Source organism: Pseudomonas sp. C6002 (assembly GCF_013385805.1).
In the GTDB taxonomy this organism is placed as follows: domain Bacteria; phylum Pseudomonadota; class Gammaproteobacteria; order Pseudomonadales; family Pseudomonadaceae; genus Aquipseudomonas.
In genome coordinates, this window is record NZ_JACAPH010000026.1 from 35,144 (window position 1) to 75,739 (window position 40,596).

At 62.0% G+C, this 40,596-nt stretch carries 25 protein-coding genes; 11 read left to right on the forward strand and 14 right to left on the reverse strand.

Going from position 1 to position 40,596, the window contains the following annotated elements; genetic code table 11:
- Positions 1 to 39 precede the first annotated feature (39 nt).
- The 6 genes from HX817_RS17135 to HX817_RS17160 all read right to left on the reverse strand — a co-directional run bounded on the left by HX817_RS17135 (position 40) and on the right by HX817_RS17160 (position 6,901).
- Complete coding sequence (locus HX817_RS17135) at positions 40 to 441, reverse strand: cupin domain-containing protein (RefSeq protein ID WP_087692883.1); 402 nt, start codon at positions 439 to 441, stop codon at positions 40 to 42.
- An 83-nt stretch (positions 442 to 524) separates the two neighbouring features.
- A complete protein-coding gene (locus tag HX817_RS17140) occupies positions 525 to 1,958 on the reverse strand; it encodes a PLP-dependent aminotransferase family protein (RefSeq protein ID WP_177021423.1) in 1,434 nt (477 codons plus the stop codon).
- A gap of 59 nt (positions 1,959 to 2,017) precedes the next feature.
- A complete protein-coding gene (locus tag HX817_RS17145) occupies positions 2,018 to 2,785 on the reverse strand; it encodes an SDR family oxidoreductase (RefSeq protein ID WP_003210776.1) in 768 nt (255 codons plus the stop codon).
- 19 nt (positions 2,786 to 2,804) lie between these two features.
- Entirely contained in the window at positions 2,805 to 3,872 is a 1,068-nt protein-coding gene (locus HX817_RS17150; RefSeq protein WP_102369275.1) for a phosphotransferase family protein, read from the reverse strand.
- 130 nt (positions 3,873 to 4,002) lie between these two features.
- Positions 4,003 to 5,859 (reverse strand): pilus assembly protein TadG-related protein, encoded by a 1,857-nt coding sequence (locus tag HX817_RS17155; protein WP_087692886.1) that lies wholly within the window; start codon positions 5,857 to 5,859, stop codon positions 4,003 to 4,005.
- A gap of 91 nt (positions 5,860 to 5,950) precedes the next feature.
- The gene (locus tag HX817_RS17160) at positions 5,951 to 6,901 is read right to left on the reverse strand and encodes a 2-hydroxyacid dehydrogenase (RefSeq protein ID WP_087692887.1); all 951 of its coding nucleotides are present in this window, start codon (positions 6,899 to 6,901) and stop codon (positions 5,951 to 5,953) included.
- A gap of 29 nt (positions 6,902 to 6,930) precedes the next feature.
- Here HX817_RS17160 and HX817_RS17165 point away from each other — a divergent pair, with 29 nt between their 5' ends.
- Together HX817_RS17165 and HX817_RS17170 are read left to right on the forward strand one after the other, a co-directional pair.
- Positions 6,931 to 7,416, forward strand: a complete 486-nt coding sequence (locus HX817_RS17165) for a hypothetical protein (RefSeq protein ID WP_143495370.1) — start codon at positions 6,931 to 6,933, stop codon at positions 7,414 to 7,416.
- Positions 7,413 to 7,739: a hypothetical protein gene (locus HX817_RS17170; RefSeq protein WP_177040642.1), complete on the forward strand. Its 327-nt coding sequence runs from the start codon at positions 7,413 to 7,415 to the stop codon at positions 7,737 to 7,739. Before HX817_RS17165 ends, HX817_RS17170 begins: the two co-directional genes overlap by 4 nt.
- Positions 7,740 to 7,754: 15 nt before the next feature.
- On the opposite strand, the gene HX817_RS17175 is transcribed toward HX817_RS17170, so the two are convergent.
- From HX817_RS17175 to HX817_RS17185, 3 genes are all read right to left on the reverse strand, one after another.
- Entirely contained in the window at positions 7,755 to 8,291 is a 537-nt protein-coding gene (locus HX817_RS17175) for a cysteine hydrolase family protein (protein WP_177040643.1), read from the reverse strand.
- A 214-nt stretch (positions 8,292 to 8,505) separates the two neighbouring features.
- A complete protein-coding gene (locus HX817_RS17180) occupies positions 8,506 to 9,102 on the reverse strand; it encodes a TetR/AcrR family transcriptional regulator (protein WP_177040644.1) in 597 nt (198 codons plus the stop codon).
- Positions 9,103 to 9,154: 52 nt separating this feature from the next.
- Entirely contained in the window at positions 9,155 to 9,538 is a 384-nt protein-coding gene (locus tag HX817_RS17185; protein WP_003210790.1) for a tautomerase family protein, read from the reverse strand.
- A gap of 252 nt (positions 9,539 to 9,790) precedes the next feature.
- Between HX817_RS17185 and HX817_RS17190 the strand changes: the two genes are divergently transcribed.
- Positions 9,791 to 11,068 (forward strand): serine/threonine transporter, encoded by a 1,278-nt coding sequence (locus tag HX817_RS17190; protein WP_102604662.1) that lies wholly within the window; start codon positions 9,791 to 9,793, stop codon positions 11,066 to 11,068.
- 80 nt (positions 11,069 to 11,148) lie between these two features.
- Positions 11,149 to 12,795: a SulP family inorganic anion transporter gene (locus HX817_RS17195; RefSeq protein WP_177040645.1), complete on the forward strand. Its 1,647-nt coding sequence runs from the start codon at positions 11,149 to 11,151 to the stop codon at positions 12,793 to 12,795.
- Between the two features lie 8 nt (positions 12,796 to 12,803).
- Here HX817_RS17195 and HX817_RS17200 read toward each other — a convergent pair whose 3' ends face one another.
- A complete protein-coding gene (locus HX817_RS17200) occupies positions 12,804 to 14,303 on the reverse strand; it encodes an FAD-dependent oxidoreductase (protein WP_177040646.1) in 1,500 nt (499 codons plus the stop codon).
- A 52-nt stretch (positions 14,304 to 14,355) separates the two neighbouring features.
- On the opposite strand from HX817_RS17200, the gene HX817_RS17205 reads away from it, so the two are divergent.
- On the forward strand, positions 14,356 to 14,856 hold the full coding sequence (locus HX817_RS17205; RefSeq protein ID WP_256579747.1) for a MarR family winged helix-turn-helix transcriptional regulator: 501 nt from the start codon (positions 14,356 to 14,358) through the stop codon (positions 14,854 to 14,856).
- A gap of 58 nt (positions 14,857 to 14,914) precedes the next feature.
- On the opposite strand, the gene HX817_RS17210 is transcribed toward HX817_RS17205, so the two are convergent.
- A complete protein-coding gene (locus HX817_RS17210; protein WP_003210798.1) occupies positions 14,915 to 15,409 on the reverse strand; it encodes a DUF934 domain-containing protein in 495 nt (164 codons plus the stop codon).
- Entirely contained in the window at positions 15,393 to 17,051 is a 1,659-nt protein-coding gene (locus HX817_RS17215; protein ID WP_003210800.1) for a nitrite/sulfite reductase, read from the reverse strand. The genes HX817_RS17210 and HX817_RS17215 overlap by 17 nt, the downstream gene beginning before the upstream one ends.
- A gap of 449 nt (positions 17,052 to 17,500) precedes the next feature.
- Between HX817_RS17215 and HX817_RS17220 the strand changes: the two genes are divergently transcribed.
- Positions 17,501 to 18,580 (forward strand): ABC transporter substrate-binding protein, encoded by a 1,080-nt coding sequence (locus tag HX817_RS17220; RefSeq protein ID WP_177040648.1) that lies wholly within the window; start codon positions 17,501 to 17,503, stop codon positions 18,578 to 18,580.
- A 6-nt stretch (positions 18,581 to 18,586) separates the two neighbouring features.
- On the opposite strand, the gene HX817_RS17225 is transcribed toward HX817_RS17220, so the two are convergent.
- Positions 18,587 to 18,802, reverse strand: coding sequence for a DUF2970 domain-containing protein (locus HX817_RS17225; RefSeq protein ID WP_177040650.1), 216 nt, complete (start codon positions 18,800 to 18,802; stop codon positions 18,587 to 18,589).
- Between the two features lie 141 nt (positions 18,803 to 18,943).
- Here HX817_RS17225 and HX817_RS17230 point away from each other — a divergent pair, with 141 nt between their 5' ends.
- Together HX817_RS17230 and HX817_RS17235 are read left to right on the forward strand one after the other, a co-directional pair.
- The gene (locus HX817_RS17230) at positions 18,944 to 25,576 is read left to right on the forward strand and encodes an NEL-type E3 ubiquitin ligase domain-containing protein (protein ID WP_256348770.1); all 6,633 of its coding nucleotides are present in this window, start codon (positions 18,944 to 18,946) and stop codon (positions 25,574 to 25,576) included.
- A 161-nt stretch (positions 25,577 to 25,737) separates the two neighbouring features.
- Positions 25,738 to 32,322: an NEL-type E3 ubiquitin ligase domain-containing protein gene (locus HX817_RS17235; RefSeq protein WP_177040652.1), complete on the forward strand. Its 6,585-nt coding sequence runs from the start codon at positions 25,738 to 25,740 to the stop codon at positions 32,320 to 32,322.
- 45 nt (positions 32,323 to 32,367) lie between these two features.
- Here HX817_RS17235 and metH read toward each other — a convergent pair whose 3' ends face one another.
- A complete protein-coding gene (gene metH / locus HX817_RS17240) occupies positions 32,368 to 36,078 on the reverse strand; it encodes a methionine synthase (RefSeq protein WP_177040655.1) in 3,711 nt (1,236 codons plus the stop codon).
- 164 nt (positions 36,079 to 36,242) lie between these two features.
- On the opposite strand from metH, the gene HX817_RS17245 reads away from it, so the two are divergent.
- From HX817_RS17245 to nfuA, 3 genes are all read left to right on the forward strand, one after another.
- Positions 36,243 to 38,534: a fatty acid cis/trans isomerase gene (locus tag HX817_RS17245; RefSeq protein ID WP_177040657.1), complete on the forward strand. Its 2,292-nt coding sequence runs from the start codon at positions 36,243 to 36,245 to the stop codon at positions 38,532 to 38,534.
- Positions 38,535 to 38,615: 81 nt separating this feature from the next.
- Positions 38,616 to 39,638, forward strand: a complete 1,023-nt coding sequence (locus tag HX817_RS17250; RefSeq protein ID WP_177040659.1) for an acyltransferase — start codon at positions 38,616 to 38,618, stop codon at positions 39,636 to 39,638.
- A gap of 59 nt (positions 39,639 to 39,697) precedes the next feature.
- On the forward strand, positions 39,698 to 40,282 hold the full coding sequence (gene nfuA, locus HX817_RS17255; protein WP_003210817.1) for a Fe-S biogenesis protein NfuA: 585 nt from the start codon (positions 39,698 to 39,700) through the stop codon (positions 40,280 to 40,282).
- Positions 40,283 to 40,596: the final 314 nt, after the last annotated feature.

Below are 40,596 nucleotides of genomic sequence, written 5' to 3' on the forward strand. Positions count from 1 at the left end.
CGGCAAGCCAGCTCCCACAGGAGGGTGCGGTGGCGCGGGTTAGTGGGGCAGCGGCGTGAGCACGTCGGCCTTGTCATCCATCACCATCACTACCAGCAGTTTCGCCGGTTGGGTCTGGCTGGCATTGCTGGATTCAAAGTGCCGCGAGCCGGCAGGTTCATAGAACGACTGGCCGACCGTGTAGGTGATCGCCTTTTCATCGTTGACCCGCGAGGTGATTGCACCTTCCAGCACATAGGCCACGGCCGTGCCGGTGTGGCTATGGGGCACGGTGGCCTGGCCCGGGGCGTAGTCCACGGTGAGCATCACGGTTTTCTTGCCGGGAACGTTGGCCAGGGCGTGTTCCTGCAACACGTTGATCTTTTCCTGGTTGTACACCGGGTCGTGGGCAAAGGCGCTTAACGAGGCCAGCAGCAGGGTGGTGCCGAGCAGTACTTTCATGGTGAGGCTCCGAGTGAGTCGAGACCCGTTCACCCTAGGCCCCGATCCGGATTTGACCAATAGCCAATCCGGCGGAAATTCCCTCAGCCAATCTGTCGCAGGATATCCCGCACCACGTCCAGCGCCGGGTCAATGTCCAGGGTTTCGATCGCGCCAAACCCGATCTTCAGTCCCTCGCGTACCGGTGTGTCGTGGAAAAACACGCTCAGCGGATAGAGCCCCACGTCAGCCTCCCGTGCCAATTGGGTGAGCTGCGGAATATTCACCGGCACCTTGCACAGTGCGGCCAGATGGAACCCGGCCACGGTGGGCACCACGTCGAACCACGGCGAGAGGTCCCCCGCCAGGCGCTGCAGAATCCGTTCCCGGCGCCCGGCATATACCCCATGGCAGCGCCGAATGTGCTTGAGCAGGTAGCCTTCGCTGATGAACTTGGCCAGGGCCCATTGCGGCAGGGTGGAGCTGTGCTGGTCGGTGAGTTGCTTGGCCTTGAGCACCGCGCCGAAAATCGCCGGCGGCAACACCGTGTAGCCCAGGCGCAACTCCGGCAGCAGGGTTTTGGAGAAGGTCCCGACGTAGGCGACCACGCCGCGGGTGTCCATGCTTTGCAGGGAGTCGGTGGGGCGGCCCTCGTAGCGGAATTCGCTGTCGTAGTCATCCTCGATCACGATGGCGCCCAACGCCAGCGCACGTGCCAGCAACGCCTCACGGCGCGGCACGCTCATGGGCATGCCCAGGGGGAACTGATGGGACGGTGTCACGTAGATCAGCCGCGCGCCGTCGGGAATCAAGTCGACCCGCAGGCCGTGTTCGTCCACCGGCACGCCCACCACGGTCGCCCCCATGGCGTCGAACATCAGTCGTACCGGGGTGTAGCCGGGGTCTTCCATGGCGACGACGGTGCCCGGTTCCAGCACCACGCGGGCGATCAGGTCAAGCGCCTGCTGGGCGCCGTTGGTGACTACGATGTCGTCTTCGCTGCACCTTACCCCACGGGAAAATGCGATATGCCCGGCGATTGCACTGCGCAGGGCCGGCAAGCCTTCCGGCCGGCTGTAGAAGCCGCTGTCCTGTGAGATACGGCGCAAGGCATCGAGGGTGCAGCGCCGCCATTCATCCTGGGGGAACTGGCTGCGGGCGGTGGCACCGCCGATAAAGTCCCGGCTCGGGCGGGTTTCACGGTTGGGGTGACCCATGGGCGCGGGAAGGGCCTGCCACTTGGCCAGGTTGGCGGCGCAGGCAAGGTCGGCGGCACTTTGCAGGTGTTCGCGGCGCGTGGCCCAGGCGTTGACGAACGTGCCACGGCCGATCCTGCCGACCAACAACCCTTCGTAGGTCAGCGCCGCGTAGGTGTCTGAGACTGTCTTGCGCGACACGCCCAGTTGCAGGGCCAGCAAGCGGCTGGGAGGCAATTGCGACCCGGCCACCAGTTGTCCCGACTCAATGGCCGTGCGCAATTGCTGGTAAAGCTGTTCGGCCAGGTCCTTGCGGCCCTTGATAACGACGTGCAGTTCCATGTTTCATCCAGAGGCAAGCAATCACCCGCAAGATTACCGCAAGTCACCCGCCAGCCGAATCAGGACAGGAAACCACCGTCCACATTCAGCGATACACCGGTGGTGTAGCTCGACGCGTCGCTGGCCAGGTACAGCACCGCGCCGGCCATCTCGCTCGGGTCGGCCACGCGCTTGAGGGGGATCTGCGCCAGGGCCATTTTCAGGATCGAGTCGTTCTTCACCAGTGCCGAGGCGAACTTGGTGTCGGTCAGGCCCGGCAGCAGTGCGTTGCAACGAATGCCGAACGGCGCGCATTCCTTGGCGAAGACTTTGGTCATGTTGATCACGGCGGCCTTGGTCACCGAGTAGATGCCCTGGAATACGCCCGGCGAAATCCCGTTGATCGAGGCCACGTTGATGATGCTGCCGCCACCGTTCTCGCGCATCAGCTTGCCGGCTTCCACCGACATGAAGAAGTAGCCGCGGATGTTCACGTCGACGGTCTTCTGGAATGCGCCCAGGTCGGTGTCCAGCACGTTGCAGAACTGCGGGTTGGTGGCGGCGTTGTTGACCAGGATGTCCAGGCGGCCGAACTGTTCGCGGATCGCGGCGAACACGTTGGTGATCTGTTCCATTTCGCCGATATGGCAGGCAATTGCCGTGGCCTTGCCGCCGTCGGCGATGATCGCGTCGGCCACGTGCTGGCAGCCGTCGATCTTGCGGCTCGACACTATCACGTGGGCGCCTTGCTGGGCCAGCAACTTGGCGATGGCCTCACCGATACCGCGGCTGGCGCCGGAAACGAAAGCGATCTTGCCGTCGAGGTCGAACAGTTGGGTCTTGGACATGGTTTTTCCTTGAAGAGGGTCAGAGGGAAGACTGTTTGATGACATTCAGGCTCATCTGCTCAAGCAGCTTGTTCATGTGAATGAACTGTGCAAAGCGATTGTCCTGGGTCTGGCCATGGAAGAAGCGGTAGTAGATCTGCTGCACGATGCCGGCCAGGCGGAACAGGCCGTAGGTGTAGTAGAAGTCGAAATTGTCGATCTGGATCCCGGAGCGTTCGGCGTAGTAGTCGACGAACTGGCGGCGGGTAAGCATTCCGGGGGCGTTGCTCGGCTGGCGGCGCATCAGTTGCACCGGGGCCGGGTCGGCCGCTTCGATCCAGTAGGCGAGGGTGTTACCCAGGTCCATCAGCGGGTCGCCGAGGGTGGTCAGTTCCCAGTCCAGCACGCCGATGATCTGCATCGGGTTATGCGGGTCGAGGATCACGTTGTCGAAGCGGTAGTCGTTGTGGACGATGCTCGAGGTGGGGTGGTCGGTCGGCATCTTGTCGTTGAGCCAGGCACGTACCGCTTCCCAGCTGGGGGCGTCGGGGGTCAGGGCTTTTTCGTAGCGGTCGCTCCAGCCGCGAATCTGCCGCTCCACGTAACCTTCGGGCTTGCCCAGGTCGGCCAGGCCGCAGGCGCTGTAGTCGACCTGGTGCAGCTCGACGAACTTGTCGATAAAGCTTTTGCACAAGGCTTCGGTTTTCGCCGCGTCCAGGCCCAGTTCCGGCGGCAGGTCCGAGCGCAGGATGATCCCGTTGACCCGCTCCATCACGTAGAACTCGGCGCCGATCACCGACTCGTCGGTGCAGTGCACGTAGGCCTTGGGGCAATACGGGAAACCGTCCTTGAGCTGGTTGAGAATCCGGTATTCGCGGCCCATGTCGTGGGCGGACTTGGCCTTGTGGCCAAAGGGCGGGCGGCGCAGCACGAATTCCTGGCCGGGGTATTCCAGCAGGTACGTCAGGTTGGAGGCACCCCCGGGGAACTGGCTGATTTTGACGCTGCCGCTCAAGCCCGGGATATGGGCCTTGAGGTAGGGATCGATGAGGCTGGCATCAAGTTCTTCGCCGGGGCGAATCTGGGTCGATTGGTCATTAAGCGCCATGCTTATCCCTTCTGCTTATTCTTAAGGCCTTGGACTATTGGCTAATCTAATGCGCGCGGCCGCCAAGCCACAAGGTTGGGGCGGCTTAATAGGTTAGCGTGTTGGCCGATGATCAGCGGGCTTGATGTGCTCAGATCACCAGAACTGCGCGCCCGCCGGGGTTGCAGGACAGGTTGGCACCGATTTCGACTTTTGCCAGGTCGATGCCCAGGCCGGCGAGCAGGTTATTGACCAGCGGGTCGAGGAGCGGGCTGAGCAGTCCGGAGATGATGCCGCTGAGCAGATTCAGTACGCCGGTGATCAGGCCGACCACCAGGTTCAGCACCAGCCCAATCAGTCCGCCCTGTGTCGGTGGATGGTTGATCAACTGGATGCCATTGAGGGTGTTGCTCAAGCTGCCCACCACGTTGTTGGAACTGAAACTGAAGTAATCCGGGGGGCTTTTCAACTCGGGCGGCGACAGGTAAGTGTGGTTCCGGACGGTCTTGGCCACGCTGCTGTCGATCTTCAGGCTGATGCCACCCACGCCATACGGTTGCCGGGGATCGCAGACACCGTTGCTACAGGTCTTCACCCCAAGGTCGAGTAATGGGAATTCGTCAACGTTCAGTGGTGCTGTGGAGGAAAACAGGTTTTTTGGGTCGATCTGGCCCACCATCAGCCTAACCGCCGAGGTGGTACCGAGCACCGACAAGGCTTTGTCCGCAGGCCCGTTGCAGCGATATCCGGTGACCGTGCTGCTGCCGCTGGCGGCTTCCAGTGCTACATCGATTTGCTGGCCGATTTTGGGATCAAAGGAGCTGCCTAACAAGAGGCCCACCAGCGCCGTTACCCCGCCCAGTAAATCGTTCACCGCGCCGATTGCCGGCAGTTTCACCGAGATCAACGTCCTGACTTGCGCGGTCCTGACGTAGATCGGTTGGGTGGCGATCAGCTTGGGGTTACCTATGGCGGAAACCTGCGCCGGTTCAATGACCTTGGTCTTGACCGTGATATTCAGCAGTCCCAGCACATCCACCGGCAACTCCACCGCGACCGCGTTGTACTTGTTCGACAGTTGCACAAACCCCTGGATCAGGTTGAATAGTTGCAGGTTAACGTCCAGGGCGCTCTTGTCGGTGCCGTTCTGGATGGTCAGTAGGTCGCCCAGGTGCAGGATCTTGGTGCCGGGTGCAATCAGCTTGATCGCTTCCAGGTTATTGATCACCACCTTGACCGCATCGCCCCCCAGCTTGAGTACATCTATCGCGGCCTGGATCAGATCGCCGACGCTGGCGTCGGTCTTGAGCAACTCGTCGTAGTTGCCGGCGCTGACCTTCAATTGAATCGCCAGCGCGTCCAGGTAACTGAGCAGGTTGATATCGGTATTGATCAGGCCCTTCCAGCCCACCGCGTCGAGTTGCAATTTGCCCCCCAGCAGTCCGCCGATCAACGCATTGAGTGCGGCGGACTTGGTGCTGTCCACGGTCAGCAAGGTGCTGCGGATGGTCAGTACGGCCACCGGTGGCGCGGGCACGGCGGCCACGGCCACTGCCTGCAACCGGATGGTCGGCTCGAAAGGGCCGGTGGAGAGCAGCATGAACAGGCGGTTGGCGATACTGGTGACGACGCGGTGGGTGGCGATGACCTGGATCGCATCGGACCTTGAGGGATTGGGGCTGAAGGCGCGCATGAAGTCAGCCCCGGTGACCAGGGTGCCACAGGTGGTCGCCAGGGTACGGTCTGCGTTGAGCGGGAAATCATTGCGGGCTGCGCTTTGGATCGCGAATTGCGCGGCGTTGGTATTCGGCGTCACGCAGGCGCCGCCGCGGGTGACCACTTCCAGCGCCGCGGTGTCGGCAACCCGTTGCAGCTTGCGCTTTTCCAGGTACAGCCGGCCGCTGTCGACCACCAGCAACAGGAACAACAGTGCGATCCCCAGGGTCATCGCACCCATCAGTCCTATTGCGCCGCGTTGGCGGGCCGAGCCGGGTCCTTGGCAAACCATCCTGCGTTCCTTCGCCGGTCCAGTACCGGCATCCTGAATATCCCCTCAGGCAGTGTAGTCAGGTTTTGCAAGGATTTATGGCTATTGGCCATTATTTTCGCGGAGGCAGTGCCACGGGCGTCAGCACAGGGCGGCCGGCAAAGTATTCCAGCAGGTTGTCCGCCACGCGCTGCACGGTGTCATGGGCGGCTTCCGGCGACAGGCCGGCGACGTGGGGCGTGAGCACGGTATTGCTGAGGCGCTTGAGCGCGTCGGGCACGTTGGGTTCATCGTCGAACACGTCCAGTGCCGCGCCGCCGATGCGCCGTTGCTCCAGGGCGGTAATCAGGTCGGCGGTGACCACCACGCTGCCACGCCCGATGTTCACCAGGAAACCGTTGGGCCCCAGTGCGTCGAGGGCCTGGCGGTCGATCAAATGTCGCGTGCTGGCGCCGCCCGGGGTGGCCAGGATCAGGAAGTCCGAGGCCCGCGCCAGTTCCACGGCGGTGGCGCAGTAGGTGTAGTCCACATCTTCGCGGGGCTGGCGGTTGTGATAACTCACCTCCATGCCAAAACCCAGGGCGGCCCGCTTGGCGATTTCCAGGCCCACGGCGCCCAGGCCGAGAATACCCAACTGTTTGCCGGCCAGGGAAGGGCGCATTATCTTGGGCCATTCGCTGCGCCGTACTGCTGCGTCCGCCCGGGGAATGTCCCGCACCAGGCACAGCAACAACGCCATGGCGTGGTCGGCCACCGACGGCGCATTCACCCCGGCGCCATTGGTGACCACGATTCCACGGTTGCTGGCGGCTTGCAGGTCCACGTGTTCATACCCGGCGCCGATCACGCAGATGATCTCCAGCAGCGGCAGCGCGGCGATTTCCTCGGCGTACAGGCCCAGCGGGCCACGGGTCAGCACCGCCTGGACCTGCCCGCCGTGGGTCTTGATGGCCTTGGCGCGTTCGGCCGGGGTGGGCGCAAGAATCACGTGAAAGCCATTGCCTTCGATGATCGGCAGGTAGTCGTTGATGGTTTCAACCAGGACCAGAACGGTGACGGGCATCGGAAGGTTCTTCCTGAAGGATTAGAGGCTTGGATTATGCGGGATTTGTAGTCCCGATCGTTTCTTTACCGCAGAAAAATTTCATTTCTCACCAGCCTAATCTGATTTTCCAGACCGCTCGTCCCAGGCCTTTTTACTGCAGCAGACTTCGACGACTTTCCTTAGCAGAGACGTCATGGATGCATGTTCCTGCCACCCCCGAAATCGTCGAGTGGACCCCTTATGGCTACAAGCACAGCCCATCAAAAAACCTAGCTTGGGAAGATATTGTCAGCAGCACCCGATACGGCCCGGCCAAATACAAGCCCGGTATAAATATTGAAAAGCTTGAGCGAGAAGCCTATAAAAATGGAGTGCCAAGCACTCATGCAAAACCCTGGAAACTCAGGGAGTATCCGCAAGTCATAGGTGCCAGTGATGGCAAGCCCAGTTACTGGGTTCGAATTGAGTCAAGCGCGGGCGTCATACATGGTCATCCGATTTCCGAGCAGGAATTCAGGAGGTTAACAAGTTGATCTCACTAGGCTTTATTGACGGAAACGTCACCCATGATGATCTCTCCATCTTGCAGGATGGGGCGATGGAGAGTCAGGTTCACCTGTTGAAAGAGGACATGCTTCAGGTTGAATACGCCGGTGGGCTTATATTGGATGTCGGCTGGTACCCCTCCTTCGATATCCATGGTGGGTTCCGCATCAATGTAATAAGAAATTACGACTGGGACCGCCCAGTGATTGCGTTAACGGCGCACGCAGCCGGTGATCTGGTGGAGCAACTGGCTGTTGCGCAGAGCGCGATCAATGGCGAACTGCGCAACGTATTGAGAACCTCGGCTTAGGTAAAGCTCCAGGCTTTAGAAGTAGATATCGTCAGCTTTCACACGCTGCACAAATGCCCCGGCCAAGGTTGCGTTATGGTGCTCGATAATCGATGCGGCCGATAACGCCGGGGTGTCCATACAAGTATGGGCATCCTCCGGCAGCAGCACCGAGAACCCCAGCTCCACGGCCACTCGGCACGTCGTGTCGATGCAGTACTGGGTTTTCATCCCGACGATCACCAGTTCATTCACCTGTGCCGCCGCCAGTTGCTGCGACAACTCGGTGCCGAGAAAACAGCTGGGCCGGGTTTTATTGAAAACCGTGTCGCGAGCTTCATCAACCTCCAGTGCTGGCCATAGTTGCCAAAACGGGCTGCCCACCTCGATGGGCGAACCCGCAGGGCCGGTGTGACGTGCAGCGAAAACCGGCACGCCAGCGTGTCGGGCGCGCTGAATCAGCTGGTTGATGTTGTCGAGTACGCGCTCGCGTTCATAGGGTTTTTCCGGGCCGTCGTACAGGCCGACCTGCATGTCGATGACCAGCAGGGCGGGGCGCTTGATGTCAGGCATGGTACTGCTCCTTGTGGTTGCCGAATGGGCGGAGCAATAAAAAGGCCCCGTCCATTGCTGGCGGGGCCTTGGGTAAATCCGGGTGGCTTAGGTTGCGCGCCACTCACCGCTACCACACGACCCGCCGGGAGCGGTCGTGGTGGTACGGGTGAGGGCCAGCTGGAAAATGTTCATGGGCCGATCATGCTGGCGCTGGCGTTTGCCTGTCAACGCGTCAGTCGAGGTTTTTTTGCGGGATCAGCAGATTTCTGGCTGCTTCGAGGAATTCATCAGACAGGCTGTTTCCCTTGGTCGCACGGGCGAGGGTAATTGCGCCTACCATCATCGCGTACTGGGCAATGGCGGCCTGGCGGTCACCCTCAGGTGTGCCGGTCGCCTGGGTAGCGCTCAGGATCCCCACGGATGCCTCAAAGCCTTGGATAAAGCTCTGCTGCAGCGGACTGTCGACCGCTTCGTGACATATCTCCCCGGCAAACGCCGCTACCGGGCAACTGTCCCCGGGGTGGTCGCGATTGGCCGCCGACAGATAAGGATCGATCAATGCCAGGCGTGCAGTCTCGGGGTCGGGGCTCTGCTCGACCCTGGCCTGCCAGCGCTCGTTCGATTGTTCGAATGCCCGGTTGCAGGCTTCCGTGGCCAGCGCCTCGCGGGACTCGAAGTGCCCGTAGAAACCGCCATGGGTCAGCCCGGCGGCGGCCATCACGTCCGACACGCTGATGCCATGGATGCCCCGTTCACGAAACAGCCGCGTGGCGGCCTCGACGATGATTTCGCGATTGAGTTCGGCTTGTTTGCGGGACACGCGTGGCATCGAGGGCTCTCTGGATCAGGTGGTGGCAGTGATGGGTGGCATCATAAAACGTTTAGCTGGCGTACTGCGCAATCCCGTTGCCGAACGACCAGTTTTCCTTCTTGACCTCCACCAGGCTGATAAACACATCTTCCAGGCGCACCGCCAGTTCACGGTTCAAGCTCTCGGCGATGGTCTTGTACAACAGCTTTTTCTGCTCGGTGCTGCGGCCTTCATTCAGGGTGATCTGGATGATCACCAGGTTGTCGGTGCGCTGGATGCCCAGGTACTCCGGGTCATAGATGAAGTGGTGTTCATCGTGCTCGGTGAGGATCTGGAAGTTGTCGTGTTCAGGCACGCCGATGGCCGTGTGCATGGCGTTGTAGATCAATACGCCGACGCGCTTGGCGTAGGTGACGTCGGGGTTTTTCCGAAGGTCGATGCGCACGATTGGCATGGCAGGTAGTCCAGTGAGGGGCGTGCTTTAAAAATACATGACGTGATGAATTTATAAAATAGATTTCTTATGAAATGTAAAATTGACGCTGCCAAAATCGCCTTCAATCCTCTGCACCGCACAACCATTCCTCAGCTAAGTCTTTGCTTCTTCAGGCGAATCCCGGACAATCGCGCCCCTGTTTCGGTCGTGGCGCTGCCTGTCAGGTTTTTCTGACTCGTCTCGACTGAGTGAATGCGGAGATCCGAACGGATGAATGATCAGGCCAATAGCGTCGACGAACGCTACGCAACGACACCTGCAACCCTCACAAGCTGGAGCCGCCAGGACACCACCTGGATGCTCGGCCTGTTCGGTACGGCCATCGGCGCCGGCACCTTGTTCCTGCCGATCAACGCGGGCCTTGGCGGCTTCTGGCCGTTGGTGATCCTCGCGCTGCTGGCATTCCCGATGACGTTTTTCGCGCACCGTGGCCTGACCCGCTTTGTGCTCTCGGGCCGTGAAGGCTCGGACATCACCGACGTGGTCGAAGAACATTTCGGCCTCAAGGCCGGCGCCGCGATCACCTTGCTGTACTTCTTCGCGATCTTCCCGATCCTGCTGATCTACAGCGTGGCGCTGACCAACACCGTCGGCAGTTTCATGGAACATCAACTGCACATCGCGCCGCCGCCGCGGGCGATCCTGTCGCTGGTGCTGATCCTCGGCCTGCTGGCCGTGGTGCGGTGTGGCGAGCAGGTGATCGTCAAGGCCATGAGCCTGATGGTGTATCCGTTTATCGTCGCCTTGCTGTTCCTCGCCGTGTACCTGGTGCCGCACTGGAACGGCGGCATCCTCAGCACCGCCAGCACCGTGCCGGCCCCGTCGGCGCTGCTGCATACCCTGTGGCTGGCGATTCCGGTGATGGTGTTCTCGTTCAACCATTCGCCGATCATCTCGGCCTTTGCGGTGGACCAGAAGCGCCAGTACGGCGAACACGCCGAGGAACGCAGCTCGCAGATCCTGTCCCGGGCACACATCCTGATGGTAGTGATGGTGCTGTTCTTCGTGTTCAGTTGCGTACTGACCCTGTCGCCGGCGCAACTGGCCGAAGCCAAGGCGCAGAACCTGTCGATCCTGTCCTACCTGGCGAACCACTTCAGCAACCCGACCATCGAGTTCGCCGCGCCGCTGATCGCGTTTGTGGCGATTGCCAAGTCGTTCCTGGGCCATTACATCGGCGCCAGTGAAGGCCTCAAGGGCCTGGTGCTCAAAAGCGGCCGTCGCCCGGCTGCCAAGACCCTGGACCGCATGACGGCTGCCTTCATGCTGGTGGTGTGCTGGATCGTCGCGACCCTCAACCCTAGCATCCTCGGCATGATCGAGACCCTGGGCGGGCCGATCATTGCGTCGATCCTGTTCCTGATGCCGATGTACGCGATCCGCAAGGTGCCGGCGATGGCCAAGTACCGTGGCCAGGCGTCCAACGTGTTCGTGACGGCGGTGGGCCTGGTGGCGATTACCGCGCTGATTTATTCGCTGGTGTCCTGACAGCACCCGGTTTCAGTGCAATGATCACGGCCAATTCGCAGACAGCGGATTGGCCGTTTTTTTTGCCAGGGAATTAGGGATTGAACACCAAGCCTGAGAGCGACACCACGCCGAACCGTGCACAAGACTTGCTGGCCGGCCTGTCCATCGCCGGCCTGTTGCTGCCCGAGGCCGTGGCCTATTCCAGTATCGCCGCGTTGCCGCCCCAGGCGGGCGTGATCGCCTTGTTTGCCGGATTGTTGTGCTACGGCCTGTTTGGCACCAGCCGCTTCGCGATTGTCTCTGCCACATCGTCCTCGGCAGCGGTGCTGGCGGCGGCCACGGCAACGCTGGCGGGGGATGACCCGGCACTCAGGCTGAGCCTGGCAATGGGCCTGGTACTGGTGACGGGGGCGTTTTTCCTGTTGGCCGGGATGCTCAAGCTGGGCGGGCTGACCTCGTTTATCGCCAAGCCGGTGTTGCGTGGCTTTGCCTTTGGCCTGGCGCTGACGATCATCCTCAAGCAGTTGGCCAGCGTGGTGGGCGTGCACCTGACCGACAACAACCTGATTCGCTTCCTGCCCCAGCTCCTGGAGCAACTGCCGCGCTGGAACTGGGCCGCCGCTGCCGTCGCGGGCGTCGCGTTGCTGCTGCTCTGGCTATGCGCGCGAGTTCGGCGCCTGCCGGGCGGGTTGCTGGTGGTGATCCTCGGGATTGCCGCCGGCCAGTGGCTGGATCTGCAGGCCCATGGCGTGGCGTTGATCGGCGTCATCGACCTGCGTCTGGAACTGGCGCATTTGCCGGTATTGCCGTTCGCCGACTGGCTGCGCCTGGGAGAGTTGGCGTTTGCCATGGTGATGATTCTTTACGCCGAGTCCTACGGCTCCATCAGCTCCTTCGCCCTCAAGCATGGTGATCGCGTGTCATCCAACCGTGACCTGCTGGCGCTGGGGGCCGCCAACCTGCTGTCCGGGCTGTTCCAGGGCATGCCCACCGGCGCCGGGTATTCGGCGACATCGGCCAATGAGGCGGCGGGAGCCAACTCGCGGCTGGCGGGCGCCGTGGCGGCGCTGGTGGTGTTGGCGATCGTGCTGACGGTGCTGCCGCTGGTGGCATTGACGCCGGAGCCGGTGCTTGCCGCCATCGTCATTTACGCCTTGGGCCGTGGCTTGAGCCTGCAGCCCCTGGGCCGCTATTTCTCCTGGCGGCGCGACCGGTTGCTGGTGATTTGCGCGGTGGCGGCGGTGTTGGTGCTGGGGGTGCTGGATGGGTTATTGGTGGCGGTCGGGATCAGCGTGGTGTTGATGTTGCGCCAGATGTCGTCGGCGGACGTGCGCGAGTTGGGGCGCATTGACGGTGGGCATGATTTTGTCGACTTGCTGCATCACCCGAGCGCCGAACGGATCCCCGGTGTGCTGATCGTGCGGCCCAGTGAAGCGCTGTTCTTCGCGAATGCCGAGCGAGTGTTGGGGGCGGTGTTGAGCCTGATGCGGCGCGCTACGTTACCGGTGCACACGGTAGTGCTCAGCCTGGAAGAATCCCCCGACCTGGACGGCACCAGCATCGAGGCATTGCAGGCATTTTTCGTACAGGTGCGAGGGGAGGGCAAATGCCTGGTGCTGGCCCGCGTACGGCATGAGGCGCAGGAGGTGTTGCAGACGCTGCCTGAGGCGTGTGCTCCCCAGGTATTGATCAGCGGCTTGAGTGTTGATGGCGCGGTGCAGTTGGCGTTGCAGCCAACTGCCTGAGCCCGACATTAAAACGCCTCGGCGCTGAGCCCCACTTGGGCGAGGTAGCCGTGCAGTTTCTCAACGTCTGTGAAGATCGCGCCGACGTAGCCATCGGGGCGCACCAGCACCCATTCGCCATGGTCGAGGTTGTAAGCGTCATTGAACTGTCGCTGATCATCCACCAGGTCGCCGCCCGGCCCGAAGCGATGGATATGCAGCCCGGCGGCAGGCTTCAGTGACCCGCGTTCCACCTCATAGCCCAGCAATGTCCAATGCACGCCCTGGAACAGCTTGAATAGCCGGGACGAATGGCCGCTGGCGTCCCGCACGGTTGCATCGGGCGCCCGGTCACCGGCGAGCAAGCGGCCTTCTCGTTCTGCCGGTTGCACTGCGAGCGAGGAGTGGGGATACCCGATATCGAGTTGGTGCACCTCGCGGCCGCGGCGCATGTCGCCCTTTTTCATTCCGTCCAGCAGCCTGGTCGACAGGCCGAGCATCGAGGCTGCCACAGGCCGTCGCTCTTCCTCATAGGTGTCGAGCAACGCTTCGGGCGCATCGGCCGTCACCGCCGCCAGCTTCCAGCCCAGATTGTAGGCATCTTGCACGCTGGTATTGAGGCCCTGGCCGCCGGTGGGTGGGTGGATGTGCGCGGCATCGCCGATAAGAAATACCTGTCCTACGCGATAGTGATCGGCCAGCCGCGCATTCATCGTGTAGGCCGACGCCCAGGAGACAGAGTCGATATGAATGTCCTGCCGACCCGTGCGCTCTGCCACCATGTTCATGAGCCCCTCAGCGCTGAGGTCAACTTCTGTGTCCAGCGGAATCGGCGCCTGTATCTGAAACAGCTCGGTCCCCGCCAATGGGCAGATTGCGACCTGCGTTGTCATGCACTCAGTGCTGAACCGGTGCCAGTAGTCACGCGACAGGCCGGTCATAAGCACATCGGCTACGATGGCACGGACCCCGAGGGTCTGCCCAGGAAATCCGATGTCCAGCGTGCGGCGTACCACACTGCGGCCGCCGTCTGCGCCAATGAGCCAACGTACACGCAGTGTCTGTTCGCCTTCGTTGCCGACCAAATATGCGGTCACGCCGTGGCTGTCCTGCTCGAAGCTGACTAACTCGCAGCCAAACGCCGGGCGGTGCCCCAATTCCAGAAGGCGCTCGCGCATCACCTGTTCGGTGAGGAACTGCGGCAGCATCATAGGCTGCTGATAAGGTTCGGCTGACGTTGGCGCCGAGAGCTCGATAACCTCGGCGTCGATGTGGCTGCCATCTTCGTTGTATCGCCGCTCGGGCGGGTAGACGTCGCCCGCAGCGGTGATCCGGTCGAGAATGCCGAGGTCTTCGAATATTTCCAGGGTGCGGGGTTGAATACCCTTGCCCCGCGAGCCGTGGAACGGCGCGGGGGATTTTTCGATCAGCCGGAAGGAAATGCCTCGTCGCGCCAGGTCGATCGCCAGGGTCAAACCGGCCGCACCGGCACCACAAATCAGAACGTCGACTGCGCATTGCTCTTTCATCTGGACTGCCTTTATATGTAATATGCACATATATTTGAGCAAGGAAGATTCCGTGTCAACAGAAAGCGTGCAAAATACACCTATAGGTCTTCAGATTCGCGAGCTTCACGGGGCGCTGATTGAAATTGTCGGTGCCATGAACCGGCCGCAGCGCGACGAAGTGATGGTCCGGGAGGCGGGTATCGCCCTTGATCGGGCACTGTTTCCGCTGCTGGTGCTGGTGGAGCGGCTGGGGCCGATCGGCGTTGTGGAGCTGGCCGACCGCGTGGGACGCGACTACACCACGGTCAGCCGCCAGGTGGCGAAGCTGGAAAGCCTCGGTTTGGTCGACCGCCAGGAAAGTGCCAAGGACCGCCGGGTTCGCGAGTCGGTGATCACCCCGCAGGGCAAGGCAATGACGGATCGGGTGGATGAGGCACGTACGCGAATGGGGATGGCCATTTTCGCCACCTGGGAACAGCAGGACATCGACGACCTGGTGCGGCTGATGGGCAAGTTTGCCGCCGACCTCAACGACGATGCGCTGGTCACTCTGACGCTTGAGAATCGATAGAAAAGCCGGGCAAAAAAATACCCCTCAATGAGGGGTATTTTTAAACGACTCCCAGCGGTTACCGGCGGCGGAACAACGGCAACGGTTCATCCGTCGCGGCCTGGTACGTCACCGAGAAATCCTTGAGGCTTTCCAGCGCTTCGTACGGGTCTTTGTCCGCGCGCAAGGCGAAGGCATCGAACCCGCAGCGGCGCAGGTAGAACAACTGGTCGCGCAGCACATCGCCAATCGCCCGCAGCTCGCCCTTGTAACCATAACGGTCACGCAGCAGGCGGGCGTTGGAGTAGTTGCGACCGTCGGTGAAGGCCGGGAAGTTCAGGGCGATGACCTGGAAGTGCTCCACGTCATCACCGATCTCTTCGGCTTCTTCATCGGCGTCCAGCCATACACCCAGGCCGCCGTCGCGGGCCTTGAGGGCGTGAGCGTGCTCGCGCCACAGGGCCAGTGGCACGATCAGGTCGTCGCAGTTGGAGATGCCATCGAAGCTCGCGTCCTTGGGCAGCAGGTGCCAGGTTTCGTCGAGGACTTCGTTGTTCTTAATGATTCGCTGCATAGACGCGCTCCTTGAACAGGTCAATGCCGATGCGCTGGTAAGTGTCGATGAAACGCTCATCTTCGGTGCGCTGTTCAACGTACACGTCGATCAGCTTGCCGATCACGTCAGGCATGGCTTCCTGGGCGAAGGACGGGCCGAGGATCTTGCCCAGGCTCGCATCGCGGCTGGCGCTGCCACCCAGGGACACTTGGTAGAATTCTTCGCCTTTCTTGTCCACGCCCAGGATGCCGATGTGGCCGACGTGGTGGTGACCACAGGCGTTCATGCAACCGGAGATGTTCAGGTCCAGCTCGCCGATGTCGAACAGGTAGTCCAGGTCGTCGAAACGGCGCTGGATCGATTCGGCAATCGGGATCGACTTGGCGTTGGCCAGGGAGCAGAAGTCGCCGCCCGGGCAGCAGATGATGTCGGTCAGCAGGCCGATGTTCGGCGTGGCAAAACCCTGCTCGCGCAGCTCGCCCCACAGGGTGAACAGTTGAGACTGTTCAACATCGGCGAGGATGATGTTCTGCTCGTGGGAGGTGCGCAGTTGGCCGAAGCTGTAGCGCTCGGCCAGGTCGGCGACGCCGTCCAGTTGCTTGTCGGTGATGTCACCCGGTGCAACACCGGTAGGTTTCAGCGACAGGGTCACGGCCACATAGCCCGGCTTTTTGTGGGCCAGGGTGTTGCGGGTGCGCCAGCGGGCGAAACCCGGGTGCTGCGCATCGAGCTCGGCCAACGCGGCGTCCTGATTGCTCAGGGCCTTGTAGTCCGGGTCGACGAAGTGTTTGGCAACGCGGTGCACTTCGGCGTCGGTCAGGGTGGTCTGGCCGCCGCGCAGGTGTTCCATCTCGGCGTCGACTTTCTGGGCGAACACCTCGGGGGTCAGCGCTTTTACCAGGATCTTGATCCGGGCCTTGTACTTGTTGTCACGACGGCCGTAGCGGTTGTAGACCCGCAGGATCGCGTCGAGGTAGCTCAACAGGTCCTGCCACGGCAGGAATTCGTTGATGAAGGCACCCACTACCGGCGTACGACCGAGGCCACCGCCGACGAGCACACGGAAGCCCAACTCGCCCGCCGCGTTGTGCACCGGCTCCAGGCCGATATCGTGCACTTCGATGGCGGCGCGGTCCGAGGTCGAGCCATTGATGGCGATCTTGAACTTGCGCGGCAGGTAGGCGAATTCCGGGTGGAAGGTGGTCCATTGACGGACGATTTCACACCATGGGCGGGGGTCGATCAGCTCGTCAGCGGCAACGCCGGCGAACTGGTCGGTGGTCACGTTGCGCAGGCAGTTACCGCTGGTCTGAATGGCGTGCATCTGCACGGTGGCCAATTCAGCCAGGATGTCCGGCACGTCTTCCAGGGCCGGCCAGTTGAACTGAACGTTCTGGCGAGTACTGATGTGGGCATAGCCCTTGTCGAAGTCGCGGGCAATCTTGGCCATCATGCGCGTCTGACGGGAAGTCAGTTGGCCATAAGGCACGGCAACCCGCAGCATCGGCGCAAAGCGCTGAACATAAAGGCCATTTTGCAGGCGCAGAGGGCGGAACTCTTCTTCGCTCAGTTCACCTGCCAGATAGCGTCGGGTCTGATCACGGAACTGCTTGACGCGGTCCTCGATGATGCGCTGATCGTATTCGTCGTATACGTACATATAGGTCCTGTTCTCGGCAAATCTGCGCGCACGGCCGCGCACTCCCAACGGAGCCGGCGCACGATACCAGTTTGCGTTTATGCGCAAAAGTGATGTTTGAGTATATGCAAATAACCAAATGGCCTAATGAGAACGGTTATCGCGATACCCACATTTGTCATGCGGGCAATCATGAACTTTACTGTGCTCGTGTCTTTGTGCAATCACCTATAAAACCGACAAGAGGCGATGCTATGAGCAATCCGACCAAAGCGCGCAAAAGTGACAGCAGTGTCGATGCGTGGGCCATTCTGTTTTTGATTATCCTGGTGGTTTCCACTGCCGTGTTCTGGGTCAGCCATCAATAAAAGGGCGTTATCGAGCCTTGTTGTCGACAATCGGCAATTAGCCGAGATTGACCGGCCTGATGCCATTATCATGGGCCGTCATTCCGAAGGGCTCAGGCAACGATGTTGAAGGTTCTCTGCAAGTGCTTGCTGGTGCTGAGCATGCCGTTCTGGGCCATCGCCCAGGCGACGTCGGTGGTGTTTCTCAACCCTGGCAATTCGACCGAGACCTTCTGGGTCAGCTACGCGCAATTCATGCAGGCCGCCGCCAGGGACCTCGGCCTGGATTTGCGTGTGCGCTATTCCGAGCGCAACCCCGAGACCACGCTGGTGCAGGCCCGTGAAGCCCTGCAAGGCGCCGAGCGCCCGGACTACCTGGTGCTGGTCAACGAGCAGTACATTGCCCCGCAGATCTTGCGCCTGGCCCAGGGCAGCGGGGTCAAGCTGCTGATCGTCAACAACGCGCTGACCGCGGACCAGACTCAACTGCTGGACGCCGGCAAATACCCTGACTGGATCGGCAGCATGGTCGCCGACGACGAACAGGCGGGCTACTTGATGCTCACCCAGTTGTTGCGCCTGCATGGGCCTGTCGCCCCCGGCCAGACCCTCGACCTGATCGCGTTCTCCGGGGCCAAGACCACTCCCGCCGCGCAACTGCGCGAGCGAGGCTTGCAGCGCGCCCTGGCGGATCATCCGCAGGTGCGCCTGCGCCAGTTGGTGTATGGCGAGTGGAGTCGCCAGCGCGCTTTCGACCAGGCCACGCAGTTATTCAAACGCTACCCGCAGACCGCGCTGGTGTGGGCGGCCAACGATGAAATGGCGCTGGGGGCAATGGATGCACTCAAAGGCAGCGGGCGCACGCCGGGCACGGACGTGTTGTTCAGCGCGGTCAACAGTTCGCCCGAAGCGTTGCAGGCGCGCCTTGAGGGGCGCCTGAGTGTGCTGATGGCCGGGCATTTCACCCTTGGCGGCTGGGCGATGGTGGTGCTGCATGACGATGCCCGCGGCCTGGGCATGGCGCAGTACGGTGGGCGTGAGCGCAAGCTTGGGCTCTTTCGATTGATTGATCCGCCACAAGCTACGCGCCTTTTAGAGATGCAGGGGCGCGAGGACTACGGCGTCGACTTTCGAGCACTGTCAGCCCAGGGCAAGCCAGCCACCTATCGCTACCCGTTCAGCCTGCAACTGCTGATGCATTGACCGGCTTCAAACACCGGCCAGGTGCAGCACCAGCTTGACGATGGCAAACAGGGTCAAGGCAAACACGGCGGTAAACACAATACCCAGGATGACAAAGTGGCTGGGCTTGCCATGGGTAAAGTCGCGGGCGCGATTCTTCCCGCTCTGCACCCCGAAGGCGGCTGCCATCACGCTGTGAAGCATCTGCCAGAAAGTCGGTGGCTTGTTGTTGGAATCGTCCATAAAGGCCTCGCGGTAGGGATCAAACCCATGGATGAGGATAGCCAAGTTCCCGCAAAACACCGGCTGTAGCTATCTACCGCCCTGGCGGTTGGCCCGTTCGCTGTACTGGGACTCCTTAACAGAGTCATCAGGAACGAGCGCATGCCAACCTTACCCGCCCCGACAGAGCAGGGGCTACACACCGCATTGATCAAGAACAGCTTGCCCGGCTGGATTGCCCGCAGCGCGGCTGCGGACATCCGACGCTTGAAGCCGGGCCTGCTGCCCGGGCGCGTCCCCGAGGATGCACCACCTGCCTGGCTCAGTAACGCGCCCCAGGGGTTGCGCCAGGCATTCGCCGACAGCCAGTTGGCCAGTCGCCGCGCCCACGAGCGGCTGGCCAAGACTCTCGACGGCCTCAAGGGCATCACCGAGTTCGCCCAGCCGCTGCTGGAAGACGCCTGGCGCAAACGGTTCGGTGAGGTACCGGACGTCCACAAGCACCAGTTGCACTACCTGCGTTACCGTCAGGTGCCGCAACAGCATTCGCTGTTGCAGGCAGCATTGCTCAACTTTGAAGGCAATGAAGACTTTGCCGATATCGCCCTTGAGCAAACCAGCGCGCTGGCCCCCGAAGGGGCGTTGTTCACCGAGTACTACGGCGAAATTCTGAACGACCATTCACGCCGGGCCCGCTATCGCTACCGCGAAAAGCTCGCCGTCACCCCGGACCAGTTTGCCGCGTTCTGCCGCACGCTGGACCTGGGCCAGCAATACCAGGCGCATTTGCAACAAGTGTTCGAGGAGGCGGGCACCAAGGCCGTGGTGCGCGAGCAGATGATCGACGCGCACAAGAAACTGCTGGCCGTCAGGCTGCACACGGCGCGGATGAAGAACGAAATCAGCGACAGTGCCTATGCCATGCTCAACGCCTTACTGGCCGGTACCGAACGGCCGCAGTTGGATGGCAAGCCCGTTGCCTGCAGCCAATTGGCGATTCTCGGCTGCAAGTTGGGTGAAGTCGTACTGATCGGGCCGGGCGTCGGCGCGATCGCAGATGCCCGGCAGCCGTTGGGCTGGGGCACTGTGCTGGTGCCCGGCGCCTCGCTAGGGGAGTTGCTGGTGCCGGCCGCGGCCGACCAGCGGCTGGTGGCGTGGATCCCCGGTGCGCCGTTGTGCCCGCTCAAGGAATACCCGTCGATAAAGGCGTTCGAGGCGGAACTGGCGATCAACCTGCGCTCCCCGGAGTATCAGCGGCTGTTTGCCAGCCTGGTGCCGCAAGACGAAGCCCCGGCTTTCCTGCAACGACTGAAGACCAAGCTCTTTACCTTCGAGTGGAACTCCAGAGGCTACATGGAGCAGGTCTACGACCCGAACGTCAACCTGGCGCGCCGCGAAAGCCTCATCAGTGGCGAGCTGTTCGGAGCGCTCTATGACAACCACCTGCAACGCCTGAAAGATAACGCCAGAACGCTCGCCGTACCCACCGCCGAGGCGGATCGCAAGGCTGCCCAGGAACGCCACGAACATTGGCTGAGTATTGGCTTGAATGTGCTGAACGTGGCGGCCTTTGTCGTGCCCGGCCTGGGGGAGGTGATGCTGGCGGTCACGGCTGTGCAACTGGGCCTGGAGGTCTACCATGGCATCGAGGCGTGGAAGGAAGGCGACATGGATGCCGCCTGGGGACATCTGGAGTCGGTGGCGCTGAACGTGGCCTTCATGGCCGCCCTCGGCGGTTCGACGGCCCTGGCCGGTCGCGCGCCGAAAATCCAGGTGTCCCGCTGGGTGGATGGCCTGGTACCGGTCAAACTGCCCAGTGGTGAGGCTCGGCTGTGGAAACCGGACCTGGCGCCGTACCGCAGCGAGGTGGTGCTGGCCCCGGCTGTCAAGCCCAATGCCCGGGGCCAGTACGAGACAGGCGGCAAGATTTATGTGCGTATCGGCGAAAACCTGCATGAAAAGGTCTTCGACAGCCGAATCCGCAAGTGGCGGATCAAACACCCGGATAATCCCGAGGCTTACCAACCGATCCTTGAACACAACAACGCCGGTGCCTGGCGGCATGTGCATGAGCAGCCCTTCAAATGGGACCGCCTGACCCTGTTGCGACGACTGGGGCCTGCCACTGAAGAATTCTCTGATACGACACTGGGCATTATTGGGGATATCAGTGGGGTCCAGGATGACGTGTTGCGCAAGGCGTATATCGAAGGCAGGCCGCTGCCCGCCGTGCTGGCCGATACCCTGGAGCAGTTCCGCAGCCAGCCAGTGGCGGATACGGCGCCGCTGGCTGGCGAAGAGGCGGTGCTGCAACGGCGCTTCCCTGGATTGTCGAGGCGAGCCATCCAGGAAATTCTTGATACCGCCAGCGAACCGGAGCGCTTGCAACTGCGCAGTCAGCGTGGAGCCTCGGCGCGCCTGGACAATGCCGCTCGCCGCGCAGTCCAACAAGGCCGCCTGAGCCGTGCCCTGGCGGGGCTGCATCGTCAGGCCGACGCCGGTGCCGACACTGACCGCCTGGCCCTGCATTGCCTGCAACACTTGCCGGGCTGGCCCACCAATCTGCGCCTGGAAGTGCGCTTTCAGGCTGTCGAAGGACCGTTACTGAACAGCATTGGCCCGCAAGATGCGCCGCTGCGCAGATACCTGGTCAAGCAGGGCGAAGCCTTCCAGGCCTACGACGAGCGCGGTGTCGCGCTGAACAGCCGGACCACCGGGCGGCGTAATTTCTTCCAGTCCGTCGTGCATGCGATCCCCGCTGCGGCCCGACCTGGCCTGGACATGCCCGTGGCGACCCTGGACCGGGAACTGCAACAGGCGGTGGCCAGTTATGCCATCCGCCGCCGTAGCCAAATGTCCAATGTGCTCGGCCTGCGCGCACCGCGTTCGCGACCCGTGTTGACGGGGGCGGGGGGCGTCCTGGGTTACCCGTTGAGCGGTCGGGGCAAAGGCTTTGACGTGGATGCATCGCTGACGGCGAGGGTGCAGGCGCTCTATCCGAACCTCAACGCCGGGCAGGCCAGCGATTTTGTCCTGAGCCGATTGCAGGCCGGTGAAAGCGCCCAACAGATCTTCACCCTGCTGGGAAACCGCCAGCGTGAGTTCGACCTGTTGCAGGCAGAGCTTGATCAGTGGACCGCCGCTGCAGCCGGGCAGGCGGGCGGGGCCAGCCAGCAACAACGGGTAGCGGCTGACATCATCGGTTGCTGGCGCCAGGGCATTTACCGCGAGCGGCCGCCCCAGAGCATTCTGTCGTTGGGCAGCGTGACGGACCTTCCGCGCCTGAGTGCAGACTTTTCCCATGTGCAGGCGCTGAGCGCACATGCCGAGCTTTTGTTGGGTGATCAGGGCGTGCGCCTGGCCGATCAGTTTTCCCGGGTGCGACACCTTGAGGTGTTTTTTGACGCAACGCCGGGCACCGGACTGGTCGACGGGCTGAACCGCTTCGTCGATCTCAACCAACTGACGTTGAATGGTCGGGACGTGGCCTATTCGGTCCCCTTCATTCAACGCCTGGGGGCAATGGAGCGCTTGCGCAACCTGTCCGTCGCGGGGCTTTCGCAAAACCTGGACGTCAGCCCCCTCACGCACCTGCGCTCGTTGCGCATGGAGGGCTCGGTGCAGGAGTGGCCACAGGGGGTGACGTCACTTGAGCACCTTGAGAGGCTCGACCTGTGGCGAACAAACATCCGTTCGGTACCCCCGTCGATGCTCATCGGGCATGAACGATTGTGGCGCGGCCTGAACCTGCGGTGGGCCGCGTTTGACCGCCGGGAATTCATGGCGGTGTATGAACATGTGCGGGGCAATCCGGCTCACCTGCTCAATGAGCAAGCCCTGGTGCAGGGTTACTGTGAAGGCGTGATGGACCGCTTGAAAAATGTGCACTGGGGGTTTGGCATAGACGTTGTCTCTCAGTTCCGGCAGCAGGGTCTGACCACTGAACAGATACTGGCTCGCACTCACCAGGTACTCGACGAACAGCTCGCCCTGAGCCGGGACCTGCAGGAGTGGGCGGCCAGGGAGTTGCGGGTTGACCGCCGGCAGGTGGATGTCTTTTACCGCCAGCGCGCCGCCGAGCGGCTCCTGGACAGTTGGCGTGAAGGCCTGGGGCCGCGGCTTGCGCCGTCGGGCATGTCGGCGCGCTCCAACCTGCCGACCGCCACACTGAACCTGTCGGGGGGCGTGCTGGGCGACTTGCCCGGGTTGCCGGCGGCCGCGTTCGCCCATGTCAAACAGGTCAACCTGAGCGGCACCCGGGTTTCGATTGAGGCGCTGAATGACTTTCTCGGCGCATTCAACGCCATTGAAGACTTGAACCTCAGTGCCAGCAACCTGGCACAGCTGCCGTCGGCCCTGGACAACTTCACCGCCCTGCGCCAGTTGGATCTTTCCCACAACCAACTGAGCATCATCCCGTCCATCCAGCAACGCTTGAGCCGCCTGACGGCTCTTGAAACCCTGGACTTGCAATACAACCGTGTCGCGAGCCTGGATCTGCGTGGCCTCAACGCCTTGCGCCACTTGAACCTCAGCCGCACTGGAATCACCGAATGGCCTGAGGGTGTCCTGGACTTGCCAGTCCTGGAGAGCCTGGACCTGAGCCACAGCGCTATCACCCGGGTGCCCGCCCAGGCGCTCACCGGCCACGACACGCTGATGCTCAAGAGCAACCTGCGGGGTTGCCGACTGACTGCCCGGGCCTGCGCCGATATCCTGGCCTTTGCACAACGCACCCTGCGGGAAAATCCATTGGGCCTTGATGTGGAATTACTGCCGTTGGTGGGGCCGGAAATCTACCTGCACAAGCCGTTGGGCATTCCCCAGGAACAGCTGCGCATCGGTCGGACCGGTGGCGATCCGGAATATTTCCCGGTCAGGGTCACGGACGACCCCGGCCAGTTGCTGTTGCCCCTGCACGTCGAGAGCGTCGGCGCGCAAGCACGCCTCACTCCGGCGGCGCGCCTGCAACAACTGGATCCTGCATTGAGCAGTGCCGAGGCGGTGGCGCGCATCGATGAATGGCTGGACGCCGGCCTGGGCGCCACCGGCGTCGACACACGCCTGGTGCAGTTGCGCGCCGAGCATCAACGCTTGAGCCGGGTGTTGAACAGTTGGATCGACATCGAAGGTTATCGCGAGGGGGGCGGCTGGGTCAGTGCCCTCGACCGTCGTCGTGCCGCCGGCCGGCTCCTTGAAAGCTGGCGCCACAACCTGCGTGCCCGGCCCGAGGTGCCGCCGGTGGACGGGCGCGAGGTACTGGACCTGTCCGGGTTGTATCTGGGCGACCTGCCGACGTTGCCGGCTTCAATGAGCCACGTCAGCGTGCTCGACCTCACCGAGGTGAAGCTGACGGAGCAGGGGTCCAATGGGTTCCTGGGCAGTTTCCCCCACCTGCGCCGGCTTGTGCTCAACAAGAATGGCCTGGCGCACCTGCCCGAGGTGATCAACCAATACACGGCGCTGACTCATCTCGAAGCCACCTACAATGATTTGCGCGACGCTGTGGAGCTACAGGCACTGCTCGGCCCATTAAGTGCGCTGGAATGGCTCGACCTTGGCGAAAACACCCTGGCCAGCCTGGATGTCAGCGGCCTGCGCGGGCTGACAAACCTGGACCTGCACAACAACGTCCTGGAGGAATGGCCGGCCGGGGCATTGGAACTGCCGCGACTGCGCACCCTCGACCTCAGCAATAACCAGATCGAGACCATCCCGGACGATGCCCTGTTGCCTCGCCACAACCTCCTGATGAGCAACACCAACCTGACGGACAACGGGCTGGAAGAACGCGTGTTCGAGCGCCTGAGCGACTTCTTCGAGGAAACGGGGTTCGGCCTGGGCTATACCCGGGAGCAAATTGATCGCGAGCTCGATGGCTTCCTCCTCAGTACCAGTCACGAGGAAGCGGATCTGAGCGGTGAGCTGCATCCGGAGCTGCTGACGCCCGCAGCACAGAAGGCCCAGTGGTTTGCTGGCGTGGCGGCCGACTCCAGCAAACACGCAGTCTGGGAGTCGCTCAAGAGCGCTGACGACAGTGAGGATTTCTTCTACATCATTTCCCAGCTGAAAAACGCCCAGGACTTCATCACCGACCGCCCTGAGTTGACGCGCCGGGTATGGGAGGTGCTGGAGGCCGCCGAGCAACGTCCGGCGTTGCGCGAGCAACTGTTCGGCAAGGCTCGCGGCATGCGGATCAACGCGACCTGCGGTGACGGTTGGATCCTGCTGTTCAGCGACCTTGAAGTCAGTGTCTATGAGTTCAAGGCCCTGGAAACCGTGGAACCCGGAAAAGAAGGCGCGGCGCTGTTCAAGCTGGCCAGAAGCATGATCCGCCTGGAACAGACTGAAGCCACCGCCAGCCGCGTGGTCAGCCTAAAGCCCAGTGTTGACCCGGCGGAAATTCGCCTGGCCTACCGCATCGGCCTGGCCCAACGCCTGGAGTTGCCGCGCCAGCCGTCCGGCATGCTGTACCGCAACCTTTCCCAAGTGAAACAGGCCGATATCGACCAGGCCTACGCCAGCATCATCGGCCGGGAGGCGACCGAGGCGTTCACGGCCGATCTGGTCACGCGCCAGTACTGGGTCGACTACGTGCAGAAGCAATACGCCGCCGACTTTACGACGCTGGCCCAGACCCAGGCCCGCGAGGCTGAAGCCCTGGAGGATCGCTATCCGGCGTTTGGCGCGCAGTACGAGGCAGAAGCCGTGGTATTGGCCAAGCAAAGGACTGAGCAACGCCAGGCCCTGCTGATTCGCCTGTCCGGGCGGGAGAGAGCAGCACTGAGGCTATAACAGCCTGTGCCCCGGCGGCAGGTCCGGAAACGGGCCTGCCGCGCCTCAGTGGTCGTAACCCAGGTTCGGCGCCAAGGTGCACAAAAACAATTATCTACCTGCGAAGGCGCTCGCCTGTTCGCTGTACTGGGCCTCCCTAAAGCGTTCTCAGGAAGCCGCACATGTCTACTCCACCTAACGCCCTCGCGGACGAAAGCTTGCACACCGCCCTGATCAAGGCACGTCTGCCCACGTGGGTTGCCCATATGGCCCCCGTCGATGTGCGCCGGCTCAAACATGGACTGTTGCCCGGCAGGGAGCGGCCTGCCACCAAGGTTCCGCTCTCGCCCGCATTGAACAAGGCACTCGATGACAGTCGCAAGGCCAGCCGTCAGTCCCGCGAAGCCTTGGCCAAGGGCCTTGGCGCGCTGCAAGGCATTGTCGAATTCGCCCAGCCCAAGCTGGAAGCGGCGTTGCGCGAGGCGATGGGCGAGGCCCCGGACGTCAACAAAAACCAGCTGCATTACCTGCGGTATCGCCAGGCCCCGCAGCAGCATTCGTTGTTGCAGGCGGCGTTGCTGAACTTCGAGGGTGATGAAGACTTCACCGATATCGCCCTCGAACAGACCAGCGCCCTGGCGCCGGAAGGTGCGCTGCTGACCGAGTACTACGGCGAGGCGCGGGCGGATGGCTCGCGTGCGGCGCGTTATCGCTACAGCGAAACCCTGTCGATGACTCCACAAACCTTTTCCACCCTGTGCCGCACCCTGGACCTGGGGCAGCAATACCAGGCCCACCTGGCGCAGGTGTTCGATGCCGCTGCCACTCGGGCCGTGGTGCGGGAGCAGATGATTCGCGCGCAAAAAGACCTGCTGACGGTACGCCTGTATACCGCATGGGCGCAGGGCGACATCGGTCCGGCGGTGTTTCTCATGTTGCGTGAAGTGCTGGCAGGTACTTCGCGGCCGCTGCTGGAGGGTGAGGCCGTCCGTTTCGGTCAACTGTCGATCCTGGGCTGCGAGCTGGGGGAGGTGCTGCTGATCGGGCCGGGTGTCGCACCGACCCGGTCCGTGATCCCGCCCTTGTTTCCTGGGGCAGGTGTGAGCGGGCTGCTTCCCGTGGCGCCTGATACGCGGGTGGTGGCCTGGATTCCGGGCGCGCCGCAGTGCCCGCTCAAGGAATACCCGTCTATGCAGGCGTTCGACAAGGAACTGGCGGTGAACCTGCGCTCACCTGCCTATCAGCAGTTGTTTGCCAGCCTGGTACCTCAGCAACAGGCGCCGCAGTTCCTTGAGCGCCTCAAGGAAAAACTCTACACCTTCACCTGGAACCCGCGAGGCTACAAGGAGCAGGTCTACGACGAGCAAATCAACTTGAACCGACGAGAACGGTTGATCGAGGGGGAGTTGTTCGGCGCGCTCTACGAGCGGCATGTACAGCGCCTCAAGGACAATGCCAGAACCCTGGCGGTGCCCACTGCGGAGGCTGATCGAAAAGCCGCACAGGCACGCCATGCTCACTGGTTGAGCATGGGTTTGAACACATTGAATGTGGCCGCATTCATGGTGCCCGGCCTGGGGGAGCTGTTGTTGGCGGTCACGGCGATTCAGTTGGGCCTGGAGGTCTATCACGGCATCGAATCCTGGCAGGAGGGCGATATGGATGCGGCATGGGAGCACCTGGAGTCGGTGGCGCTGAATCTCGGGTTCATGGCCACCCTGGGCGGGGCGGCAGCCCTCGCTGGCCGGGCGCCCGCTATCCAGGTGTCGAAATGGGTCGATGGGCTGGTGCCGGTGAAGTTGCCGAACGGCGAAAGGCGCCTGTGGAAACCCGACCTTGCGGCCTACCGCAGTCATACCGTTCTGGATGCATCACTCAAGCCCAATGCCCAGGGTCAGTACGCGCAGGACGGCAAAATGTATGTGCGCCTGGGTGAAAGCCTTTATGAAAAGGCTTTTGATGCGCGGACTCGAAAATGGCGGATCCAGCATCCGAACAATCCCGCCGCGTACCAGCCGATCCTTGAACACAACCAGGCGGGTGCCTGGCGCCATACCCATGAACGCCCACTGGAATGGGACCGCCTGACCTTGCTGAGGCGCCTGGGTCATGAAACCCAGGGAATCAGCGATGCAACGTTGAGCGCCCTTGGCGACATCAGCGGCATCAGTGATGACCTGTTGCGCAAGGTCCACATAGATGGTTTGCCGATGCCTGCCGTGCTGGCCGATACGTTGCAGTTGTTTCGCGGCGCGCCGCCACAGGCTGTACTCCTGTCCCCCGAGGGCGCAGTGTTGCAGCGCCGCTTTGCTTCTTTGTCCCGAGGCGCGATCAACGAAATTATCAGTACGGCCAGCGATAAGGAACGCCTGCAGATACTCGGCCGAACCGGTGTTGCGCCGCGCCTGGATAACCTGGCGCGGCGTGCGGTACAGCAACGTCGCCTGAGCAGTGCGTTGGCCGGCTTGTACCTGCCGGCGCTCGCCAGCCTGGACAGTGACCGGCTGGCGTTGCATTGCTTGCAGCAACTGCCGGGCTGGTCTCCCACGCTGCGCCTGGAACTGCGCGCCGACAACCCCAGTGGGCGCTTGCTGGCTGAAGTCGGGCCTGAAGACGCGGCAGTGCGCCGTTACCTGGTCAAAAAAGGCGAGACATTCCTGGCTTACGACCTGCAGGGGGCTCCTCTTAACAGTCCGGTCCCCGGCAGTCGTAATTTCTACCCATCAATCGTCCATGCCTTGCCCGTGACCCTGCGCCAGTCACTGGGTTTGCCGCTGGCCAGCGCGGACGTCGATTTGCAGCAAACCCTGGCACGGTATGCCACGGCACACCGCCTCGAAATGGCCGCGGTGCTGAAGATACGCGCGCCCATGGCTCGCCCGGCGTTGCGTCTGGCGAGCGGGTTATTAGGTTATGCCCTGAGCGGCCGGGGTGCGGCCCAGGCACCCAATGCCGCCCTGGCGGCCAGGGTTCGCGATGTTTACCCCAACCTCAGCGATGAGGCGGCCCAGCTGTTTGTGCAAAGTCTGTTGCAGGCCGGCCAGCGCCCCCCACAGATCTATGAGTTGATTGGCAACCGCGAGCGCGAACTGACCCGGTTACGCATGACCCTGGATCAGTGGGTGACGCAAAACAGTGCTCAGGCGGGGGCACAACATACGGCCGACACCCTGATCAATTGCTGGCGCGAAGGCGCGTACCGGGGCTTGAAACCCCATGCCTATCTGTCACTGGGCAAGGCCGGTAACTTGCCGGCGCTGGATGCTGATTTTTCCCATGTGCGAGGGTTGGGTGTAAGCGGTGAAACCTTGGCGGACACGCAGGGCGTCAGGCTTGCGCAGCAGTTCCCCAACGCCGAAGTCCTGAATGTGTTCACCGAGCCCGCCCATGTCGAAGCGATTGCCACGGGCCTTGGGCTGTTTCCCAAGCTTGAAGAGTTGTCGATCGACGGCTGGGGCCTGACCTACTCGCCGGTCTTTTTGCAACGCCTTAACACGTTAAGCCAGTTGCGCCGGTTGGCCCTGACGGGCGCGCTGGAGGCATTGGATGTCAGCGGCTTGAAACAGCTGCTTGCCTTGCGGGTGGCGGGCGCCCTGAAAGAGTGGCCGGTAGGTGTTCTGACGTTGGACAAACTGGAGACGCTCGACCTGTTGGCGACCGGGATAAATACCATGCCGGCGGCAATGCTTGAGGGCCACGAGCGCCTGTGGCGTGGCCTTACCCTCAACTGGGCAGCGTTTGAGCGACGTGCGTTCATGCCGGTGTATCAGCACGTGAAAGGCCACCCGGGGCATTTGGTGGATGAAGTGCTGATGGTGGACGCTTATTGTGAAGGCGCGTTGCGACGCCTGAAAGACAGCGACCCGGCGTTTGCGCCCAGTGCCTTGGCGTACCTGCGGCGCCATCGGTTGACCAGTGACGCCAAGTTGACCCGTGTGCACGCCTTGCTGGATGAACATGCAACCTTGCAGCAGGCGCTGGAAGAGTGGCAGGGCAGGGAAGTGGAGGTCGACCGGCGACCGGTGGACCCGCTCAATCGTCAACGTGCGGCAGACAAGCTCATGGCTTACTGGCGCGATGGCCTCGACCGACGTTTTGCCTCCCCCCGTGAGGTGGCCGGGCCTTCTTCGCCAGCCGCCTCCGAGGGGGTCATGCTGGACCTGTCGGGTACGGTACTGGGGGATTTGCCGCTGATGCCGGCCGCAGCTTTTGCCCACGTGCAGCGCTTGAACCTCGCAGGCACCCGGGTTTCAGTGGCGGCATTGAACGATTTCCTCCCCCAGTTCACCCAAATCCACGGCCTGGACCTGAGCCGCAGCAACCTGATGGACCTGCCGGCGTCCCTGACGCAGTTGAGGTCTCTCAAACAGCTGGACCTGGCGCACAACCAGTTGACGATCACTGAGGCGATACAGCAGCGCCTCAGCGCCCTGGTCACGCTTCGAGGGTTGAACCTGGATTACAACCGTGTGGGTACCCTGGATGTCAGCGGGCTCAACCAGCTGCGCAGCCTGAACCTGAGCCACACCGCGACCACCGCCTGGCCGACAGGTTGGCTGGCATTGCCCGAACTGCGTCAAGTGGATCTGAGCTACAGCGCTATTACCACGATCCCCCAGGCTGCACTGACCGGCCATGACCTGCTGATGCTCAGCAGCAACGTGCGTGGCTGTCGCCTGACCTTGCCGGCTTGTGCCGACATACAGCGTTTTGCCCTGCGTACCTACCAGGACAATCCGTTGAACGTCGCACCGGCCATGCTGCCGGTTTTTGGCCCGAGCTTTTACCTGGATAAACCCTTGGGCATTCCCCGCGAAGGGCTGGCGGAGGGCAGAACGGGGGGCGATCCGGAATACTTTCCCCTGGAGGTCACGGACAGTCCCGATCTGCTCCTCGCGCTGGAGGTAGAGGTGCCCAACAGTGAAGTTCGGCAGACACCTGCGCAGCGTCTGCAACAAATAGACCCGGCGTTGTCCACGCGCGATGCGGTACGGCGCATTGACGAACTGCTTGCCAGTGGCCTGGGCGCACTGGAGGTCGAGGCATGCCTGGTTCGGTGGCGCACGGGCTACCGGGGTATGGTGCGGGTGTTGAACGACTGGATCGATATTCGCGGTTATCGCCAGGGGGGCGGCTGGGTCAGCGCGGTGGACCGTCGTCGCGCGGCCGACAGGCTTATCGACAGTTGGCGCCATACCTTGCGGGCGCACCCCGAGGTTGCGCCGGGCGATGGGTGCGAGGTCCTTCAATTGAACGACCTGTATCTGGGTGACCTGCCGGCGTTACCCGAGCCGTTGGCCCATGTGAGGGTGTTGAACCTCAACGCAGTCAAGCTTACTGAGCAGGGCTCCAATGCGTTCCTGCGGGCGTTTCCCAAGCTGCGTACCCTGACTCTCAACAATAATGGCCTGATGAGCCTGCCCGACGCCGTCGGCGAATGCTCGACACTCACCGAGCTGCACCTGAGCCATAACGAACTGCGCTATCGCAGCGAGCTGCAGGGCCAGCTCAATCGGCTGACCGCGCTGGAGCGTCTGGACTTGACTGAGAACCTCCTGGACTCTCTGGACATCAGCAGCCTGCCTCAATTGCAGTCATTGGAACTGCGCGGCAATAACCTTCTGGCATGGCCGCAGGGTGTCCTCCAGGCTCCACAGTTGCGCCACCTGGACCTGCGCAGTAACCGTATCGAAACCATCCCTGAAGACGCGTTGTTGCCCCGGCACAGCGCCTTGATGTGGGGCACTGACCTGTCCGATAACCTCCTGGTTGAGGAATATCTGGCACGCCTGCGCGCCTACGAGCAGCAGACCGACTGTGGTCTGGGGTTTTCGGCCGAGGAATTGGAAGACGCACTGGAGAGTTACCACAGTACCGATAGCAGCTCCGGGTCGGATATCCACCCTGAACTCTTGACCCCGGAACAACAGAAGGCCCAATGGTTCTCGGGTATTGCCGCCGATTCGGCCCGCCACCGGGTATGGAGCGTGCTCAAGCAGGCCGAAAACAGCGAATACTTTTTCTACATCATTTCCCAGTTGAAGAACGCCCAGGATTTCCTGCACGACCGCGCCGACCTGACTCGCCGGGTGTGGGCGGTACTTGAGGCGGCGGAGCAATACCCGCACTTGCGCGAACAACTGTTTGGCCAGGCACAGGCGATGCAGGTGAGGGCGACCTGCGGCGATGGCTGGATTCTCCTGTTCAGTGATCTTGAAGTCAGCGTGTATGAGTTCAAGGCCCTGCGGGTCAGGACGCCCGAGCAGGAAGGCACCACGCTGTTCAACCTGGCCCGGCGCATGATCCGTCTCGATGAAGCGGAGCGCATTGCGGGTGAAGCGATCAACCGCAGCCCCAGCATCGACCCGGCGGAAATTCGCCTGGCCTACCGCATCGGCCTGGCCGAGCGCCTGGATCTGCCTCACCAACCGTCCACCATGCTGTACCGCAACCTGTCCCGGGTCACCCAGGCCAATATCGATCAGGCGTATACCGCCATTATGGCCAGAGAGAGCACCCCGGTGTTTATGCAAGAGCTGGTCAAACGCCCGTACTGGGTCAGCTACTTGCAGAAGCTGTACCCGGAAGAGTTTTCTGTGTTGGCGCAGGCGCATCAGGTCAAGGTCGATGCCCTGGAGGAGCTTCACCCGGACCTCAGTGCCCAGTACCTGAGCGAAGTTGCAGCCTTGGATACCGAGAACCTCGCCGAGCAACAGGCACTGGCGCTCAGGCTTTCGGGGCGGGCGAGGAGGGATCTGGGGATCTGACCCGGGCGCCCAGCCGGCTGGGCGCTCGGGTCAGCGCGCCACGACTTAGTTGTCGTAACCCAGGTTCGGCGCCAGCCAGCGTTCGGTCACGCTCAGGTCCTGCTCCTTGCGGGCGGTGTAGCTGGCGACCTGGTCCTTGTCGATCTTGCCCACCGCAAAGTACTGCGCCTGCGGGTGAGCGAAGTACCAGCCGCTGACGGCCGCTGCCGGGAACATCGCGTAGTGCTCGGTCAGGAACACGCCGCTGCGACCCGCGTGCATCTCGCGGGCTTCAGGGTCCAGCAGTTGGAACAACTGGGCTTTCTCGGTGTGATCCGGGCACGCCGGGTAACCCGGGGCAGGGCGGATGCCGCTGTACAGCTCCTTGATCAGCGCGTCGTTATCCAGCACTTCGTCCTTGGCGTAGCCCCAGTGTTCCTTACGTACTTGCTGGTGCAGCCATTCGGCGCAGGCTTCGGCCAGGCGGTCGGCCAGGGCCTTGACCATGATCGAGTTGTAGTCGTCGCCGGCGTCCTGGTAAGCCTTCGCCACTTCTTCAGCGCCGATGCCGGCGGTGGTAATGAAGCCACCGATGTAGTCAGTCACGCCGCTGTCCTTGGGCGCGACGAAGTCGGCCAGGGAGAAGTTGGGCTTGCCGTCGGTCTTGATGATCTGCTGGCGCAGGTGGTGCAGCCTGGCAATCGGCTGGCCATCGTCGCCGTAGACTTCCAGGTCATCGTCCTGCACCTGGTTGGTCGGCCAGAAACCGAATACCGCGCGGGCGCTGATGAGTTTTTCGTCGATCAGCTTCTTGAGCATTTCCTGGGCGTCGGCGTACAGCGCCGTCGCCGCTTCACCCACCACTTCATCGGTGAGGATGCGCGGGAACTTGCCGGCCAGGTCCCAGGAGATGAAGAACGGTGTCCAGTCGATGTACTCGGCCAGGATGTTGAGGTCGATATTGTCCAGCACCTTGGCGCCGGTAAACGTCGGCTTGACCGGCGTGTAGCTGTTCCAGTCGAACTGCGGCTTCTTGGCGATGGCGGCCGGGTAGCTCAGGCGCTCGGTGCGCGCGCTGCGGTTGGAGGTGCGCTCGCGCACGTCGATGTATTCCAGGCGGGTTTTCTCGACGAATGCCGGCTTCAATTCCTTGGACAGCAATTGCGTCGCCACGCCCACGGCGCGGGAGGCGTCGGTGACGTAGATCACCGCGTCGTTGCTGTATTTGGGCTCGATCTTCACGGCCGTGTGGGCCTTGGAAGTGGTGGCGCCACCGATCATCAGCGGCAGGTGGAAATCCTGGCGCTGCATCTCGCGGGCGACGTGCACCATCTCGTCCAGGGACGGCGTGATCAGACCCGACAGGCCGATGATGTCGCACTTCTGTTCCTTGGCCACCTGCAAGATTTTCTCGGCCGGGACCATCACGCCCAGGTCGACGATGTCATAGCCGTTGCAACCCAGCACCACGCCGACAATGTTCTTGCCGATGTCGTGCACGTCGCCCTTCACCGTGGCCATCAGGATCTTGCCCTTGGCTTCCGGCTTGTCGCCTTTTTCCAGCTCGATGAACGGAATCAAGTGGGCCACGGCCTGCTTCATCACCCGGGCGGATTTCACCACCTGGGGCAGGAACATTTTGCCGGCGCCGAACAGGTCGCCGACGATGTTCATGCCGGACATCAGCGGGCCTTCGATCACTTCGATCGGGCGCGCGAACGACTGCCGGGATTCCTCGGTGTCTTCGACGATGTGGGTGGTGATGCCCTTGACCAGCGCGTGTTCCAGGCGCTTGTTGACTTCCCAGCCACGCCATTCTTCGGTCTCGGCTTCCTTGACGCTGCCGTCGCCCTTGTACTTGTCGGCAATGGCGAGGAGGGCGTCGGTGCCTTCCGGGGTGCGGTTGAGTACCACGTCTTCCACCGCGTCGCGCAGCTCGGCCGGGATCTGGTCGTAGATCTCCAGCTGGCCGGCGTTGACGATACCCATGGTCAGGCCGTTGCGGATCGCATACAGCAGGAACACCGAGTGGATCGCTTCACGCACCGGGTTGTTGCCACGGAACGAGAACGACACGTTGGACACGCCACCCGAGGTCAGCGCATACGGCAGCTCGTCGCGGATGTAGGCACAGGCGTTGATGAAATCGACGGCGTAGTTGTTGTGTTCCTCGATACCGGTGGCGACCGCGAAGATGTTCGGGTCGAAGATGATGTCTTCCGGCGGGAAGCCGACTTCATTCACCAGGATGTCGTAGGAGCGTTTGCAGATTTCTTTCTTGCGCGCTTCGGTGTCGGCCTGGCCGGCTTCGTCGAACGCCATCACCACTACCGCCGCGCCGTAGCGCTTGCACAGCCTGGCGTGGTGAATGAACTGTTCCACGCCTTCCTTCATGCTGATGGAGTTGACGATGCCCTTGCCCTGTATGCACTTCAGGCCGGCCTCGATCACTTCCCACTTGGAGGAGTCGATCATGATCGGCACGCGGGAGATGTCCGGCTCGCCGGCAATCAGGTTGAGGAAGGTCACCATGGCCTTCTTCGAATCCAGCATGCCTTCGTCCATGTTGATGTCGATCACCTGGGCGCCGGCTTCCACCTGCTGCAGGGCGACTTCCAGGGCTTCGGTGTAGTTGTCTTCACGGATCAAGCGGGCGAAGCGGGCGGAACCGGTGATGTTGGTGCGCTCGCCGACGTTGACGAACAACGAGTTGCGATCAATGGTGAACGGTTCCAGGCCCGACAGGCGGCAGGCCTTCGGAATGTCCGGGATCGGGCGCGGTGCGTAACCGGCCACGGCCTTGGCGATGGCTTCAATATGGCCCGGGGTGGTACCGCAGCAACCACCGACGATGTTCAGGAAGCCGCTCTGGGCGAATTCCTCGATGACCTTGGCGGTTTCCGACGGCAGTTCGTCGTACTCGCCGAATTCGTTGGGCAGGCCGGCGTTCGGGTGGGCGGAAACGTGGGTGTTGGCCTTGTTCGACAGCTCTTCCAGGTACGGACGCAGCTCGCTCGCCCCCAGTGCGCAGTTCAGGCCCACAGACAGCGGCTTGGCGTGGCTGACCGAGTTCCAGAAGGCTTCGGTGGTCTGGCCCGACAGGGTGCGGCCGGAGGCGTCGGTGATGGTGCCGGAGATCATGATCGGCAGTTCGACGTTCAATTCTTCGAACACGCCCTGTACGGCGAAGATCGCGGCCTTGGCGTTGAGGGTGTCGAAAATGGTTTCGATCAGGATCAGGTCGGCGCCGCCTTCGATCAGGCCTTTGGTGGCTTCGGTGTAGTTTTCCACCAGCTCATCGAAGGTCACGTTGCGGTAGCCGGGGTTGTTTACGTCGGGCGACAGCGAGCAGGTACGGCTGGTCGGACCGAGCACCCCGGCGACGAAGCGCGGCTTGGCCGGGTTTTCCAGGGTCTTGGCGTCGGCGATCTTGCGCGCCAGGCGCGCGCCTTCTACGTTTAGTTCGTAGGCGAGGTCTTCCATGCCGTAGTCGGCCATGGAAATGCGCGTGGCGTTGAAGGTGTTGGTTTCCAGGATGTCGGCGCCGGCATCCAGGTAGGCTTTCTCGATGCCGCCGATCACGTCCGGACGGGTGATCACCAGCAGGTCGTTATTGCCCTTGACGTCGCTCGGCCAGTCGGCGAAGCGTTTGCCACGGTAGTCCTGCTCTTCCAGTTTATAGCTCTGGATCATCGTGCCCATGCCGCCGTCGAGGATCAGGATGCGTTCCTTGAGGGCTTGGTGGAGGGCTTGCAGACGAGCGCTACGATCGGGCATGGGACTACTCTGGTCAGGTATTACGGAGGGCGAAGATCATAACAAACCTGTGCGCTTTTAGAGCATGTGCAGGCTTTGCATGAATATCGCTCATGTTGGCGGGGGCGTTACATCGGTAGAATCGACGGGTTTTTCACTGCACGCATTGAATCGGGACCGGAAACATGTCACTTCGCCTCATCGTCAGCGCCGCGTTTGCGCTGTTCGCCCTCACCGCACAGGCAGAAGGTCCCGCCACGGCGATCTCTTATACCCGTGACATCCAGCCGATCTTCACCGAGAAATGCGTAGCCTGCCACGCCTGCTACGACTCTGCCTGCCAGCTCAACCTGGGCAGTGCCGAAGGCGCCGCACGTGGCGCGACCAAGGTGCCGGTGTACGACGGCGAGCGCAGCCAGGCCAGCCAGCCCACCCGTTTGTTCTATGACGCCTTCGGCAAAGCCGCCTGGCAGCAAAAGGATTTCTACTCGGTACTCGACGCCCAGGGCAGCCAGGCCGCACTGATGGCGCGCATGCTGGAGCTGGGGCATAACGCGCCGCTCGCGCCCAACGCCAAGCTGCCCGACGACATCGTGCTGGGCCTGAGCCGCGAAAACACCTGCCCGATGCCGGGGGAGTTCAACGCCTACGCAGGTAACCACCCGAAGGAAGGCATGCCCCTGGCCGTCACCGGCCTGACCGACCAGCAGTACCAGACCCTGCAACGCTGGCTGGCCTCCGGCGCACCGATCGACGAACAAGGCCTGGCCCCGAGTGCCAAGGAAGCCTTGCAAGTGCAGCAATGGGAAAACCTGTTCAACCAGCCCGGGGCCCGGGAAAGCCTGGTGGCGCGCTGGTTGTTCGAGCACCTGTTCCTTGCTCACATCTACTTTGAAGGCGGCGAGCCGGGGCATTTCTTCCAGTGGGTACGCTCGCGCACCCCGAGCGGGCAGCCGATCGACCTGATCAACACCCGCCGCCCCAACGACGACCCGGGCACCCAGGTGTACTACCGCCTGTGGCCGGTGCAGGGGGTGATCGTGCACAAGACTCACATCACCTATCCGTTCAGCGCCGAGAAGATGGCCCGGATCAAGTCGCTGTTCTATACCGATGACTGGCAGGTGCAAGCCTTGCCGGGCTACGGGCCGGGCCGGCGTGCGAACCCGTTCGAGACCTTCGAGGCGATTCCGGCCAAGGCGCGCTACCAGTTCATGCTGGATAACGCCGAATACTTCGTGCGCACCTTTATTCGCGGGCCGGTATGCCGGGGCCAGATCGCGACAGACGTGATCCGCGACAACTTCTGGACCCTGTTCCAGGACCCCGACCACGACCTGTATATCACCGATGCCCGCTATCGCGGCCAGGCCACGCCGTTGCTGGCGATGCCGGGGCAGATTGACGATGTGGGCAGCGTGCTCAGCCTCTGGCTCAAATACCGCGACAAGCGCAACGAGTACGAGGCGTTGCGCCGGGACAGTTATGCCGACCTGCCGCCGCCGAGCTGGTCGAGCCTGTGGGCGGGCAACGACAACGCCTTGTTGAGCATCTTCCGTCACTTCGACAGCGCCTCGGTGACCAAGGGCTTGATTGGTGAAGTGCCGCAAACCCTGTGGCTGTTCGACTATCCGCTGCTGGAGCGCACCTACTACCAGTTGGCGGTGAATTTCGATGTGTTCGGCAACGTTTCCCATCAGGCCCAGACGCGCCTGTATTTCGACCTGATCCGCAACGGTGCCGAGCAGAACTTCCTGCGCCTGATGCCGGCGGACTCGCGGGATGACTTCCTTGACGATTGGTACCAGAACAGCGGCAAGGTCAAGCTGTGGCTGGACTATGAAGCCATCGACGATGACAAGCCCACGGGCCTCAAACTCGATGAAAAGGACCCCAAGCGCGACTTCGCCAACCAGTTGCTGGCCCGCTACGGCGACCTGAACGCCAGCCCGGACCCGATCAACCGTTGCGTCAGCGCCTATTGCTCGCGTCCGGGCATTGACCCTGCGTTGCAGGACGCCGAACAGGCCCTGAGCCGCCTGACCAACCGCCCGGCGGCGGGGCTCAAGGTGATCGACCTGTTGCCGGAAGCGACCATGCTGCGCATCGAAACCCGCAGCGGCAAACGTGAGATGTACAGCCTGTTGCGCAACCGCGCCCACAGCAACGTGGCCTTTATGCTCGGTGAGGCTTATCGCTATCAGCCGGGCCTGGACACCGTGACCATTTATCCCGGCGTGCTGAGCAGCTACCCGAACTTCATGTTCAACATTCCGGCGCAGCAAGTGCCGGAGTTTGTCGCGGCCATGGAGAATGCCAAGGACGCCAATCGCTTCGAGAAGATTGTCGACCGCTGGGGCATCCGCCGCAGTCACCCGCAGTTCTGGCAGTACTTCCACGACCTGTCGCAGTACATCCGCGAAACCACGCCGGTGGAAGAGGGCGTGCTGGACATGAACCGCTACGAGAATCTTTGATCGACCTTTGACCGTCGACGGCTGTCCCAAGCCATAGGCACCTGAATAACCGGTGTCGAGGGTTGGGAGAGTGGGTCGACGATGTTGATTTCAGTACAGGCACTGCGCGCCCTGGCGGCCTGGACCGTGGTGGGTCATCACTTCATGCAGATTTTCTTTGGCTTTAAGGCCGATTCGGCGCTGGGCCACCTGTTTGTCGACAAAGGTGCGGCGGGCGTGGATGTGTTTTTTGTGATCAGCGGCCTGGTGATCTTCCTCTCCACCGAGAACAAACAGCTGCCGCCCTGGCGATTCCTGCTGTATCGCCTGCTGCGAATCGTCCCGGCCTACTGGTTCTACACGCTGTTGATGGCACTGTTGGTGGTGTTTGCCCGGCCGGTGTTGCCGGACCAGAGCGTCGATGCGGCCCATGTGTTGATGTCCTTGCTGTTCATACCTTCCGAAAATCCCGGTGGTTATGGGGTGTACCCGACCTTGAATGTCGGCTGGACCCTGAACTACGAGATGCTTTTCTACGTGCTGTTTGCGTGGGCGTTGCTGTTTCGCCGGCAGTGGCGGGTGCTGGTGGTGGGCGCGTTGTTGTTCGCGGTGTGCCAGGCGTGGACTTCTTTCGGCTGGATCAGCGAATTCTATCGTTCGGACATTGTGTATGAGTTCCTGCTGGGGATAGGCATCGGCATGCTTTACCGCAAGGGCTGGATTCGCCCCGGGCTGTGGCTTCCATTGCTGGGGATTGCGGGGGCATTGCTGGCGATCTATCACTGGCCGGCATCGCCGCGGGCCCTGACCTGGGGCTTGCCGAGTGCGGTGCTGGTGGTGGCCTGTATCTCGATGGAACGCTATTTCGAGCGCAGCCGGCTGCTCAAGGTGATGGGGGATTGTTCCTACTCGGTCTATCTGATGCACGTGCTGGTGCTGTCGGCGGGTGATTTTGTCGCCCAGCGTTATGGGGTTAACGCCTACGTGATGCTCGGCGTGTGCGTGGTGCTGATCGCCCTTGGGTCGCTGGCCAGCTACCACTGGCTGGAAAAGGGCAGTTATCGTCGGCTCAAAGGCTGGTTCGATGGCGACGAACGGTTGGTGCTTTCCCGACAAAAATACTAGGACTTTGTACCTCGGTAATAATTTGGCGTAAACTGCCGGCAAGCCTGCGAGGAGTTTCCATGACCGCCATAACCATTACCGACGCCGCCCACGATTACCTGGCTGATCTGCTGTCGAAGCAGAACACCCCGGGCATTGGCATCCGCGTCTTTATCACCCAGCCCGGCACCCAGTACGCTGAGACGTGCATTGCCTACTGCAAGCCGGGAGAAGAAAAACCTGAAGATACGGCGTTGGGGCTGAAAAGCTTCACGGCGTATATCGATGCGTTCAGTGAAGCGTTCCTTGACGATGCGGTGGTTGATTACGCCACTGATCGCATGGGCGGCCAACTGACCATCAAGGCGCCGAACGCCAAGGTGCCGAATGTTAATGCGGATAGCCCGATTAACGAGCGCATCAACTATTACCTGCAGACCGAGATCAACCCTGGGTTGGCCAGCCACGGTGGTCAGGTGAGTCTGATTGACGTGGTTGATGATGGTATCGCTGTGTTGAAGTTTGGTGGCGGTTGCCAGGGCTGTGGCCAGGCGGACGTGACCTTGCGTGAGGGGATTGAGCGTACGCTGCTTGAGCGGGTTCCGGAGCTCAAGGGTGTGCGGGATGTGACTGACCATACGCAGAAAGAAAACGCCTACTACTAAGGGTGTTCGCTGCGGATGTGAAAAACGGCGCCCCGTGAGCGCCGTTTTTTTATGGTTTGGATTCAGTGGGTTGCGTTAGGGTTGTGAGGTTTTGGGTTAGGTATGTTGTGTACATATCCGTTGCTGCGGTAACGGCCGCTTATGGTTCCGCTCTTACAGCGGGTCACTTTTGGCAAACGCCCCAAAAGTAACCAAAAGGTCTTTGCCCCACCACTCGGTGCCTCGCTTAGGCTCGGCATGCCCGCACTCCGGCCCGGTTCCGCGGGCCGCCGCGACGGGCCATCCATGGCCCGGCGCGGCTAAATCGGCATCCT

Excerpts from the sequence above, each read along its gene's own strand:
- HX817_RS17135 (WP_087692883.1), bottom strand. The coding sequence starts at position 441 with ATGAAAGTACTGCTCGGCACCACCCTGCTGCTGGCCTCGTTAAGCGCC.
- HX817_RS17140 (WP_177021423.1), bottom strand. The coding sequence starts at position 1,958 with ATGGAACTGCACGTCGTTATCAAGGGCCGCAAGGACCTGGCCGAACAG.
- HX817_RS17145 (WP_003210776.1), bottom strand. The coding sequence starts at position 2,785 with ATGTCCAAGACCCAACTGTTCGACCTCGACGGCAAGATCGCTTTCGTT.
- HX817_RS17150 (WP_102369275.1), bottom strand. The coding sequence starts at position 3,872 with ATGGCGCTTAATGACCAATCGACCCAGATTCGCCCCGGCGAAGAACTT.
- HX817_RS17155 (WP_087692886.1), bottom strand. The coding sequence starts at position 5,859 with ATGGTTTGCCAAGGACCCGGCTCGGCCCGCCAACGCGGCGCAATAGGA.
- HX817_RS17160 (WP_087692887.1), bottom strand. The coding sequence starts at position 6,901 with ATGCCCGTCACCGTTCTGGTCCTGGTTGAAACCATCAACGACTACCTG.
- HX817_RS17175 (WP_177040643.1), bottom strand. The coding sequence starts at position 8,291 with ATGCCTGACATCAAGCGCCCCGCCCTGCTGGTCATCGACATGCAGGTC.
- HX817_RS17180 (WP_177040644.1), bottom strand. The coding sequence starts at position 9,102 with ATGCCACGCGTGTCCCGCAAACAAGCCGAACTCAATCGCGAAATCATC.
- HX817_RS17185 (WP_003210790.1), bottom strand. The coding sequence starts at position 9,538 with ATGCCAATCGTGCGCATCGACCTTCGGAAAAACCCCGACGTCACCTAC.
- HX817_RS17190 (WP_102604662.1), top strand. The coding sequence starts at position 9,791 with ATGAATGATCAGGCCAATAGCGTCGACGAACGCTACGCAACGACACCT.
- HX817_RS17200 (WP_177040646.1), bottom strand. The coding sequence starts at position 14,303 with ATGAAAGAGCAATGCGCAGTCGACGTTCTGATTTGTGGTGCCGGTGCG.
- HX817_RS17210 (WP_003210798.1), bottom strand. The coding sequence starts at position 15,409 with ATGCAGCGAATCATTAAGAACAACGAAGTCCTCGACGAAACCTGGCAC.
- HX817_RS17215 (WP_003210800.1), bottom strand. The coding sequence starts at position 17,051 with ATGTACGTATACGACGAATACGATCAGCGCATCATCGAGGACCGCGTC.
- HX817_RS17220 (WP_177040648.1), top strand. The coding sequence starts at position 17,501 with ATGTTGAAGGTTCTCTGCAAGTGCTTGCTGGTGCTGAGCATGCCGTTC.
- HX817_RS17225 (WP_177040650.1), bottom strand. The coding sequence starts at position 18,802 with ATGGACGATTCCAACAACAAGCCACCGACTTTCTGGCAGATGCTTCAC.
- HX817_RS17230 (WP_256348770.1), top strand. The coding sequence starts at position 18,944 with ATGCCAACCTTACCCGCCCCGACAGAGCAGGGGCTACACACCGCATTG.
- HX817_RS17235 (WP_177040652.1), top strand. The coding sequence starts at position 25,738 with ATGTCTACTCCACCTAACGCCCTCGCGGACGAAAGCTTGCACACCGCC.
- metH (WP_177040655.1), bottom strand. The coding sequence starts at position 36,078 with ATGCCCGATCGTAGCGCTCGTCTGCAAGCCCTCCACCAAGCCCTCAAG.
- HX817_RS17245 (WP_177040657.1), top strand. The coding sequence starts at position 36,243 with ATGTCACTTCGCCTCATCGTCAGCGCCGCGTTTGCGCTGTTCGCCCTC.
- HX817_RS17250 (WP_177040659.1), top strand. The coding sequence starts at position 38,616 with ATGTTGATTTCAGTACAGGCACTGCGCGCCCTGGCGGCCTGGACCGTG.
- nfuA (WP_003210817.1), top strand. The coding sequence starts at position 39,698 with ATGACCGCCATAACCATTACCGACGCCGCCCACGATTACCTGGCTGAT.